General features: G+C 71.2%; 46 protein-coding genes and 1 other RNA gene (1 of these 47 running past the window's edge). 21 read left to right on the forward strand and 26 right to left on the reverse strand.

What is annotated here, in order from left to right:
- Positions 1 to 166: 166 nt before the first annotated feature.
- From ACFWU3_RS25255 to ACFWU3_RS25290, 8 genes are all read right to left on the reverse strand, one after another.
- On the reverse strand, positions 167 to 448 hold the full coding sequence (locus tag ACFWU3_RS25255) for an HU family DNA-binding protein (protein WP_004571953.1): 282 nt from the start codon (positions 446 to 448) through the stop codon (positions 167 to 169).
- 283 nt (positions 449 to 731) lie between these two features.
- On the reverse strand, positions 732 to 2156 hold the full coding sequence (locus ACFWU3_RS25260; protein WP_384441842.1) for an NAD-dependent malic enzyme: 1425 nt from the start codon (positions 2154 to 2156) through the stop codon (positions 732 to 734).
- Positions 2157 to 2515: 359 nt separating this feature from the next.
- Positions 2516 to 4903, reverse strand: coding sequence for a HelD family protein (locus tag ACFWU3_RS25265; RefSeq protein ID WP_384441845.1), 2388 nt, complete (start codon positions 4901 to 4903; stop codon positions 2516 to 2518).
- Between the two features lie 62 nt (positions 4904 to 4965).
- Positions 4966 to 5799, reverse strand: a complete 834-nt coding sequence (locus ACFWU3_RS25270; protein WP_384441848.1) for an anti-sigma factor family protein — start codon at positions 5797 to 5799, stop codon at positions 4966 to 4968.
- Positions 5796 to 6383 (reverse strand): sigma-70 family RNA polymerase sigma factor, encoded by a 588-nt coding sequence (locus tag ACFWU3_RS25275; RefSeq protein WP_313946057.1) that lies wholly within the window; start codon positions 6381 to 6383, stop codon positions 5796 to 5798. The genes ACFWU3_RS25270 and ACFWU3_RS25275 overlap by 4 nt, the downstream gene beginning before the upstream one ends.
- A gap of 141 nt (positions 6384 to 6524) precedes the next feature.
- Positions 6525 to 7130 (reverse strand): CGNR zinc finger domain-containing protein, encoded by a 606-nt coding sequence (locus tag ACFWU3_RS25280; RefSeq protein ID WP_384441851.1) that lies wholly within the window; start codon positions 7128 to 7130, stop codon positions 6525 to 6527.
- A 107-nt stretch (positions 7131 to 7237) separates the two neighbouring features.
- Complete coding sequence (locus ACFWU3_RS25285) at positions 7238 to 8503, reverse strand: serine hydrolase domain-containing protein (protein WP_384441854.1); 1266 nt, start codon at positions 8501 to 8503, stop codon at positions 7238 to 7240.
- Positions 8504 to 8655: 152 nt separating this feature from the next.
- Positions 8656 to 9192, reverse strand: a complete 537-nt coding sequence (locus tag ACFWU3_RS25290; RefSeq protein ID WP_384441857.1) for a GNAT family N-acetyltransferase — start codon at positions 9190 to 9192, stop codon at positions 8656 to 8658.
- Positions 9193 to 9273: 81 nt separating this feature from the next.
- On the opposite strand from ACFWU3_RS25290, the gene ACFWU3_RS25295 reads away from it, so the two are divergent.
- A complete protein-coding gene (locus tag ACFWU3_RS25295) occupies positions 9274 to 9831 on the forward strand; it encodes a DUF1772 domain-containing protein (RefSeq protein WP_384441860.1) in 558 nt (185 codons plus the stop codon).
- On the opposite strand, the gene ACFWU3_RS25300 is transcribed toward ACFWU3_RS25295, so the two are convergent.
- From ACFWU3_RS25300 to ACFWU3_RS25325, 6 genes are all read right to left on the reverse strand, one after another.
- Entirely contained in the window at positions 9780 to 11093 is a 1314-nt protein-coding gene (locus ACFWU3_RS25300) for a uroporphyrinogen-III synthase (RefSeq protein WP_384441863.1), read from the reverse strand. The two genes, ACFWU3_RS25295 and ACFWU3_RS25300, sit on opposite strands and share 52 nt — an antisense overlap.
- Positions 11094 to 11206: 113 nt before the next feature.
- A complete protein-coding gene (locus tag ACFWU3_RS25305; RefSeq protein WP_384441866.1) occupies positions 11207 to 12559 on the reverse strand; it encodes a nitrate/nitrite transporter in 1353 nt (450 codons plus the stop codon).
- 106 nt (positions 12560 to 12665) lie between these two features.
- Positions 12666 to 13805, reverse strand: coding sequence for an acyltransferase (locus ACFWU3_RS25310; protein WP_384441869.1), 1140 nt, complete (start codon positions 13803 to 13805; stop codon positions 12666 to 12668).
- A complete protein-coding gene (locus ACFWU3_RS25315; RefSeq protein ID WP_384441872.1) occupies positions 13802 to 15925 on the reverse strand; it encodes a glycosyltransferase in 2124 nt (707 codons plus the stop codon). Before ACFWU3_RS25315 ends, ACFWU3_RS25310 begins: the two co-directional genes overlap by 4 nt.
- 69 nt (positions 15926 to 15994) lie before the next feature.
- Positions 15995 to 16678, reverse strand: a complete 684-nt coding sequence (locus tag ACFWU3_RS25320; protein WP_384441875.1) for a hypothetical protein — start codon at positions 16676 to 16678, stop codon at positions 15995 to 15997.
- Positions 16679 to 16830: 152 nt separating this feature from the next.
- The gene (locus ACFWU3_RS25325; RefSeq protein WP_384441999.1) at positions 16831 to 17790 is read right to left on the reverse strand and encodes a LysR family transcriptional regulator; all 960 of its coding nucleotides are present in this window, start codon (positions 17788 to 17790) and stop codon (positions 16831 to 16833) included.
- Between the two features lie 88 nt (positions 17791 to 17878).
- Here ACFWU3_RS25325 and ACFWU3_RS25330 point away from each other — a divergent pair, with 88 nt between their 5' ends.
- From ACFWU3_RS25330 to ACFWU3_RS25375, 10 genes are all read left to right on the forward strand, one after another.
- Positions 17879 to 19069 carry an MFS transporter gene (locus ACFWU3_RS25330; protein ID WP_384441878.1) on the forward strand — a complete coding sequence of 397 codons (1191 nt, stop codon included), beginning with the start codon at positions 17879 to 17881 and terminating at the stop codon, positions 19067 to 19069.
- A gap of 131 nt (positions 19070 to 19200) precedes the next feature.
- Positions 19201 to 19542 carry a PadR family transcriptional regulator gene (locus ACFWU3_RS25335; protein WP_328860723.1) on the forward strand — a complete coding sequence of 114 codons (342 nt, stop codon included), beginning with the start codon at positions 19201 to 19203 and terminating at the stop codon, positions 19540 to 19542.
- On the forward strand, positions 19539 to 20549 hold the full coding sequence (locus ACFWU3_RS25340) for a hypothetical protein (RefSeq protein WP_384441881.1): 1011 nt from the start codon (positions 19539 to 19541) through the stop codon (positions 20547 to 20549). The genes ACFWU3_RS25335 and ACFWU3_RS25340 overlap by 4 nt, the downstream gene beginning before the upstream one ends.
- A gap of 251 nt (positions 20550 to 20800) precedes the next feature.
- Complete coding sequence (locus ACFWU3_RS25345; RefSeq protein ID WP_384441884.1) at positions 20801 to 22042, forward strand: cytochrome P450, cyclodipeptide synthase-associated; 1242 nt, start codon at positions 20801 to 20803, stop codon at positions 22040 to 22042.
- A gap of 108 nt (positions 22043 to 22150) precedes the next feature.
- Positions 22151 to 22543: a nuclear transport factor 2 family protein gene (locus ACFWU3_RS25350; protein ID WP_384441887.1), complete on the forward strand. Its 393-nt coding sequence runs from the start codon at positions 22151 to 22153 to the stop codon at positions 22541 to 22543.
- A gap of 173 nt (positions 22544 to 22716) precedes the next feature.
- Complete coding sequence (locus tag ACFWU3_RS25355; RefSeq protein ID WP_384441890.1) at positions 22717 to 24756, forward strand: ATP-binding protein; 2040 nt, start codon at positions 22717 to 22719, stop codon at positions 24754 to 24756.
- Between the two features lie 175 nt (positions 24757 to 24931).
- On the forward strand, positions 24932 to 26434 hold the full coding sequence (locus tag ACFWU3_RS25360; protein ID WP_384441893.1) for an MFS transporter: 1503 nt from the start codon (positions 24932 to 24934) through the stop codon (positions 26432 to 26434).
- 83 nt (positions 26435 to 26517) lie between these two features.
- Positions 26518 to 26958, forward strand: a complete 441-nt coding sequence (locus ACFWU3_RS25365; protein WP_384441896.1) for an SRPBCC family protein — start codon at positions 26518 to 26520, stop codon at positions 26956 to 26958.
- 107 nt (positions 26959 to 27065) lie between these two features.
- On the forward strand, positions 27066 to 28427 hold the full coding sequence (locus tag ACFWU3_RS25370; RefSeq protein ID WP_384441899.1) for a carotenoid oxygenase family protein: 1362 nt from the start codon (positions 27066 to 27068) through the stop codon (positions 28425 to 28427).
- A 119-nt stretch (positions 28428 to 28546) separates the two neighbouring features.
- Positions 28547 to 29176 carry an ABC transporter permease gene (locus ACFWU3_RS25375; RefSeq protein ID WP_384441902.1) on the forward strand — a complete coding sequence of 210 codons (630 nt, stop codon included), beginning with the start codon at positions 28547 to 28549 and terminating at the stop codon, positions 29174 to 29176.
- A 64-nt stretch (positions 29177 to 29240) separates the two neighbouring features.
- On the opposite strand, the gene ssrA is transcribed toward ACFWU3_RS25375, so the two are convergent.
- The 5 genes from ssrA to ftsE all read right to left on the reverse strand — a co-directional run bounded on the left by ssrA (position 29241) and on the right by ftsE (position 33150).
- Positions 29241 to 29636: a transfer-messenger RNA gene (gene ssrA / locus ACFWU3_RS25380) on the reverse strand.
- A gap of 158 nt (positions 29637 to 29794) precedes the next feature.
- Positions 29795 to 30274, reverse strand: coding sequence for an SsrA-binding protein SmpB (gene smpB, locus ACFWU3_RS25385; protein WP_313946037.1), 480 nt, complete (start codon positions 30272 to 30274; stop codon positions 29795 to 29797).
- Between the two features lie 18 nt (positions 30275 to 30292).
- Positions 30293 to 31450 carry a S41 family peptidase gene (locus ACFWU3_RS25390; RefSeq protein WP_384441906.1) on the reverse strand — a complete coding sequence of 386 codons (1158 nt, stop codon included), beginning with the start codon at positions 31448 to 31450 and terminating at the stop codon, positions 30293 to 30295.
- Positions 31451 to 31517: 67 nt separating this feature from the next.
- Entirely contained in the window at positions 31518 to 32435 is a 918-nt protein-coding gene (gene ftsX / locus ACFWU3_RS25395) for a permease-like cell division protein FtsX (RefSeq protein WP_313946035.1), read from the reverse strand.
- A 25-nt stretch (positions 32436 to 32460) separates the two neighbouring features.
- A complete protein-coding gene (ftsE, locus tag ACFWU3_RS25400; protein WP_313946034.1) occupies positions 32461 to 33150 on the reverse strand; it encodes a cell division ATP-binding protein FtsE in 690 nt (229 codons plus the stop codon).
- Between the two features lie 249 nt (positions 33151 to 33399).
- On the opposite strand from ftsE, the gene ACFWU3_RS25405 reads away from it, so the two are divergent.
- Positions 33400 to 33594, forward strand: coding sequence for a hypothetical protein (locus ACFWU3_RS25405; protein WP_313946033.1), 195 nt, complete (start codon positions 33400 to 33402; stop codon positions 33592 to 33594).
- Between the two features lie 83 nt (positions 33595 to 33677).
- On the opposite strand, the gene ACFWU3_RS25410 is transcribed toward ACFWU3_RS25405, so the two are convergent.
- The 5 genes from ACFWU3_RS25410 to ACFWU3_RS25430 form a co-directional block, all read right to left on the reverse strand.
- On the reverse strand, positions 33678 to 34514 hold the full coding sequence (locus tag ACFWU3_RS25410; protein WP_384441911.1) for a hypothetical protein: 837 nt from the start codon (positions 34512 to 34514) through the stop codon (positions 33678 to 33680).
- A 270-nt stretch (positions 34515 to 34784) separates the two neighbouring features.
- Positions 34785 to 35291 (reverse strand): hypothetical protein, encoded by a 507-nt coding sequence (locus ACFWU3_RS25415; protein WP_384441913.1) that lies wholly within the window; start codon positions 35289 to 35291, stop codon positions 34785 to 34787.
- A gap of 160 nt (positions 35292 to 35451) precedes the next feature.
- Complete coding sequence (gene prfB / locus ACFWU3_RS25420) at positions 35452 to 36558, reverse strand: peptide chain release factor 2 (protein WP_313946028.1); 1107 nt, start codon at positions 36556 to 36558, stop codon at positions 35452 to 35454.
- Positions 36559 to 36596: 38 nt separating this feature from the next.
- Positions 36597 to 37835, reverse strand: a complete 1239-nt coding sequence (locus ACFWU3_RS25425; protein ID WP_384441916.1) for a serine/threonine-protein kinase — start codon at positions 37833 to 37835, stop codon at positions 36597 to 36599.
- Positions 37836 to 38072: 237 nt separating this feature from the next.
- On the reverse strand, positions 38073 to 39719 hold the full coding sequence (locus ACFWU3_RS25430; RefSeq protein WP_384441919.1) for a serine/threonine-protein kinase: 1647 nt from the start codon (positions 39717 to 39719) through the stop codon (positions 38073 to 38075).
- A gap of 424 nt (positions 39720 to 40143) precedes the next feature.
- Between ACFWU3_RS25430 and ACFWU3_RS25435 the strand changes: the two genes are divergently transcribed.
- The 4 genes from ACFWU3_RS25435 to ACFWU3_RS25450 all read left to right on the forward strand — a co-directional run bounded on the left by ACFWU3_RS25435 (position 40144) and on the right by ACFWU3_RS25450 (position 47219).
- Positions 40144 to 43461: an FtsK/SpoIIIE domain-containing protein gene (locus ACFWU3_RS25435; RefSeq protein WP_384441921.1), complete on the forward strand. Its 3318-nt coding sequence runs from the start codon at positions 40144 to 40146 to the stop codon at positions 43459 to 43461.
- Positions 43462 to 43632: 171 nt separating this feature from the next.
- Positions 43633 to 44988, forward strand: coding sequence for an ABC transporter substrate-binding protein (locus ACFWU3_RS25440; protein ID WP_384441924.1), 1356 nt, complete (start codon positions 43633 to 43635; stop codon positions 44986 to 44988).
- A 3-nt stretch (positions 44989 to 44991) separates the two neighbouring features.
- Positions 44992 to 46341 carry a carbohydrate ABC transporter permease gene (locus ACFWU3_RS25445; protein ID WP_384441927.1) on the forward strand — a complete coding sequence of 450 codons (1350 nt, stop codon included), beginning with the start codon at positions 44992 to 44994 and terminating at the stop codon, positions 46339 to 46341.
- The gene (locus tag ACFWU3_RS25450) at positions 46338 to 47219 is read left to right on the forward strand and encodes a carbohydrate ABC transporter permease (RefSeq protein ID WP_384441930.1); all 882 of its coding nucleotides are present in this window, start codon (positions 46338 to 46340) and stop codon (positions 47217 to 47219) included. Before ACFWU3_RS25445 ends, ACFWU3_RS25450 begins: the two co-directional genes overlap by 4 nt.
- A gap of 152 nt (positions 47220 to 47371) precedes the next feature.
- Here ACFWU3_RS25450 and ACFWU3_RS25455 read toward each other — a convergent pair whose 3' ends face one another.
- Positions 47372 to 47989, reverse strand: coding sequence for a TetR/AcrR family transcriptional regulator (locus ACFWU3_RS25455; RefSeq protein WP_384442002.1), 618 nt, complete (start codon positions 47987 to 47989; stop codon positions 47372 to 47374).
- Positions 47990 to 48128: 139 nt separating this feature from the next.
- Between ACFWU3_RS25455 and ACFWU3_RS25460 the strand changes: the two genes are divergently transcribed.
- Genes ACFWU3_RS25460 through ACFWU3_RS25475 form a run of 4 tightly spaced genes read left to right on the forward strand, consistent with a single transcriptional unit; the run spans position 48129 to position 52099 of the window.
- A complete protein-coding gene (locus ACFWU3_RS25460; RefSeq protein WP_384441933.1) occupies positions 48129 to 49034 on the forward strand; it encodes an ABC transporter permease in 906 nt (301 codons plus the stop codon).
- Entirely contained in the window at positions 49027 to 49806 is a 780-nt protein-coding gene (locus ACFWU3_RS25465; protein WP_384441935.1) for an ABC transporter ATP-binding protein, read from the forward strand. The genes ACFWU3_RS25460 and ACFWU3_RS25465 overlap by 8 nt, the downstream gene beginning before the upstream one ends.
- A gap of 37 nt (positions 49807 to 49843) precedes the next feature.
- Positions 49844 to 51085 (forward strand): glycosyltransferase 87 family protein, encoded by a 1242-nt coding sequence (locus ACFWU3_RS25470; protein WP_384441938.1) that lies wholly within the window; start codon positions 49844 to 49846, stop codon positions 51083 to 51085.
- Between the two features lie 48 nt (positions 51086 to 51133).
- Complete coding sequence (locus tag ACFWU3_RS25475; RefSeq protein WP_384441941.1) at positions 51134 to 52099, forward strand: serine/threonine-protein kinase; 966 nt, start codon at positions 51134 to 51136, stop codon at positions 52097 to 52099.
- A 127-nt stretch (positions 52100 to 52226) separates the two neighbouring features.
- Here the strand turns inward: ACFWU3_RS25475 and ACFWU3_RS25480 are convergent, their stop codons facing one another.
- Positions 52227 to 57179 carry an NAD-glutamate dehydrogenase gene (locus ACFWU3_RS25480; RefSeq protein WP_384441944.1) on the reverse strand — a complete coding sequence of 1651 codons (4953 nt, stop codon included), beginning with the start codon at positions 57177 to 57179 and terminating at the stop codon, positions 52227 to 52229.
- 449 nt (positions 57180 to 57628) lie between these two features.
- Here ACFWU3_RS25480 and ACFWU3_RS25485 point away from each other — a divergent pair, with 449 nt between their 5' ends.
- Positions 57629 to 57671, forward strand: partial view of a DJ-1/PfpI family protein gene (locus ACFWU3_RS25485; RefSeq protein WP_340473386.1) — the start only. It continues 524 nt past the right edge of the window; the window shows 43 of its 567 coding nt (coding positions 1-43); it begins with the start codon at positions 57629 to 57631; its stop codon lies off the right edge, out of view.

Below are 57671 nucleotides of genomic sequence, written 5' to 3' on the forward strand. Positions count from 1 at the left end.
CCGCAGCCCTTATCAAACCCCCGCCGCCCCGGGCCCGCCCGGGGGCGCCGTCCCGCCCCCCACCCGCGTGGGGGGCGCCCCCCCCCCCCGGGGCCGGCCCCCCCCCCTTGCTGCCCCCGGGCGGGCCCCCCCACCGGCCCACGGCCCCCCCCCCACGACCCAGGGGTTACTTGCCCTTTGCGGCTTCCTTGAGCTTCGAGCCCGCGGAGACCTTCACGCTGTAGCCGGCCGGGATCTGGATCGGGTCGCCGGTCTGCGGGTTACGAGCGGTGCGAGCGGCACGGTGGGTGCGCTCGAAGGTCAGGAAGCCGGGGATGGTGACCTTCTCGTCACCCTTGGCGACAACCTCGCCGACGGTCTCGGCGAGAGCGGCCAGCACGGCGTCGGCGTCCTTGCGGGTCACCTCGGCGCGGTCGGCCAGCGCGGCCACCAGCTCACTGCGGTTCATGTTCTTACTCCCGTGTTCTTCTTGCCTGTCAGGCGTGAGATCGAAGCCGATGCTGCCAGGGCCCTCGGACAGTCCCCGGACCCGGGTCTGCAGTTCCAGACCCTCGCGCCCGATTACGCATCCTGCCCCCACCAACGGCGGGAAAGCCAATCCGGCACCCTCCAGAGTCACACGAAAAGCGCCACTGCCTCGTCGTGGTGACGTTCCGTCCACTCGCTGGAGACTCCCTGGAGCCGCCGGGCTATGGTCCGCCACCCTAGAGCGGCGGCCGGGGCCCCGCGACTCACGACGCGCCGGAGGTGACCCCCACAGCCTTCGCCGCGCTGCGCACCGCACCGGCGACCGCCCCCGCGACCTTGTCGTTGAAGACGGAGGGGATGATGTAGTTCGGGTTCAGCTCGTCCTCGGTGACGACGTCCGCGAGCGCGGTCGCGGCCGCGAGCATCATCTCGGTGTTGACCGTGCGGGACTGAGCGTCCAGCAGACCGCGGAAGACGCCCGGGAACACCAGCACGTTGTTGATCTGGTTCGGGAAGTCGGAGCGGCCGGTGGCGACAACCGCCGCCGTCTGACGGGCGATTGCCGGGTCGACCTCGGGGTCGGGGTTCGCGAGCGCGAAGACGATGGCGCCGTCCGCCATGGCCGCGACGTCCTCGCCGCCGAGCACGTTGGGGGCCGACACGCCGATGAAGACGTCCGCGCCGACGGTGGCCTCCTTGAGCGTGCCGCGGACACCCTCGGGGTTGGTGTTGTCGGCGATCCAGCGCAGCGCGGAGCCGGGGGCCGCGCCCACGAGGTCCTCGCGCTCCGCGTGCACCACACCGTGGATGTCGGCGACGACGGCGTGCTTCACACCCGCCGCGATCAGCAGTTTCAGGATGGCCGTACCCGCGGCGCCCGCACCGGACATGACGACCCGTACGTCACCGACCTCCTTGCCGACCACGCGCAGCGCGTTGGTCAGCGCGGCCAGCACGACGATGGCGGTGCCGTGCTGGTCGTCGTGGAAGACGGGGATGTCCAGGGCCTCCCGCAGCCGCGCCTCGATCTCGAAGCAGCGGGGCGCGGAGATGTCCTCCAGGTTGATGCCGGCGAAGCCCGGGGCGATCGCCTTGACGATCGCGACGATCTCGTCGGTGTCCTGGGTGTCCAGGCACAGCGGCCAGGCGTCGATGCCGGCGAACCGCTTGAACAGGGCCGCCTTGCCCTCCATCACGGGCAGCGCGGCCATCGGCCCGATGTTGCCGAGGCCGAGGACGGCGGAGCCGTCGGTGACCACGGCGACGGAGTTGCGCTTGATGGTGAGGCGGCGGGCGTCCTCGGGGTTCTCGGCGATCGCCATGCAGACCCGCGCCACACCCGGCGTGTAGATCATCGAGAGATCGTCACGGTTGCGGATGGGGTGCTTGGACTGCATCTCGATCTTGCCGCCGAGGTGCATCAGGAACGTACGGTCGGACACCTTGCCGACGACGACACCGATGATCTCGCGCAGTTCCTCGACGATCTCGTCGGCGTGCGTGGTGGAGCTGGCCGCGATCGTCACGTCGATCCGCAGCTTCTCGTGGCCGGAGGCGGTCACGTCCAGGCCGGTCACGGAGCCGCCGGAGGACTCCACGGCCGTGGTCAGCTGGGAGACCGCGGTTCCGCTCGCGGGCACCTCCAGCCGGACCGTCATCGAGTACGAGACGCTGGGCGCCGTTGCCATGACCGGGTTCCTCTGCTTTCCCTAGCTTCATTGCCATGCGGCCGTGGCTACTGCCCGGCGACGCCTTCCGATGGTCGCACCTACCTGCGGGTAGCAGGTAATACTGGTCTTTTAGTTTTCGGAAAGCTTTTTCCACCATACGAGAAGTTCAGGGGAAACAGAAGAGGCCCACGTCCCCGAGGGGGCGTGGGCCTCTTCCGATGTGGCGTAAGTGACACCGACCCGCCATGCTCGCCTCGCGGCAAGTGGTCGCTCTGAGCGACGAAGGTTGGGCCCGGGGGCTTGGATCGGGCCGGTGTCACGACAAGGCTAACAAAGACTCCCCGAAGGTGATTCCTCTACGACGAGTTGACCGCGGATCAATCCCGCAGCAGGTCGGGGACCCCGTCCGCGTCCGGGTCGTCGCGGCGCCCCGACACGACGGTGAGCTGCTGCGTCGCACGGGTCAGCGCGACGTACAGCACCCGCAGACCCGCCGGGGACTCGTCCGCGATCTCCGCCGGGGAGACCACCACCGTCGCGTCGTACTCCAGTCCCTTCGCCTCCAGGGAGCCGAGCGCCACGACCCGCTCGCCGAGCCCTTCCAGCCAACGCGCCACCTCGGCACGGCGGTTCATGGCCGCCACCACCCCGACCGTGCCGTCGACGCGGTCCAGCAGGCGCTGCGCCTCCTCCCGGACGGCGCCGGCCAGGTCGTCGCCCCGGACGACCGCGAAGCGCGGCTCGACGCCCGTGGAGCGCACCGCGGACGGGGACTCCATACCGGGCATGGCGAGCGCCAGCACCTTGGCGGCGAGTTCCGCGATCTCCGCGGGGTTGCGGTAGTTGACCGTGAGCTGGAAACGCCGGCGCGGGCGGCTGCCCAGCGCCTCGTCGCGCGCCTCGGCGGCCTCGTTCGGGTCCGACCAGGACGACTGGGCCGGGTCGCCGACGATCGTCCAGGTCGCGTGCCGGCCGCGCCGGCCGACCATCCGCCACTGCATGGGGGTGAGGTCCTGCGCCTCGTCGACGATGACGTGGGCGTACTCCTCGCGCTCCGCCGCGAGCCGCTCGGCGCGCTCGCGCTGGGTCTCCTCGCGCTGCGGCATCAGCTCCTCCAGACCGGTGAGCTGGTCCAGCGGGTCGAGTTCGCGCCTGCGGCGCGGGCGTGCCGGGGAGCCGAGCAGGGTCTGCAGCTCGTCCAGCAGCGCCACGTCGTGCACGGACAGCGGGCCCTGGCCCTCGGGCCCGAGCCTGCGCAGCGAGCGCGCCAGCCGGCGCACCTCGCCCGGATTGAGCACGCGGCGGGCCCAGCGGCCCAGCCTTCGCTCGTCCGCCATGGCGACGAGCACCCGGCGCGGGGTCAGCTCGGGCCACCACGCGTCCAGGAAGGCGATGAAGCTGTCCTCGCCGGTGATGTCCTCGTCGAAGGAGGACCGCAGCTCCGCGGCGAGCTCGGGATCCGTGTGCCGGGAGCCGGCCCCGGACTTCGCCCACAGGGCGTCGAGCAGCAGCCTGCGGGCGCGCGGGCGCAGCAGGTTGACCGGGGTGGTGCCGCCGAGGACGTTGTGGCGGATGCGACCGAGCTCCTCGGCCTCGAGTTCGAGCCGGCGGTTGAAGGCGACCACCCGCAGGCGCGTGGGCGGGCCCGTCGGCGCTTCCTGCTCCTCGCCGAAGGCCAGCTGCCCGTTGCGGTTCGCGCGGCCACTGCCGTTGCCGTTCCGCGGGGCCGTGGGTCCGGAGAGTTCCAGGGCGCCTCGGGCGGCATGGCGGAGGACCTTCAGCATCCGGGACGAGCCCTTGACGCGCGCCACGGCCGGTTCGTCGTACGCCGTGGCCTCGGCGCCGTCGACCAGATGGCCCACCGCGCGGATGGCGACCTGTCCCTCCTCGCCCAGCGAGGGCAGCACGCCCTCGGTGTAGGAGACGAGCAGCGGGGTCGGCGAGACGATCAGGATGCCGCCCGCGTAGCGCCGGCGGTCCTGGTAGAGGAGATAGGCGGCCCGGTGCAGCGCCACGGCGGTCTTGCCGGTGCCGGGGCCGCCCTCCACGTAGGTGACGGACGCGGCGGGCGCGCGGATCACCAGGTCCTGTTCGGCCTGGATGGAGGCGACGATGTCCCGCATGGTGTGACTGCGGGCCTGGCCGAGCGCCGCCATCAGCGCGCCGTCGCCGATCACCGGGAGCCGGTCGCCGTCGAGTGTCGCGGTGAGCTCGGGTCTCATGAGGTCGTCCTCGACCCCGAGGACCTTGCGGCCCTTGGAGCGGATCACCCGGCGGCGCACCACGCGGCCGGGGTCGACCGGGGTCGAGCGGTAGAAGGGCGCGGCGGCCGGCGCGCGCCAGTCGATGACCAGGGGCGCGTAGTCGGAGTCGAGGACACCGATACGCCCGATGTGCAGGGTCTCCGCGATGTCGGCGGTGTTGTCGGCGCCCACCGCGTCGTCCGCGGGTTCCACCGAGGTGTACGCCCCGTCGGGTCCCTTCTGCCCGTCCTTGCCGAGCAGCAGGTCGATCCGTCCGAAGAGGAAATCCTCGAACTCGTTGTTGAGCCGATTGAGGTGGATGCCGGCCCGGAAGACCTGGGCATCCCGTTCGGCGAGAGCACCCGGTGTGCCGACCTGGCCGCGTTTGGCGGCGTCGTGCATCAGGAATTCCGCCTCGTGGATCTTCTCCTCGAGGCGGCGGTACACCTGGTCCAGATGTTCCTGTTCGACACCGATTTCCCGGTCCCGGACAGAGTCGACAGCGGCTTCCTGCGCGGCCACCGAGGGCCCCCTTCTGACGTGCACTGGGCAGCCGTCAACCCTATGCGAAGGGGGCGTTTCTGTCAGGCCTCGACTTCCACCAGCTTTTTGCCCTCGAACGTACGGACCTCGAAGTGGTCGATGTCGTTACTGTCCATCGCCGCTCCGCCGTGCACGTACAGCGGCTTCTTGCCGGCCGGGTTCGTGCTGTCGGGAATGCCGTAGCCCCACTCCGGAACGGCCCAGGAGGTCACGATCTCCTCCTCGCCGGTCTTGGAGACGGCGATCAGATTGCACTTGAGCGGCCCTTTGACGTTCTTCAGTTCCAGAACGGTGTGGGTGCCCCAGGCCTTCTTCTCCATGCCGACCGCGGCGCTGACCTTGGTCGTCGCGTCCGTGTGGTCGACCTTGTCCTGGATGTGGGCGAAGGCGTCCTCGGCGGGGGACGTCGAGTGCGGCTGGGCCTGGGTGCTGCCCGTGTCGTCCGCCGTCACCACGACGGCCGCGGCGGGGCCACCGATGATCAGGGCCGCGGCGGCCGCGACCAGGTACATCCCGCGCCGGCGCTTGGCCGCCCGCTTGGCGGCGACCTCGTCCAGCAGGCCGTTCAGCACCTTGGGGCTGGGGGGAGCGGGTACGACGGGAACGGGCCGCGACGGCGGGGCGTCCATCCAGCCCGGCGGCTGCATGCTCCGCATGCCCGGCAGATTCACCACATTGCTGCTCGGTCCCGGGGCGGGGGCCTCGGCCAGCATCGCCAGCATGGGCTCCATACCGGAGAAGTCCTCGAGGTGGGCGGCGCAGATCTGGCAGCCGGCCAGATGCATCTCGAAGGCGGCGGCGTCAGCGTCGTCGAGCACGCCGAGCACATACGCGCCAACGGCATCGTGGACGGATTCCTGCTCGTGCATGGTCATGCCCTGACCCCCCTCTCCTCCAGTGCGAGCTTCATGGAACGGAGTGCGTAGAACACCCGGGACCGCACCGTCCCACTGGGTATGCCGAGAGTCTCGGCAGCCTCATTGACCGTGCGCCCCTTGAAATACGTCTCGACAAGGACTTCCCTGTGGGCGGGCGTCAAATCATCGAGTGCATCAGAGAGCGTCATCAGCCACAACGCCTTGTCGATCTCGTCCTCCGCAGGCATGACCTCCAGCGGCGACGGATCGACCTCCTGCGGCCGGGCCTGCCGGCTGCGGTGACCGTCGATGACGATGCGGCGTGCGACCGTCACCAGCCAGGGTCGGACAGAGCCGGTTGCTCGGTTGAGCTGACCGGCGTTCTTCCAGGCACGGATGAGCGTCTCCTGCACCACGTCCTCGGCACGCTGGCGATCGCCGGCAACAAGGCGCAGTACATAGGCGAGCAGAGGACCCGCATGTTCGCGATAGAGCGCGCGCATGAGTTCCTCATCAGGTGCTGAGGAGTCGGTGCGTGGCTTATCGCTTCGATGGCGTGCCCTCTGCGGACGGTCATCGGCCACGGCGGCATCCTTGCGCACCTGAACCTCCCGGTCGAGACCCTGTTTTTCGGCTGGCTGCTTGTCCCCCTTCACTACGGGGTACACAGGAGGATCACTCAACGGGTGGCGGAAAAACTTTCAAGATCTTTTCAGCTGTCCGGTTCGGGACGTTATACGGCGTCAGGCCCGGGCCACGGAGGCCCGGCGCCGATGCCGGGCGACCCGTTCGCGGTTGCCGCAGACCTCGCTGGAACACCATCGCCGGCGCCGGCCGCGGGAGGTGTCCAGATAGACCCGGCGACAGCTCTCGCCCTGGCACTGCCGCAGCCCCGCCCTGGCCGCCGGATCGGTCAGCAACTCCACGGCGTCGCGGGCGATCGCGGCGAGCAGGGAGGCGCAGTCGGGTGCCGAGCCCAGGGTCCGTACGAGCGTGCCGTCGGCGTCCCGGACGGCCCGGAGGGCGGGCGGTGCGCCGGCCGCGGCCAGGATGTTCACCCGCTCCAGCGCGGATTCCGCGTACCGGCCGTCGATCTCGGCGCGTACCAACTGACTGAGCGCGCCGCGCAGTTCGACGAAACGGTCCACCCAGTGGGCGTCCGCGTCACCCCCGCCCGTGCCGGCCGGCACCAGTCCGGCGCCGGTCAGCCAGCGGCCGAGCCGGCCCGCTCCGGCCAGCGGTTCGCCCTCGCCCGGCTCGGCCTCCGCGGTCGCCATCAGGTCCAGGCAGAGGCGCCCTGAGTCGAACCGCCAGTCGTACGACGCCGTACCGGTCGCGCCTGCGGTCATGCGCCTGTCACCGCCTCGGGGTCACCGCCGGGTGTCCCCACCAGAGTGCCCGTCCGGACGTGCGGCCGGAACCCCTCGTTCTGGTCCGTCCGGCCGCACCCGGGACCTCAGTCGCGGACGAGCGAGGGCGCGACGTCCTCATGGCGCTCGACCGGGGTCGCGCTGCGCGCCGCGGCGGGCTTCTTGCCGCAGAAGGCGGCCTCCAGCGTCAGCGGCATGACATTCAACACATCGCTGGTGTTGGAGGTGTTCGCGGCGGAGGTGATGGTCCGCTTTCCGTCCTTCGAGGTGAAGGAGTACGTGTAGTAGCCCTGGACGGTGCCCGTGTGCCCGTAGACGGAGACACCGCAGGACAGATCACGGCGGCGCAGCCCGAGCCCGTAGCCCTGGGTGCTGTTGACCGGCACCCACTCCTGCATCTGTGCCAGCCGGGCCGGCGACATCAGCTTCCCGCGCAGCAGGGCGGAGACGAAGGTGTTCAGGTCGTGGGTGCTGGAGATCATGGCACCGGCACTCTGCGCCCAGGAGGCGGTCTGCCGGGTCGAGTCCACGAGCGGTGCGCCCGCCTCGTCGGGCCGGAGGTAGCCCTTGACGTGACGGCCGGGGATCGCGGTGCCGGGGTGGACGTAGAAGGTGTCCGTCAGCTTCAGCGGCTTGATGATCCGGTCTCGGTACTCGGCCTGCAGGGTGTGACCGGTGGCCTTCTCGACGAGCATCCCGGCGACGACGAAGTTGGTGTTGGAGTACGCGTGGGTCGTGCCGGGGTCGACGGTGAGCGGCTTCCGCAGCGACAGCCTCACCAGCTCCCGGTGGCTGAACACCTTGTTGCGCACGGCCTCGAAGCCCGGGACGGTCTTGGCGAACATCTCGTCGGTGTAGTCGTACAGCCCGCTGCGGTGGCTGAGCAGATGGCGCACGGTGATCCGGTCGTCCGGCAGCAGTCCGGGCAGATACGTGTTCACCGACGTGTCCAGATCCAGGCGGCCCTCGTCGACCAGCTGGAGCACGACCACCGAGGTGAACGTCTTGGTGACGCTCCCGATGCGGAAGCGGTCGTCGGTGTTCATCGCCCGGCCGGTGGCCCTGTCCGCGACGCCCTCGGTCAGACGGCGGACCGCGCCGTTGTCGTCGATCCGGGCCATCGCGCCCGGGGCGCCCTTCGCCAGGGCCGAGCGCAGGGCCTCGCGCAGGGCGGTCAGGTCGGGCGCCGGCATCGTCGTGGCGGGAGCCGCCGCGCCTGCCGGTGCCGCCGGTGCCACGCCGACCGCGGCAGGGGCCGCCGGTGATGCGAAGGCGGTCGGTGCGGGGACTGCGAGGAGGGACAGCAGGGCCGCGCCCAGCGCCGTACCTCTGCCCACCATGCCTGCGACCATCAGGTTCTTCTCCCATGTCCGATTGCGTACAGCAACGTCCGTTGCCGGCCGAGCCACTGACGCGACGTCGGCACCACTTGTACGCGCCGGCCCGCCGATCGGGTTGCATGCCGGGAGATGAATCCCTCGTGCGTGTCGCCCGCACGCCTCCGTCAGAGTGGCGGCGGGTCGTCGTGCAGGATCCGCTGGAAGAGCAGGTGGTCGCGCCATGCGCCGTTGATGTGCAGGTAGTTCGGGGCCATGCCGATCCGCTCGAATCCGCATTTGGCCAGCACCCGCTGCGAGGCGGCGTTGTCGAGCAGGGTGTCCGCCTCCACCCGGTGCAGGCCCAGGTCCTCGCGGGCGGCCCGGCACACCTCCTCGACCGCGCGGGTGGCGAGTCCGCGGCCGGTGAACTCGGCGTCGATCCAGTAGCCGAGCTGCGCGCTGCGGAACGGCCCGAGGGCGATGCCGGAGAGCGTGAGCCCGCCGACGATCCGGGTGCCCTCGTGGAAGTGCCATCGCCGGGTGGTGGGATCGGGTGCCAGCCGGGCGGCCTGCCCCTCGGCCGTGTAGAACAGCTCGGGACGGATCGGCTCGCAGGGGCGCATATGGGCCCGGTTGCGGGCCAGGGCGCGGGCCACGGGTCCCGCGAGGCGCTGGGCGGCGTCCGGCCCGTCGGGCAGTAGACGCGGAAGGTCATCGCTCATCCTGCGTACCGTAGACGCCCGGACATGCTCCTGCGACGCTCGCCCATGGAGAGTCCGGGCCGCCCGCGCTGAACTGGTCACATGACACAGAACACGACGGAGAACAGGTCAGGAGGCCGCGGCGGCCGAGCGGTCCTCGCGGCGGCGACGGCGACCACCGGTCTGGTGGCGGGGATCTGGTTCGCCTACGCGATATCGGTGATGCCGGCGCTCGCCCGCAGTGACGACCGGACGTACATCGAGGTGATGCAGAACGTCGACGACGTGATCCAGAACCCCCTCTTCTTCCTGGTGTTCCTGGGTGCGCTCGTCCTCACCGCGATCGCCGCCCGGCAGCAGTGGCGGTCCCCGCTGCGCCCCTGGGTACTCGCGGCGCTGGTGCTGTACTCGGCGGCGTTCCTGTCGACCGTGCTGATGAGTGTGCCGCTCAACGAGGAGCTGGTCGCGGCCGGGGATCCGGCACGGATCGCCGACCCCGCGGCCGTGCGGGACGCGTACGAGGACCCGTGGGTCGCCTGGAACATCGTGCGCGGGGTGCTGAACACCGCCGCCCTGGGGTGCCTGTGCTGGGCGAGCACCCTGATGCGTCAGACGTCGCCGTACTTGGTGTCCGCGGCCGGGTCCAGCGCGAGCCGGTAGCCCCGCTTGACGACGGTCTGGATCAGCTTGGGCACGCCGAGTGCGGTCCGCAGCCGGGCCATGGCGGTCTCGACGGCGTGCTCGTCCCGGCCGGCGCCGGGCAGGGTGCCGAGCAGATCGGCGCGGGAGACGACCCAGCCGGGGCGCCGGGAAAGGGCCCGCAGCATGGCCATTCCGGCGGGCGGCACGGGCCGCAGCTCGTCGTCGACGAGGACGGCGTGGCCACGGATCTCCAGACGGCGTCCGGCGACCGGGAACGCACGGGCCCGCGACGGCAGTTCGGCGCCCAGCACCTGCACCAGCGGACCGAGCCGGAAGCGCTCGGGCTGGATGGTCGGGATGCCGCGGGCCTGGAGCGGCAGCGCGGTGACGGGGCCCACGCAGGCGGCCAGCACATCGTGTTCCAGTGCGTGCAGCAGCGGTTCGAGCTGTCCGCGCGTCTCGGCACGGGAGAGCAGCGACGCGGCGGCCGGCGCGCTGGTGAAGGTGACGGCGTCCAGGGAGCGCGCGACGATCGCGTCCAGCAGCCGGTCCACGGGGGCCAGGTCCTCCGGGGGCATCCAGCGGTAGACGGGGACGAGGACGACATCGGCGCCCGCGGCCCGCAGCGACTCGACGAACCCGGGCAGCGGTTCGCCGTGCAGCTGGAGCGCGATCCGGCGGCCGGAGACTCCTTCGGCGAGGAGCCGGTCGAGCACCTCGGCCATGGACTCCGAGGCCGGTGACCACTCCTCGGTGAGACCCGCGGCGCGGATGGCGCCCTTCACCTTCGGGCCGCGGGCCAGCAGTTCGACACCCCGCAGACAGGCCAGCAACTCCTCGCCGTACCCCCAGCCGTCGGCGGCCTCCACCCAGCCGCGGAAGCCGATCGCGGTGGTGGCGACGGCGACATCGGGGGCGTGGTCGATCAACTCCTTGGTGGCTGCCAAGAGTTCCGCGTCGTCGGCGAGAGGGACGATCCGCAGCGCGGGAGCGTGCAGGACGGTGGCGCCACGGCGGTGCAGCAGCGCGCCGAGTTCATCGGCACGGCGGGCGGCCGTGACGCCGACGGTGAAGCCGGCGAGGGGCCCGTGGACGGAGCGCCGCGGGTCCTGGGACTGCTGCGACCGGTCGCCCGGTGCCTGCCGGTCGCGGCGCGTCTGCCGGTCGCGCTGTTCCTGCCCGTCGTGCTGTGCCTGCGGCCCGCCCGGTGTCTGCGGCCGGCCGTGCTGCTCCTGCTCGTTCTGTTGCTGCTGCTCGTTCTGATCCTGCTGGTCGTGCATCCGGTGTCCCCACTCTGCCGCCCATCCTGCGCGGATGAGGCGACCGAGCCTGTCAAGGGTGCGTGACAGGCTCGGTTCGCCGGTATTTCCCCGCCGTTACGGACGTGTCCGGCTCAGACCCGCGCGTATCCGAGCTGCGGCTCCGCCTCGGGCGCCTCGGTGGCCACCGGCGCGGACGCGGGCCGGCGAAGGTATACCGCCCAGGTCACGACCGAGCACACCGCGTAGAAGAGCAGGAAGGAGACGAAGGCCGCGGTGCCCGTGCCGGCGCTCTGGAACGACTGGCGGAAGGCGAGGTTGATACCGAGGCCGCCGAGCGCGCCCACGGCACCGATGAGCCCCATCGACGCCCCCGAGAGCCGCCGGCCGTAGGCGGCGGCCGCCTCGCCCGTCATGCCCTTCGCCAGCGCCTTCGCCTGGAAGATGCCGGGGATCATCTTGTACGTCGAGCCGTTGCCCAGCCCGGTGAGCACGAACAGGGCGATGAAGCCGACGAGGAAGACCGGCAGGGACTCCTGCACGGACGCGGTGACGACCACGCCCGTGGCCGCGGCCATCGCGAGGAAGTTGCCGAGCGTGATCCGCGCCCCGCCGAAGCGGTCCGCGAGCGCCCCGCCGACCGGCCGGATGAGCGAGCCGAGCAGCGGTCCGATGAAGGTGAGGGAGGCGGCCTGGAGCGGAGTGCGCCCGAACTGCGTCTGGAGGACGAGGCCGAAGGCGAAGCTGTAGCCGATGAACGAGCCGAAGGTGCCGACGTAGAGGAACGCCATGATCCAGGTGTGACCGTCCCGGACGGCTTCCCTGGCCGCGCCCGTGTCGTTCTTCACGGGCGCGAGGTTGTCCATCCACAGGGCCGCGCAGACGGCGGCGACGACGATCAGCGGGATGTAGGCGCCGAGCACGATGCGCGGATGGGCGGCGCCCGCGGTCCCGATGACCAGCAGCCCGACGAGCTGCACCACCGGCACCCCGATGTTTCCGCCGCCGGCGTTGACGCCGAGGGCCCAGCCCTTCTTCCGCAGCGGGAAGAAGGAGTTGATGTTCGTCATCGAGGAGGCGAAGTTGCCGCCGCCGACGCCGGTGAGCGCGGCGACGAGGAGGAAGGTGCCGTAGGAGGTCCCCGGCTCCATCACCGCGTACGCGGCACCGGTCGGCAGCAGCAGCATCAGGGCGCTGAAGACCGTCCAGTTCCGGCCGCCGAACCGGGCGACCGCGAAGGTGTACGGCACCCGGATCACGGCACCCACCAGGGTGGCCGTGCCGATCAGGAAGAACTTCCCCGCCGGGTCGACGCCGTACTCGGGTCCCATGAACAGCACCATCACCGACCACAGGGTCCAGATGGAGAACCCGATGTGCTCGCTGAGTACGGAGAAGACGAGATTGCGCCGGGCGGTCCTCTCCCCCGTCGTACGCCAGAAGGTCTCGTCCTCCGGGTCCCACTGTTCGATCCACCGGCCTGCCATGACGCGCCTCCACGGGTGTCGGGTCGTGGAGGCGACGCTAGGGACGGCGCGTTTCGGCCCCGATGGCAGCAGGTGACCGGTGCGCAACCTTGCTCTCACCCGGCGGTCAGCGCGTGTGTGAGCCGCGCCTGCGCTGCGGGGTGCCGTTAGGCCACAGCCGGGGCCTCCGTTTGGCCGCGATGTCCTCGGCGGGGCCGAACAGCAGGATGCACAGCGCGATCAGTGCCCAGGCGAGCAGCAGGACGGGCACCCAGCTCTCCAGCAGCCACGGCGCTCCCTCGCTCAGCGCGTCGAGCGACCACATGCGGTCCCACAGCGTCGCCGCGGCGAGGATGCACACGTTGTGCCAGAGGTAGACGGTCACGGCACGGGAGTTGAGCAGGGTGACCGCCCGGTCGAGGCGGCGCAGCCGCCGCGGCCACTCCTGCCACGACGGGCTGAAGTGGAACAGCAGCAGGACCGCGCCGAGCGACCAGAGGGCCTGTGCGGTCGGGATGCCGTCCAGCTCCACCCCCGGCTCGCCGAAGCCGTGACGGGTGGCCCACCACAGGCCGGCCGGCATGAGGAGCACCGGGGCGAGGGAGGGGATGACATAGCGCGGCAGCCGGGCGAGCAGGCCCTCCTGGTGCGCCATGCCGAGCATCCAGCAGGCGCCGAAGGTGCTGAAGTCGGTGGCCGCCGAGTCGATCCGTGCGGGCAGCGGGAGCTCTCCGACGCTCAGCAGGAGCGAGAGGGCCACGGGTGCGAGGAGCGCTGGCCAGGGAAGTCGCCGCAGCAACCGCAGGAGCAGGGGCGACAGCAGGACGAACCACAGATAGGCACGCAGGTACCAGAGCGGCTCGGCCATGTCCGCGGCCCATTCGGCGGCCAGGAACGGCGGGTCGCTCAGGGGCAGGATCCAGAACACCGCGGACGGCCCGGGCCGCCAGCCGTCGACCACCATGAGGGTGCCGCAGACCGCGCCGAGCACCCACACCGGAGGCAGCAGGCGGCGTACCCGGCTGCGGATCACCTGGAGGGCGGGACGCTCCAGCGAGCGGGCCATCAGCGCGCCCGCGAGCGCGAACATCACGCCCATGGAGGGGAACAGCAGCGGCAGCCAGGCCCAGCCCACCAGGTGGTAGAGCACGACGCGGAAGAGGGCGAGCGCGCGCAGCAGGTCGAAGTAGCGGTCCCGGCCGGAGGGCGGTGCCTCGGCCGGAACAGCGGCGTGCGCGGGCGTCGTCCCGGTGACGGAGGGAGTCATCCGACCGGCCTCCGGTTCTCGTCGCTGCGCCGCGGAGCGGGTACGGCGCCGGGCGCCTCGACCGTTCCGGTGCGCCGCAGCTTCTGCCAGCGCAGCCGGCCGCCGGTCAGGGCCGTGATCCAGGACTGGAGCAGCACGACGTACATCAGCTGGCGGTAGAGCAGTTGCTGGAGCGGCAGCGAGATCAGATGGATCATCCTCTCGCCGTCCAGCCGGAACGCGTAGGCGGCGCAGACGACCTGGACGGCGAGGACGCCGAGCCACGCGGCGACCGTCTTCAGCGTGGGCCCGAAGACGAGTCCGTAGAGCAGGAAGACATCGATCAGCGGGGCCAGCAGCGGTGCGAGCACCATGAAGAGGGAGACCAGCGGCAGTCCGACCCGGCCGAAGCGGCCCGACGGGCCGCGTTCCACGAGGGCTCGCCGGTGCTTCCAGATCGCCTGCATGGTCCCGTACGACCAGCGGTAGCGCTGCGACCACAGCTGCTGCACGCTCTCCGGCGCCTCGGTCCAGGCGCGGGCCTTCTCCGCGTAGACCACGTGCCAGCCGTCGCGGTGCATGGCCATGGTGATGTCGGTGTCCTCGGCGAGCGTGTCCTCGCTCATACCGCCGACGCGCTCCAGCGCCTCGCGGCGGAAGGCACCGACCGCGCCGGGGATGGTGGGCATGCAGCGCAGCACGTCGTACATACGGCGGTCGAGGTTGAAGCCCATCACGTACTCGATGTGCTGCCAGGCGCCGATGAGGGTGTCGCGGTTGCCGACCTTGGCGTTGCCGGCGACGGCGCCGACGCGCTGGTCGCCGAAGGGCTGCACCAGTTCGCGGACGGTGGAGGGCTCGAAGACGGTGTCGCCGTCCATCATCACGATGAGGTCGTGACGGGCGTGCCGGATGCCGTTGTTGAGTGCTTCCGGTTTGCCGGAGTTGGCCTGGCGCACGACGTGCACATTGGGCAGCGCCATGGCGTCGACGAGATCGGCCGTGCCGTCCGCGGACCCGTCGTCGATGACGACGACCTCGATGGGATGGTCGCTCGCCATCAGGGAGCGGACGGTGTTCTCGATGCACTCCTTCTCGTTGTACGCGGGGACCAGCACCGACACCGGTTCGGTGACCGGCGGGCCCCAGCGGAAGCTGCGGCGGCGCACCTTGCGGGCGTGCGCGAACGACAGAAGGAGCATCAGGCCGAACCGGGCGAGGACCAGGACGCCGATGACGGCGAGCCCGGCGACCAGGACACCGGTGGTGTTCTCCGAGACGGCGACCGCGGCGACGAACGCCTTGCCCTTCCACAGGTCGGCGCCGGTGACGGGGGTGTGGGCGCTGGGAGCGCCGAGCGCTTCGGTGAGGTTGGCGAAGGTGTAGCCCCTGGCCTTCATCTGCGGCAGCAGCCGTTCGAGCGCGGCGACGGTCTGCGAGCGTTCGCCGCCGGAGTCGTGCATCAGCACGATCGAGCCCTTGGTGCCGGGGGGCGTGGCCCGGTCGAGGATGGCCTGGGCGCCGGGGCGCTTCCAGTCCTCGGAGTCGGTGTTGTTGAAGACGGTGATGTAGCCGTGGCTGCCGATGTACTGGGCGACCGGCCAGGACTTGTTGTCGAGGGCCTCGGAGGACGAGGAGTACGGCGGCCGGAACAGGGAGGTGCGGATACCGGCCGCACCGGCGAGCGCCAGCTGGTTCTGGGAGAGCTCCCAGTCGATCCGGTCGGTGGACTGGAAGGCCAGGTCGGGGTGGTTGAAGGTGTGCAGCCCGATCTCATGGCCCTCCCGCACCATCCGCTCGACGAGGTCGGGGTAGCGGGATGCCATGGTGCCGGTGATGAAGAAGACGGCGTGGGCGTCGTGCGCCTTCAGGGCGTCGAGGACCCGGGGCGTCCAGACCGGGTCCGGACCGTCGTCGAAGGTGAGCACCAGCTTGCGGTCGGGCACGGTCAGGGCCTTGGGGTCGGCCTTGTCGCGTACGTCGATGACGGGCCCGCCGCCGAGGATCTTCTGCGGCACCTGGTCGGACGGGGCCGGTGGCCGCACACGGTGGTCGGCGAGGATCTCGCTGTGCACATAGCCGCGCAGCATCAGCATGGCCGCCAGCGCGATCAGGAAGACCACGGGGAGCAGATAGCGCATGGGGAGTCGCCGGCGAACGCCGGACCGGGGCCTCCGCCGCTGCGGGGCCCCTCTGCCGTGACGGGTCATCTATCGAGCGCCTTCTTGCGCGGGGGGTTCGGCGGGCGGGCTCGTGGGCGCGGAGGGAGAGGGCGAGGGGTCGACGGGGCTGGCCACCGGCTCGGGCACGGGGTCGCCGCCGCCCGGGGAGGCGCTGGGCGACGGACCGCCGCCGGGTGCGGGAACGCCGCCGCCGGCGGAGGGTTTGGCGGGGGCGGGGGCCGACGCCTTGACGCCGGGGGCCACCGGAACCCCCTTCGGGGCGCCGCTCGACGCCGTGCCCGAGGGCCGCCGCGGCAGTACGGCACCGGTGGAGTCGGTGGGCGCCGCGGCTCCGGGACGGTAGCCGGGGGCGTCGCCCGCGGGGACCGATTCGCTGGGAGCGGGCTCGACCTCCACCTTCTCCTTCTTCTTGCTCTCCGCGAACTGGCTGATGCCGGGCAGCCACGGTGCGGTGGAGCTGCCGCCGACGAGCGCGGTCACGAGGGTGACCGCGTAGCAGGCGCAGACAGCGGCCAGCACCCAGCCGGCACGGCGGAACTTCTTGCTTCTGCGGCCGCTCTCGTCCACGAACACCGGGCCGTCCGAGCCTTCCTGGACGGGCGGTTCGGTCGCGGGCTCCCCCAGTTTTCGGCCGAGTCCGTCCAGTTGGACGGTGACCTCGTTCGGCTCATGCGTATGCCCGGTAAGAACATCTTCTTGCCAATTTTCCACAGCTGTGCGCACATCCCCCACTGGCTCAATACGGATGCGCGGACGTATGTCGTGATCTCGGCCTGGGTCCCCACCCGCCCCGAGCGCCCTCTGTTGCACCGCATCCGGAGGGACGAACGTAGCCCACACGAGGTACCGAACGGGCGCTTCTGTCAGTTGTTGTCACACATGAGCGTGATGTCGCACTCCGGCAACCATTCCGAAGCCTCTCTTTTCAGCCAGCCCTCCCGCGCGCCCAGTTCGTCGACCGCCGCATGCAGGGCATTCACGCCCGGATGGCGCGTTCCCCTGCGCCACACCATCGACAGCGGCGACAGCGGAACGGGGTCGACGATCGGGCGCATCACCGTGCCCGCCACGGCCGGGAAGTCCACCACCGCGAGGACCGGATTGCGGGTCTTCGCCATCACCCGGCGGAACTCCTCGACACCCACCGCCAGGGGAGCGGGCGGCGCGAGCGCGATCCCGCGGCCCGCGAACAAATGCCGTGCGAGGTCCGTCCACTCCAGGGTCCGGGGGTTGCCCGCACCGGCGTAGACGGTCTCCCCCGCGAGTGCGTCCAGCGGAACCTGCTCGCGCGCGGCGAGCGGATGATCGTGCGGCAGGACGACGCCCAGCGGTTCGTACCGGACGATGCGATGGGACAGCAGCGCCCGCACCGGGCCTTCGAGTCCGGCGAAGCGCCCGAAGGAGACGTCGAGACGACCGTCGACGATCTCGGCGGCGGCACCGGTCAGTCCGCTCTCGAAGCGGGCCATCAGCTCGCACTCGGGGGCGAGTTCGCGCGCCCGCGCCAGGATGCGGCCGGACACCATGCCCTCGCTGTTGAGGTCCACGAGCAGCGGCCGGTCGGCGGCGGCGAAGGCGGCCCTCAGCTCGTCGTGCGCCGCGAGGACGGCCCGCGCGTAGGGCAGCAGGCGTTCGCCGTCGGCCGTGAGCGTCACCCGCCGGGTGCTCCGTACGAACAGCACGGCCCCCAACTCCCGCTCCAGTCGCCGGACATCGCGGCTCAGCGCCTGCTGGGCGACGTACAGCCGGGCCGCGGCGCGGGTGAAGTGCAGTTCGTCGGCGACGGCGGCGAAGGCGCGCAGCAGCCGCGGTTCGATGTCCATGGGCACCGGGCGAATTTACAACGCCGGTGCGTCAATCGACCCCTCATAGGTGTTGGACCCCGCTCTGACCTGCGGCGATGGTGGTTCCATGCCGTACGCCAGACTCTTCGCGACCCCGGGCGCCCGCGCCTTCACCGCCGGAAATCTCCTCGCCCGCCTCCCCATGGGGATGTTCAGCGTCAGCGCGGTCATCATGATCGCCGGATCGCGGGGCTCCTACGCGCTCGCCGGCGCCGTCACCGCGACCGGTCTGGCGGCCACCGCGCTCGTCGCCCCGTGGACGGCCCGGCTCGTGGACCGCCACGGGCAGGCCCGCGTGGCCGTACCCGCCACCGCCCTCGCCGTGCTCGGCTCGCTCGCCCTCCTGCTGTGCATACGCTTCGACGCACCGGACTGGACACTCTTCGCCGCGTACGCCGCCACCGCCACGACCCCCAACACCGGCGGCATGTCCCGTGCCCGGTGGGCCCACATCCACCGGGAGCCCACGCCCGAGAACGCGGCCGCACTGCACACGGCGAACTCCTTCGAACAGGCCGCCGACGAGCTCTGCTTCATGCTCGGCCCGGTCATCGCCGCCCTCCTGTGCTCGGCCCTCTTCCCGGAGGCGGGCACGCTGACCGGAGCGGTCCTGCTGCTGACCGGCGTCCTGATCTTCGCGGCCCAGCGCTCCACCGAACCGCCGGTCTCCGCGCGCACCCCCGGCGCGCGATCCCCGCTGCGCGCCCCGGGGATGGCCTCCCTGCTCGCGGTCTTCCTGGCCACCGGCATGGTCTTCGGCGCCCTGGAGGTCAGCACCCTCGCCGTCCTCGACGGCCCCCGGGCCGGACTGTTGCTGGGCCTCCAGGCGGCGGGTTCCTGCGCCGCGGGCCTGCTCTACGGGACGGTCCGGGCGGCCGGGAACCTGCCGGGCCGCCTCACCGCCTGCCTGGCGGCCATGACCGCTCTGATGACGCTGCCCCTGCTGGCGGCCCGCACCGGATCCGCCGTCGTTCTCGCGGCGGCTCTGCTGCTGGCGGGCGCCGCCACCGCACCGACGATGGTGACGGGAATGTCCCTGGTCCAGCGGATGACTCCCGAGAGCAGTCTCAACGAAGGCATGACGCTCGCCGTCACGGCGATCCTCGGCGGCATCGCGGCCGGCTCGGCCACGGCGGGCTGGACGGTCGAGCACGCGGGCGCGGCGTACGCGTACGCGATCCCGGTGTGCGCGGCCGCGCTGGCGCTGCTGCTGGCCGGCACGGCAGGAGCAGGTGCGGCGAAGGCCCGGCTGCCGTAGAAGTCAGGGCATTCCGCCCACGCCGCCCACCGGTTTCCCGGGACGGGTGTCGCTCCGGCGCCGGCCCGTGGTTCACTAGTCTGAGAACGAACTAGTCGAACTCACGGAGTAGAGAGCAGAGTTGACTATAGATGGCCGCTGTGGAGTCGGGCTGGCTGCGGGGCGTACTCCCGCTGGCGCTCGCCGCCGTGCTTGCCGACGGCGATCGGCACGGGTACGCGCTGGTACAGGAGTTGGCCGCCCGCGGCTTCGGCACGATCCGCGGCGGCGCCCTGTACCCGGTGCTCGGCCGGCTCGAGACCGACGGCGTGGTGGAGGCGCGGTGGGAGCCCGGTGAGGGCGGCCCCGGGCGCAAGGTCTACCGGCTCACCGACGCGGGGCGGGACCGGCTGCGTGAAGAGACCACCAGTTGGAAGCAGTTCTCCGACGCGATGGAACAACTCCTCGCCCAGAGCAGGCAGGCGCCGGAATGACGGATGAGACGACCCGGTGGAACGCACGGTTTCGACTGGCGTTGGCCGCACAGTCGGTGGACAGCACGCTCGCGGACACGGTGCTGGCCGAAGTCGCGCAGCACTGCGCGGACAGCGGCGAGAGCCCCGAGGAAGCCTTCGGCGCACCGGAGGCGTACGCGGCCACCGTGGTCGGTGAACGCCTCCCGCCCGAGGAACGGCTTCGTCACCGCGTCCGGCCCGCTGCGACGATCCGCACCGCACTCGTCCCGATCGGTACGGCCGCTCTGGTGGCGGGTGCCGGTCTGTGGGCCATGGACGGATTCACGCTGTCCCTGACCCCTGCCGGGCTGGTCGGCTCGTCGTTCGTCGCCGCCGCCCTGGCGGGCGGCCACCTCGCGGCCACCGCCACGCGCTCCCGGCTCCGCACCGCGGGACGCGTGCTCGTGGCCGCCGCGACGGTGCTGGCCGCGACGGCCTTCACCACCCTCTCCCGCGAGACCACCGGCCATCTGCCCACCCCGGCCCTGTGCCTCCTGGGCCTCGTGCTGCTCGGGTGGGCCACGCAGGACAAAGACACCGCAGACCCTGAAGGAGAAACGATGCAGCAGCGGACCGGCACACAGAGCACGAGCGGGCGTGAGGAGTGGCTCCGCCGGCTGCCCCAGCTGCTCGAAGAGCGCCACGCCGTGCCGCGCGCACGCGCCGCGGAACTCACCAGGGAGGCCGCCGACCACCTCGCCGCCGTCGACCACACCCCCGAGGAGGAGTTCGGGCCCGTCGAGCTGTACGCGCTGCGCCTGTCCGAAGAGGAGTCTCCGCGCCCGCGGTGGTGGCAGCGCGGCGACATCCAGAACGCGATACTCGCCGTGATCCTCGCGGGCTATCTGGTGGCGAATCTCGCCTCCGGCGGCCCGTTCTGGCAGACCGCCCTCGCCGCCGGCGCACTCGCCGTGAGCCTGGCGCTCGTCGCTCTTCCTCTGGTGCGCAGGCAACGCAACGACTCGCCCCGTCGTCAACACCACTGACGGCTCCGCGGGAATCGGTGCCGACGGCGTCCACTGACCAGGAACCCCGTCGACCGGCCCGCCCCCAGGGCCGGACCTCCGGGCCAAGGCGCGCCGGTCCGACCATGGTTGGGAGCCGTCACGGCGTCCGGTCTGTTCCCGCTGCCGGACCCTCGCGGTCCAGGAACGTCGGCGCCCGCCCCCGGGCTCGACGCCCCGGCGCGCGGACGCCCGTCCCCTCCCTGTCTCCTCCCCCCGAGAGAACTCCTGCCATGCTCAGAGCCGAGTCCGGCTTCAGTGTTCTGTCCGACGACTTCGCCGCCGATCCCTACCCGTTCTTCGCCGGGCTGAGGGAACGACATCCGGTGCACTACGAGCCGGGGATCGACAGCTACTTCCTCTCCCGCCACCAGGACGTGAAGCGGGTGCTGACCGACCATCCGGCTTTCAGCACCGAGACGTTGCAGGTGCGCGCCGAGCCGGTGATGCGCGGACCGGTCCTCGCCCAGATGACCGGGGCCGAGCACACCGCCAAACGAAAGATCGTCGTCCGGGGCTTCACCGGGAAGGCCCTCCAGGACCACGTACGCGCCATCCACGCCAACGCCGCGGAACTCGTCGCGCCGTTCCTTCCCCGCGGCCGGGTGGATCTCGTCAACGACTTCGGCAAGCCCCTGGCCGTCCTGGTGACGCTCGACGTCCTCGGTCTGGACAAGAGGGACTGGCAGCAGATCGCCGACTGGCACAGCGGGGTCGCCGAGTTCATCACCGGCATCGCGCTCACCCCGGAACGCCGCCGGCACTGTCTGGACTGTGCCGAGCAGCTGGAGGCCTACCTCGTCCCGATCATCGAGCAGCGGCGCCGCGACCCCGGCGACGACCTCATATCGACGCTGTGCACCGCCGAGTTCGACGGCATCGGCATGAGCAATCGCGAGGTCACCGCGCTGATCATCAATGTCCTGGCGGCTTCCACCGAGCCCGCCGACAAGACCCTCGCCCTGCTCGTCAAGCATCTCGTCGACCACCCCGAGCAGCTGGCCGAGGTCCGCGGCGACCCGTCTCTGCTGCCCGCCGCGATCGCCGAGACCCTGCGGTACACCCCGCCGGTCCAGCTCATCCCCCGCTCGACGGAGAAGGACGCCGAGTTCGCCGGTACGACCGTTCCGGCGGGCGCCACCGTCTTCTGCATGATCGGCGCGGCCAACCGCGACCCCGACGCCTTCGGCGACCCGGACACCTTCGACATCCACCGCCCGGACCTGGGCACCGCCCGCTCGTTCACCGCGGCGGCCCAGCATCTGGCCTTCGGCACCGGGCTCCACCAGTGCGTCGGTGCGGCCTTCGCCCGCGCCGAGATCGAGACCGTCGCCGGGATGCTCCTCCCGCTGCTCGACCGGGTGCGTTTCAGCCCCGGTTTCGTCTACCGGGAGACCGGTCTGTACACCCGCGGCCCCGCATCCCTGTCGCTGGACTTCACCCCGGTCCACGAAGGCGTCCCGCGCCCCGCGTGACAGCGCCCCCGGACCGGCGCCCGGCGCGCCGGCCGGCGATCGGCCCTCCCCGGCTCCCCGAGCCGGGCCCGCACAGCACCGCCACCCCCCTCCAGGAAGAGACCCCCCGTGACACCGACCGACATCACCAGAGCCATCAACGACCTGCTGTTCACCCCGGGGCTCGACCTCACCGAAGCCATCGACCGGCACTTCGCGCCCGACTACCGCCAGCGCACCGACGGCGTGTGGAGCGACCGGGCCGCCTTCACCCAGCACATGACCCGTCTGCGTTCCCTGGTGCGCAGCGGCCGCATCGAGGTCCAGGACGAGTTCCGCGACGGCCTGCGCTACGCCGACCGCCACACCGTCACCCTCACCCAGGAGAACGGCCGCACCTCCCGGACCGAGGTGTACCTCTTCGCCGAACTGGCCCCCGACGGGCGCTTCCGACGCGTCGAGGAAACGACTCTCCTGCTCACCGGCCACCCCGACGACGAGAATCTGGGCCGCGTCGACTGACGTACGCCCGAGAGCTTGTGGCAGGACCCCACGGCGCGGCGGCGTGGAACGGCCGTCGCCCGGAGGGAATCACGAGAAACACCGGAAACACCGGAAACACCGGTAACGCCGGAACAAGCGGCACGCGGCACGCGGAAACACCGAAGACCGAAAAAGCGAGGTGGGGAACCGTCATGGGGTCCGTCGGGGAAAGACTGAGCAGCGCGCGAGGGCGCGCTTTCATCGGCCGGGAAGAGGAACTCGACCGGTTCGCACAGGCGTTGACCGGCGATCCGCACGCGCCCCTCGTGTTCTACGCGTACGGGCCCGGCGGCATCGGCAAGTCGACCCTGGTGCGGCGCCTGGCGGACCAGGCCCGTACCGCAGGCCGGTCGTCCGTCGCGCTCGACGGCCGGTTCGTCAGCCGTGACCCCGCCGACTTCGAGCGTGCCGCAGCCCCCTTCCTGGAAGTCCCCGGCACGGTCCTGACCGTCGACTCCTTCGAGCACTGCCAGTGGCTCGAGAGCTGGCTGTGGCAGCACTTCCTCCCCCGCGCCGCGGACGGCGCCCTGGCCGTTCTGGCCGGGCGCCTCCCGCCGCAGGCGCAGTGGAGCGCCGATCCCGCGTGGGCGGGCGTCCTGCACGTCACCGAACTGAAGCCGTTCGCCGAGGAGCAGGCCCGCAGCCTGCTGGCCGCGGCGGAGCTCAGGCCCGAGTTGCGTGACCGGGTGCTCCGCTTCGCCGGAGGCAACCCACTGGCCCTGTCCCTCGCCGCCGCCGCGGGCTCGGGGCCAGCGGGCTGGAGCAAGGAGGAGATCTGGGCTCCCTCCGCCGACGTCCTGCGCACGCTGCTGGCCGGGCTGATCGGCGAGGTGCCCACCGCGGCCCACCGCCGGGCGCTGGAGGTGGCGGCGCAGGCCCACTCCACGTCCGAGGAACTGCTGTCCTCGGTCCTGCCCGAAGAAGACGCCCACCTGCTCTTCTCCTGGCTCCGCGACCTGCCCTTCATGGAGTCCGCGCACCGCGGGCTCCACCCGCACGACGCCGCGCGCGAGACGCTGGCCGCCGATCTGCGCTGGCGGGCGCCCCATGCCTTCGTGACGATGCGCCAGCGACTGGCGGACGAGTATCTGCGCCTGCTGCGCGAGGCACCCGAGGAGCGTGTGTGGACCGTCACCGACGAACTCTTCTACCTCTTCAAGGAGATGGAGACCCTGGCGCGGCTGCGCACCTGGTCCCGCGAGGACGAGGTGCACGACCGGCCCCTTCAGCCGGATGACATCGATGTCGTCCTGCGTATGACCGAGGAGACCGAGGGACCCGCCTCCGCGGACGTCGTCCGCCACTGGGCGCGGCGCCAGCCGCAGGCGTTCAGCGTCTACCGTCTCGTGAGCACGGGCCGGATCGTCGCGTTCACGGCCCGGCTCGTCCTGCCGGCACCGCCGGACCCCGAGGACCTGGCCGCAGACCCGGTCGTCGCGGCGGCCTGGGCCCACACCGAGGCCACCGCACCCGTCGGCCCCGGCGAGCACATCGGCATCAGCCGCTTCTCGGTCTACCCGGAGCGGTACCAGGTCCCCTCGCGCGTCATCGACTTGAGCAGTTCCCGGGCCCAGGCGGAAGCGGCCCGTGCCCGCGGACGCGCATACGGATTCGCCGTCTTCCAGGATGCCGAGACCTGGGCCGTACGCGTCAAGGGCACCCTCGCGGACACCGGTGCGCGGCCGCGCGTGGGCGAGCACACCTACGGCGTGTTCTGCGTCGACTGGCGCGAGGAGCCCGTCGAGTCCTGGCTCCACCGCTTCATATCGGCGACCGAGGTGCCCGCCCGGTCCGGGCCGCCGGGCATCTCGCGCGCGACGTTCGACCAGGCCGTACGCGAGGCCCTGGCGCACTGGCGGGATGCGGGCCCTTTCTCCGCCTGTGCGCTGATGCGCGCCCGCCTCGCCGCCGATCTGGAGGAACCCGTCGAGGAGTTGCGCGCCCTGCTGCGCCAGGCCGTCGACGAACTCGCCCGCGACCCGCGGGGGGTGCGCGCCCGCGACGCCCTGACCGCGGGGTACTTCTCCGGCGCACCGACCCAGGAGGCCGCCGCCCGCCGTCTCGGCCTCCCCTACGGCACCTACCGCCGCCATCTCCGGCAGGGCCTGGACCTGCTCTGTGAGGCGCTGTGGCAGTGGGAACTGCACGGCCCCGACGGGGACGAGCGGCGCACGCTGCCGACGCAGACGTGAGAGCGCACGGGCAGGCCGGCGCAGACGTGAGAGCCGGGGCCGCCGCGGGCTGAGGCCGCCGGATGTGCCGGGTGCGCCGGACCGGGCCCCGGTGGACAGGTGCGGACAGCACTGGACAGTCAACGCCCCTGCCGGGCATGGAAAGTGGACACCGCCCGACACGAGGCTGTGCGCCATGAACCTCGGACGCACGAAGGACCAGGCATTCCCCGCCCGCCGGCCGGGTGCCGTGCTCGCGGCCCTCGCCGCCGCGCAGTTCACCGTCATGCTCGCCACCTCGATCGTGAATGTGGCGCTGCCGCAGATCCGTTCCGGTGTGGACCTGTCGGCCGACGGCACCACCTGGGTGATCAACGCCTACGGCCTGGCGTTCGGGGCGCTGCTCCTGGCCGGGGGGCGGGCGGCCGACCTCCTCGGCCGCCGCCGGGTGCTGATCGCCGGCCTCGCCCTGTTCGCGGGGGCCTCGCTGGCGGCGGGGCTGGCCACCTCCGCGGGTGTCCTGATCGCCGCCCGGGCCGTTCAGGGACTCGGCGCCGCCGCCATCGCCCCGGCCGCACTCGCCCTGACCATGGGCCTGTTCCCGTCCGGCGCCGGGCGCGGCCGGGCGCTGGGCGTGTGGGGCGCGGTCTCCGGCGCGGGAGGGGCGGGCGGCGTCCTGCTGGGCGGTGTGCTCACCCAGGCATGGGGCTGGCCCTGGATCTTCCACTCCGTCGCGCTCGGGGCGGTGCTGGTCCTCGTCGCCGTGGCGGCCCTGGTACCACCGGCGAGTGTGCGGGAGTCCGCGCGGTTCGACCTGCTGGGCACCGCCACCGTCACCGTCGCCCTGACCTGTCTGGTGTGGGGACTGACCACCGCGCGCGGCACCGGCTGGACGGACGCCCGCGTGCTCGGCGCCCTCGCCGGCGCCGGCGCCCTGCTCGCGGTCTTCGTCGTGATCGAGACGCGCCGGCCGAACGCGCTGATACCCCCGCGGCTGTTCACCACCGGTCGTGTCGCCGCGGGAAATCTGCTGATGGCCCTGCTGGGTTCCGTGTGGATCGCCCTGTTCTTCTTCCTGCCGCTCTACCAGCAACAGGTCCTCGGTATGGACCCCTTGGCCACCGGAGCGGGACAACTCCCGCTCGCCGTCGCCAATATGCTCGGCGCCGCCCTCGCACCTCGCATCTCCCGGCGCATCGGCGGCACCGCCACGGTGACCGCGGCTCTGCTCGTCGAGGCCGCCGGACTGCTGTGGCTGTCACGGCTCAGCGCCGACGGGAGCTACCTCGCCGACGTCCTCGGTCCGAGCATCCTCGTCGGACTCGGCCTGAGCATCGCCTTCGTCCAGCTCACCGCACTCGCCGTCGACGGTGTCCCGCCGCAGGACGCGGGACTCGCCGGCGGCCTGGTGAACACCACCCGCCAGGTCGGCGGCGCGATCGGTCTCGCCGCCCTCGCCACCCTGGCCGCCTCCGTCACGGCTCACGCCTCCACCCAGCAGTCCCACGTCGAGGCCCTGAGCGCCGGTTACCGGGCCGCCTTCCTGGTCTCGGCCGCGGTACTGGCCGTCGCCGCACTCCTGGCGGTGCCGCTCACCCGCCGCGGCCGCACCTCCCCGGCCTCGCTCCCGCCCGCCGCGGCCGCTTCCACGGCGAAGCTCCCGCGGGACCGGACGGCCGATCACGCAACGGTCGCCTGAGCCGGCACCCCCGGCCGACGACCAGCGCCGGCCCCACCCCGATCCACCTCGCTCACCACCACCACCACCGAAGAGGGAAAGCCATGCACACCATCGACTCCACCGCCCCCGTCGTCGTCAGCCTGACCACGACGATCGACGCCCCGCTCGCCACGGTCTGGGCGCTGCACACCGACATCGACAACTGGCCGGTCTGGAACGTCGACATCGACCAGGCCGTGCTCAGCGGACCGGTGGGCGTCGGCACCGACTTCACCTGGCGCACCCACGGGATGACCATCACCTCCACCGTCCACGAACTCGACCACGAGCGGCGGATCGTCTGGGGCGGAACCGTCCAGGGCATCGTCGGCATCCACGCCTGGACCTTCGAGCAGACCGGCGATCAGGTCGTCGTCCGCACCGAGGAGTCCTGGAGCGGTGAGCCCGTCGACGCCGCGACCGACGAACTCGGCGCGGCCCTGAAGGCCTCCCTGGAGAGCTGGCTCGGCTGCCTCAGGACCCGCGCCGAGCAGACGGCCTGAGCCCGCTCCCCCTCGAACCTCATACACGCGGCACGCGGCACGCGGCACGCAGCACACAGCACGCAGCACGCAGCACCACGATCAACCACGACCCCGAGGACGCGACCATGAGCAACCAGCCCTATCTGACCGGCCACTACACCCCTGTCGCCGACGAGATCACCGCCACCGGCCTCACCGTCGAGGGCACCCTGCCCCCCGAGCTGACCGGCCGTCTGATCCGCAACGGCCACAACCCCAAGCCGGGCGTCACCCCGACCCACTGGTTCAAGGGCAGCGGCATGGTCCACGGCATACGGCTCCGCGAGGGCCGCGCCGAGTGGTACCGCAACCGCTGGGTGCACACCCCGGCCCTGGACGGCGCCCCCTACATGACCGAGCGCGGCCCGGACCTGACCGCGAGCACCGCCGGCACCCACGTCATCGAGCACGCCGGACGGCTGCTCGCGCTGTGCGAGGCGAACGTTCCCTTCGAGCTCACCCCGGAGCTGGAGACGGTCGGCGCCCATGACTTCAACGGCCGGCTGCGCACCGCCATGACCGCCCACCCCAAGGAGGACCCGCTCACCGGGGAGCTCCACTTCTTCGGCTCCTCGCCGTTCCCGCCCCACCTCGTGTACTACGTCTCCGGCGCCAAGGGGGAGATCGTCCACACCGCCGAGATCCCGGGCGCGACCGCCTCCCTCAAGCACGACTTCGCCATCACCCGCCGCCATGTCGTCTTCATCGAGGGCAACGTCACCTTCGACCCCGCCGAGCACTCCGGCATCCCGTACGGCTGGAGCGACCAGCAGCCCGCCCGGATCGGGATCATGCCGCGTACCGACGACGGTGCCCGGCATGTGCGCTGGTTCTCCATCGAGCCGGGCAACATGCTGCACGTCTCCAACGCCTACGAGGACGGCCAGGGCCGCATCGTCCTGGAAGGCCCCACCGTGGACCGCGAGGGGTTCCGGCTCTCCTGGAACTGGTGGGTCGGCGCGCCCGGGCGCGGCACGGAGCCCAACACCCGCTCCTACACCCGTCGCTGGGTGATCGACATGGCGACCGGCACCGTCGACGAGCAGATCATCGACGACCTCGCCGTGGAGTTCCCGACCCTCAACGAGGACTACCTGGGCGCCGAGAACCGCTATCAGTACGCGGTGTCCTTCCCCGACCAGGAAGGCTTCGGCGGCTACGGCGTCGTCAAGTACGACCGCACCACGGGCGCCCGCCGCATCCACCAGGTCGGCGACGCCCGGCTGCCCAGCGAGGCGGTGTTCGTCCCGGCGGCCGGCGCCACCAACGAGGACGACGGCTATCTGCTCACCGTCGTCTCCGACCTCAAGCAGGACGCCTCGCAGCTGCTGGTCCTGGACGCCTCCGGTCTCGACCGGGTCGCCACCGTCCATCTGCCCCGCCGCGTGCCCGCCGGCATCCACGGCTCCTGGATCCCCGACGGCGCGCTGGACGACAGCGCGCACTGACCCGCTCCGTCCCCGGTCGTGACACGGCCGGGGACGACCGGCGGTGGGCGGCACCGGGCCGACCCCCCGGAGCCGCCCACCGCCCCACCCGCATCCGTACGCCACCCCGGAGGAACCCCATGTCCGTCGCAGCCCCCGCACGTCCCATGGCCGCCGTCCCCCATGCCACCCCGAGCCGTCTCGCGAACGAGGTCGACAACCGCGCCGCCTACATCAGCTTCGGACTCGCCTACCTGCTCGGACACGGCGCCGCCGCCGTCTCCCACGGCGACGACCCCCTGCTCGACCTGCCCGGCTGGCTGCCCACCACGCTCCTCGGCATCGGCCTGGTCACCGGCGTCACCCAGGCCACCGTCGCCGCCCTGCGCGCCCAGCGCGGGGCCCCCGCGCGGGACGTCCTCTCCGGCAAACTGCTCGGCGCCGCGTGGATCGCCGCCTTCACCGCCCTGTTCCTCGCCATCACCGGCCTGGCGTCCGCCGTCGACATGCCGGATCTCCAGACCGTCCTCTGGCCCGCCGGCTCCGGCCTCGTCGTCGGCCTGCTCTACCTCGCCGAAGGCGCCGCACGACGCAACGTGCTGCACTACGGCCTCGGCGTCTGGCTGGCGCTGATCTCCTCCGCGGCGCTCTTCCTCGGCACCCCCGGCCTCTACGGGGTCCTCGCCCTCGCGGTCGGCGGCGCCTACGCCCTCGCCGCGGTCCTGGAGCACCGCCGCCTCGCGCGGCTCGCAGGGCATCCCCAGGCATGACAAAGGCCCGGCTGTCGTGACCGACAGCCGGGCCTTCGCCCACATGGGGGTCCACACAAGGTGGGAGTGGAGATGGCGGGAATCGAACCCGCGTCCAACGGTGCAGAATCAGGACTTCTCCGAGCGCAGTCCGCTGCGATTTTCTCAGCCCCGGAGATCACGCGGACAAGTCTCCGACGGGCTCAGTCACTGTTTGGTTTCCCTCTGCTCCCCGTGACCGGGCTCAGAGGTTTAGTTCCCTAGATGACGTCAGGAACCGGGTCGGGAACAGCCCCGGGCTGACGCTCCATAGTGAAGGTTCGTTCTACTGCCTGAGATCAGGCAGCGAGGGCGAAGGCTTCGGAGGTATCGCGCTTGGAATTGGCGATTATTGTTTGCGACACGTGGTTAACGAGATCATTGCCGCTTCCTCGGCTCGCTTCTCCTGCTTCGACATCCGCTGTCGAAACCGATCATCCCCATGTTGATTTTTCAAAGGCGCCCCTGCGAGAGGGGCTGTCGCCATCGTACGTGACCAACGCGGCCACATGCCACCGTATTCCCGCGGGTCAGGCGTTCATGCCCGCCGCCCCGGAGCCCCGGGGCACCGCCGGTCCCCCGGCCCCCGCCGCGCGGCCCTCAGGCCCGCTGGCGGCGGCGGACCGCGGAGACCGCGCGGTCGGTCTCACGGCGGTCCTGCTTCTCCCGCAGCGTCTGCCGCTTGTCGTACTCCTTCTTGCCCTTCGCCAGCGCGATCTCGACCTTCGCCCGGCCGTCCTTGAAGTACAGCGCCAGAGGCACGATGGTGTGCCCCGTCTCCTGCGCCTTGGACTCCAGCTTGTCGATCTCCTCGCGGTGCATGAGGAGCTTCCGCCGGCGGCGGGCCGAGTGGTTGGTCCAGGTGCCCTGGCTGTACTCGGGGACGTGCACGTTGTGCAGCCACGCCTCGTGTCCGTCGATCTGGACGAAGCCGTCCGCCAGCGAGGCCCGCCCCTGACGCAGCGACTTCACCTCGGTACCCATCAGCACGAGCCCGCACTCGTAGGTGTCGAGGATGAGGTAGTCGTGCCGCGCCTTCTTGTTCTGCGCGATCAGCTTGCGCCCTTTTTCCTTAGCCATAGTGCGGTCATTTTCGCACTACGACCCACCCCCGAGGCCACTCAATACCGTGCGGGCCCGTTCCTCGGCGCCTTCGGCGGCCAGCAGGTCGGGTGTGATGCCCCGTCCGTCGACGCCGTGACCGGCCGGTGTGCGGTAGTGCCCGACCGTCAGCTCGGCGACCGATCCGTCCGGCAGCCGGCTGGGCATCTGCACCGATCCCTTGCCGAAGGTGCGCGAACCGACGGCGATCGCGCGGCCGCGGTCCTGGAGGGCCCCGGTCACCAGCTCGGCCGCGCTCATGGTGCCGCTGTCGACGAGGGCGACCACGGGCCTGGCGGTGTCCCCGCCCGCCGAGGCGTAGAGGGAGCGCTGCTCACCCCTTATGTCGTACGTGGCGACGAGCCCGCCATCGAGGAAGGCGGAGGCGGCGGCGACGGCCTCGGCGACCAGACCGCCGGCGTTGCCGCGCAGATCGAGCAGGACACCGGCGCCGGCGGGTGCGGAGCGCACCGCGTCCCGCACCCGGGCGCCCGAGCCCTTGGTGAAGGAGGAGACCTTGATGATCACGGCACCGTCCCGCAGGTGACGCACGGTGACGGTCTCGGTGCTGAGTGTCGTACGGGTCAGCGTCTCGGTCCACGCGCGGCCGGCGCGCTCCATGCCGAGGGCCACGCGCGTGCGCTCGCTGCCGCGCAGCAGGGCCACGACCTCGGTGACGGGACGGTCGGCCACCCGCCTGCCGTCGATGGTGCGCAGCCGGTCGCCGGCCTGGATACCCGCCTTCTCCGCGGGGCCGCCGGACTGGACCCGGGCCACTTCGACGCGTCCGTCGGCGGCCCGGCGGGCGGTGAGGCCGACACCGGTGTACTCGCCGTCGAGTGCCTGCTGGAAGTCCGCGTACTCCTCGCGGTCGTACACCGCACCCCAGCGGTCGCCGCTGCGGCTGACGACTTCCTCGGCCGCCTTCGTCCCCGACTTGCCGTCGGCCATGGCCTCGGCGGCGGCACGGGCCAGAGCGTCGCGGTCGACGGTGGCAGCGGCGGGCCGGGCGGCCAGCGGGCGGGGGGCGTTGTCGTCCTCGCGCGGCAGGGCGTTGGTGGCCGCCGCCGTGGCGAGAACACTCGCAAAGACCAATGTCAGGGCCGCCCCGCGGCGAATGCGGCGGGGCCGAGGACAGAACTCCGGGCCCGGCATGGCGACGAGTCTAGGCCAAGCGAAGGGCGCCGTACGGCTGTTGCCCGTACGGCGCCCGGGGCGCTTGTCACACCTTGAGGTACTTGCGCAATGCGATGAAAGCGGCCATGGCAGGCATCAGCAGACCGATCGCGATCACCAGCGGGAGCTTGGTGACGACCGCGTCCCAGCCGATGAAATTGACCAGCTGCATCTTCTCGGATAGCGCCAGACCGTGGTCGATCAGGAAGTACCTGCCGACGAGCAGCATCAGGGAGGCGACCAGACCGCCCAACAGGCCCGCGAACGCGGCCTCCATGATGAACGGCATCTGGATGTAGAAGCTGGACGCTCCCACCAGCCGCATGATCCCGGTCTCACGCCTACGACTGAACGCCGACACACGCACGGTGTTGACGATCAGCATCAGCGCAATCACCAGCATCAGCGCCATCACGAACAGTGCCGCTATGTTCATGCCGTTCATCAGGGAGAAGAGATTCTCCAGGATGTTGCGCTGGTCCTGGACGGACTGCACGCCGTCCCGGCCGGCGAAGGCGGTGGCGACCACCTTGTACTTCTCCGGGTCGTCCAGCTTGACCCGGAACGACTCCTGCATCTGGTCCGGCGTGATGGTGGACGCGATGGGAGTGTCGCCGTACTGGTCGCGGTAGTGCTTGTACGCCTCCTCGGCCGTCTCGTGATGGACGGAGTCGACCACGTCCATCTTCTTGAGATCGCCCTCGATCTGCTGCTTCTGCTGTGCGGTGACCGCGCCCTTGGCGCACTTGGGCGACGTGGAGGCGTCGTTCTTGTTGCACAGGAAGATGGAGACGTTGACCTTGTCGTACCAGAAGTCCTTCATGGTGCTGACCTGCTCGCGCATGAGCAGCGCGCCGCCGAAGAGGGCGAGCGACAGAGCCACGGAGACGATGACGGCGAAGGTCATGGTGAGATTGCGACGGAGACCTACGCCGATCTCCGACAGTACGAACTGGGCGCGCATCGCGTGCGTTCAGCCTTTCCTTAGCTCAGTGCTGGTAGCCGTAGACGCCGCGTGCCTGGTCGCGTACGAGACGGCCCTTCTCGAGCTCGATCACACGCTTGCGCATCTGGTCGACGATGTTCTGGTCGTGGGTCGCCATCACGACGGTCGTACCGGTCCTGTTGATCCGGTCCAGCAGCTTCATGATGCCGACGGATGTCTGCGGGTCGAGGTTGCCGGTCGGCTCGTCCGCGATCAGCAGCATCGGCCGGTTGACGAACGCCCGCGCGATCGCGACGCGCTGCTGCTCACCGCCGGAGAGCTCACCGGGCATCCGGTCCTCCTTCCCGCCGAGTCCGACGAGGTCGAGGACCTGCGGCACGGCCTTGCGGATCTCACCGCGAGGCTTGCCGATGACCTCCTGCGCGAACGCCACGTTCTCCGCGACGGTCTTGTTGGGCAGGAGACGGAAGTCCTGGAAGACGGTGCCCAGCTGGCGGCGCATGTGCGGCACCTTGAAGTTGGACAGCCGGGCCAGGTCCTTGCCGAGGACATGCACGAGCCCCTGGCTTGCACGCTCCTCGCGGAGAACCAGCCGCAGAAAGGTCGACTTGCCGGAACCGGACGAACCCACCAGGAAGACGAACTCTCCCTTCTCGATCTCGAGGGAGACGTCACGCAGGGCGGGGCGGTTCTGCTTGGGGTAGCTCTTGGAGACGTTGTCGAATCGGATCACGGGTGCACCACGGTCGGCCGGGAGTAGGTGTGCGTGACACTACGCGAAGCGGGGTTGCGGGCGCAGTCAGCAGTCTGGGTTGCGTACTTTGTCACGTCACGGTAGACGAAGGAACGGGTGGGGCGCGCCGAAAAGCGCCCGAGCTGGCATGGTGGTAGGGGAACAGTGTCGTTCCCCTGTGCGTTGTCGGGAAAGAACTGTGCATACGGTCCGCGCCTGCGGCTCCGGCGCGCGGGAGGAGGAGAGCGCATGACCTACGACCGATTGGTGTGCGCCAACTGCGCGGCCCCGGTGAACGAGGGCCGCTGCCCGGTGTGCCGGGCGAACCGCGAGCGACTCCAGCAGGAGGGACCGTTCGGCGGTCTGAGCCCGGTGGCGCTGCTGACGCTGCTGGTGGTGCTGATCGCGGCGCTGGCGCTGCTGGCCGCGCACCAGACCGCGTAGGACGTACGCAAAAGGAGGGCCCGGGGTGCTGAGCGCGCCCCGGGCCCTCCTTTCTGTGTGCTGTGCGCTACGCGCCGTAATGCTTAGACGGCGGTGCGGTTGCTGCCCACGAGACGGGGGAGCATCCGGAAGCCGATACCACCGGCGATCATGGTGGCAGCGCCGAGGAGCAGGAAGGTGGTCTCGGCGGCGCCGGTCTCCGCCAGCTCCTCCTTGGCCTCGCCCTGCTCGACCGGCTGGGAGCCGGCGTTGTCGGTGTCGGTGTTGTTGCCGTCGCCGTCGATCACGCCGGTGGTGCCACCGGTCGTAGAGCCGCCGTCGGTGCCGCCGGTGGTCTGGCCCCCGGTGCCACCGGTGGTCTGACCCTGGGTGCCGCCGTTGGTGGTGCCACCCTCGGTGGTCCCGCCCTCGGTCGTGCCACCCTCGGTGGTGCCGCCCTCAGTGGTGCCACCCTCGGTCGTACCACCCTCGGTGGTCCCGCCCTCAGTGGTGCCACCCTCGGTGGTCCCGCCCTCGGTGGTCCCGCCCTCAGTGGTGCCACCCTCGGTGGTCCCGCCCTCGGTCGTGCCACCCTCAGTGGTGCCACCCTCGGTCGTGCCACCCTCAGTGGTCCCGCCCTCAGTGGTGCCCTCGGTCGTACCACCCTCAGAGCCCGCGACGACGCCGCCCAGGGTCCCGGCGATGGTGCCCTCGGTCGCACCCTCGGTGCCTTCGGTGGTGCCTTCGGTGGACCGGCCACCCTGAATGCCAAGTCCGGCGTCGAGGCCGGTCTCGTCGGCGTTGACCGAGGCATCGAGGGGACCCACGTTGATGTCCACGCCGACGGCCGAGGCGGCGCCCGCGGCGGTCAGCGACGCGCCGGCGGCGATCACCGCGCCGGCGGCTATGCGCGCTACGCGGATCCGCGTCTTCTTCGTCATCTGGCTGCTACCCCCAGTAGCTAATCGTCAATGGAGCAGCGTCCGGGGCTGCGGCCGCGGGGTGTTGACGTCTCCCCCACATCACACGCGCCCCAGAGATACGCATGCCGAGCGTCACCCTTCCCACTTTTCGCGGACGCGTCAAGGTCGTTGCGCGTGCGATGTCCGGTATGCGGGAGGTTGCCTGACCTGCGCCGATGCAACTGTGACATAAAAGGGAACTGCCGCCACGGAAGGGCCAGTTACCTTGTCGACAAAGCGCCGTGATCGTCATCTCTCCGCTTGCTCACGCGAATCGCCGTCGCACTCACGCTGGGAGTTGATCTGATCCCGCGTCAACACCTTGCCCTCCCACGTCACATACTGACCGTCCACGAGGCGCTTGCCGCGCACCTTCGCGAGGTCGATCGCCCCGTCGTCACCCTCTTCGGTGCGCCCGTCCCTGACGATCGTGGTCTCCACGAAGAAGCTGTCCGGCAGAGGACGGACGAGCGCCTTCTCCTCGTCCCGGAAACTCCGTTCGCTGCCGACGCCGAAGACCCCACCGCGTACCTCCGGCGACGCAGGGCCACTCGCGCTCCACAGGGTTTCGAAGCCGTCACCGCGCCCGTCGCCGTCGACGTTGACGGACACGAGCGCGCCGGACACCGACTCGCCCGGGCAGATCGGGTACGCCACGACCACTTCGCCGCCGTCGATCCGGACCCCGAAGTCCGGCGGATCGGGCGCCCGCAGCGTGCACGCGGTGAGCCCGGTGACCGCCAGGGCGCACACCACCGGCAGCACCGTGCCCCTCAACCGCCGTACCCGCCCTCTCCCCGGCCGGCCCTGTCGTCGCACTGGTCGCCCCCCTTACGTAGTGACGCGTCCACCAGAGGTGCAACGCAAAGGTGCCGAGCCCTCCGGGCCCGGCACCTTCACGACGCGGTGTGCGCGTCTACTTCTCGCCCTGCTTGCGCCAGCGGATGCCCGCCTCCAGGAAGCCGTCGATCTCGCCGTCCAGCACCGCCTGCGGGTTGCCCACCTCGAACTCCGTACGCAGGTCCTTGACCATCTGGTACGGGTGCAGGACGTACGAACGCATCTGGTTTCCCCAGGAGTTGCCGCCGTCGCCCTTGAGCGCGTCCATCTTGGCCTGCTCCTCCTGGCGGCGGCGCTCAAGGAGCTTCGCCTGGAGGACGTTCATCGCGCTCGCCTTGTTCTGGATCTGCGAGCGCTCGTTCTGGCAGGAGACGACGATGCCGGTCGGGACGTGGGTCAGGCGCACCGCGGAGTCCGTGGTGTTGACGCCCTGGCCGCCGGGGCCGGACGCCCGGTACACGTCCACGCGCAGCTCGGACTCGTCGATCTCGATGTGGTCCGTCTTCTCGACCACCGGCAGCACCTCGACGCCCGCGAAGGACGTCTGGCGGCGGCCCTGGTTGTCGAACGGCGAGATGCGCACGAGGCGGTGGGTGCCCTGCTCGACGGAGAGCGTGCCGTAGGCGTACGGCGCCTTGACGACGAAGGTGGTCGACTTGATGCCAGCCTCTTCCGCGTACGAGGTCTCGTAGACCTCCGTGCCGTACCCGTGGCGCTCGGCCCAGCGCAGATACATCCGCTGGAGACGCTCGGCGAAGTCGGACGCGTCGACGCCGCCCGCCTCGGCGCGGATGTTGACCAGCGCCTCGCGCTCGTCGTACTCGCCGGAGAGGAGGGTGCGGACCTCCATCTCGTCCAGCGCCTTGCGGACGTCGGTCAGCTCGGACTCCGCCTCGGCGAGGGTGTCCGCGTCGTCCTCGGCCTCGGCGAGCTCGAAGAGCACGGCCAGGTCGTCGATACGACCGCGGAGGGCCTCGGTCTTGCGGAGCTCGGCCTGGAGGTGCGAGAGCTTGCTCGTGATCTTCTGCGCCGCCTCCGGGTCGTCCCACAGGGACGGGGCGGCGGCCTGCTCCTCGAGCACGGCAATATCTGCCCTCATCCTGTCGAGGTCCAGGACGGCCTCGATCGACCCCATGGTCGAGGAGAGGGACTTCAGCTCTTCGGATACATCGACGACTGCCACGGGTCCAGCGTAACGGCTGGGCGCGAGAGCCCGACCCCCTAGGGTTCCGCCGGTACCGACTGCTGGGAGTCCCGCGGGGAGACCTCCGAATCGCCGCCGCTCGTCGCCAGCCAGCCACCGACGCCCAGCGCGGCCGCGACCACCACTGCGGCGACCCCGAGGACGATGCGCCGCTTGCGGACGGTCTCGGACTTGTGGCGGGCCGATCCCGGTCGGCGCTGGCCGGGTGTGCGGGGGGCGCGCGCCGTGCCGCGGGCGCCGCCGGCGAGCTCGTCCGGAGCCGGTACCCGCATCGAGGTGTGGGTGTCGCGGTTGGAGTCCGCGGGCGCCGCGCCGGGCACCAGCGGTACGGCGCCACGGCGGCGGACCTCACCGGGTGCGGCCGGCGTCTCGTCCTCGTACGGCTCCGCCTGCGGTTCGGCATCGGGCTCGTCGACGTCCAGGGGCGGCATGCCCGCCAGCATCGGCTGGAGCTCGCGCAGCCGCGTGCCGACCTCGGAGGCGCGCAGCCGTGACGCGGGCGCCTTGGCCAGGCACTGGTTGATGAGCTGCCACAGCTCGTCGGGGATGCCCGGGAGAGGGACGACGGTCTCGGTGACATGGCGGCGCAGGACCGCACCGGGGTGACCGCCGCCGAAGGGGGTGAAGCCGGCGAGGAGTTCGTAGAGCACGGTCGCGAGGGCGTAGATGTCGACGGCGGCACGCGGCGGCAGACCCTCGACGATCTCGGGCGCCAGATAGTCCGGGGTGCCGATGATGCGGGACGCCTTGGTGCGCCGCGGGGTGTCGATCAGCTTGGCGACGCCGAAGTCGGTCAGCAGGGCCGGGTGGGAGCCCGCGGGTCCGAGCGGGCCCTCCATGTCGAGCAGGATGTTCTCCGGCTTGACGTCGCGGTGCACGATGCCGGCGGCGTGCGCCACGGCCAGCGCGTCGGCGACGTCCGCGATGATCGCGACCGCGGCCTGGGGGGCGAGCCGGCGCTCCCGGTCGAGGCGGGTGCGCAGATCGGTGCCGCGTACGAGGTCCATGACGAGCGCGAGATCGTTCCCGTCGACGACGAGGTCGCGGACGCCGACGATCCGGGGGTGGTCGAGGCCGAGCAGGGCCGTGCGCTCCTGCACGAAGCGCCCGACGAGCTCCTGGTCCGACGCCAGGTCCTCGCGCAACAGCTTGATGGCGACGGGACCCTCGGGTCCCTCGCCCGCCCACACCGTGCCGGCGCTGCCCCGCCCGAGGATCTGGTGGGCCGTGTAGCGGCTGCCGATATTCCGTGCCAAGACTGCTCCCTCAGCGGCTGGCGTTGCCCACTGTGTCCGCCCGGGGGGCGACCCCCGGACCCCCGGCCGGAAAGCGGGCCGGGCACCGTGACCGCGGGGACACGCGAGGCACACCTGAGTAACGTACGCGGGGATCCGGGGCCTGTGGGCCCCGGATGCCGCCAACCTTCACTTCTACGGGGGAAAACTGCCCGAAGAAGTCAACAAAGCTGACAAAGCCACCGAGTCGTGCAGTGGTTACTGTCCGCCTGGGTCCTGGGGCCCGGCGCCCGGGTCGGAACCGCCGAGGTCGGAGATCCAGTCCGACACCTTCGAGATGCCGTCGCCGATCGCGCTCCAGTAGCTCTTGCCCTCCGCGATCCAGCCCTGGAGCGGGGTCAGCTCCCAGACGAGCCAGCCCGCGACCACGATCAGGATCACCGAGAACAGACAGCCCTTGAGGCAGCCCAGACCCGGGATGCGCATCGGATTGGCGCTGCGCTGCCGGGGCTGGCGCGGGGTGGGCTGCGGCGGCGCGTAGGGCTGCGGCGCGTACTGCTGCTGCTGTGGCGGCGGCTGCTGCCGGGCCTGTCGCCTGCTGGCGCGCGGCTGCTGCTGGGGCTGGGGGCGCTGCGGCTGCTGCGGGTAGCCCTGCTGCGGTTGCGGCGGGTACCCCTGCTGCGGTTGCTGGGGCCGCTGCTGCTGACGCTGCGGACGGCGCCGCAGCGGGTCCTGGCTCGGGTCGATGTACTGGACCTGCGTCTGCTCGCTGCGGTCGCGGGCCGCTTGGAGCTGGGACTGCCAGGGGTGGTTCGGGTCGTTGCCCGGCGGCACTGGGGGCATCACCGAGGTCGGGTCGGGGCCCTGGCCCTGGCCGGGACCGGTCTGCTGCATCACGCTGGTCGCGGCGTTCGGGTCGTACGAACCGGCGTTGGTGGGCAGCACCTGCGTCGGGTCGGCCGAGCCCGGGGTGCCAGGGACATGTGCCGGATCCGGGTCGGGGCCGAGCAGGGCGGCGACGCCGAGCGCCGCCTCGACCTGCGCGGAGGAGGAGTGCACGCCGATGCCGGCGGCGACGGTGCGCAGCCCGCGGGCGAGGTTCTCGGCGCTCGGACGCTGGGACGGGTCCTTGCGCAGACAGCGCTCTATCACCGTCCACAGCGGCTCGGGGACGGTGGTGGGGCGGCGCGGCTCCTCGCTGAGGTGGCGGTGCAGCACCTCCAGCGCACTGCCGCCCGCGAACGGGGGCCGGCCGGTGACCAGCTCGTAGAGCAGGATGCCCGCGCCGTAGATGTCGACCGCGGAGGTCTGCGGGCGGCCCTCGGCCGATTCGGGCGCGACATAGGCGGGTGTGCCGACGAACTCGTGCGTACGGGTCAGTCCCGGGGAGTCCGCGAGGCGCGCGATGCCGAAGTCGGTCAGCATCGGGTGCATCTGGCCGTCGATGTCCGTCTTCAGCAGGACGTTCGCGGGCTTGAGGTCCCGGTGGACGACGCCGTCGGCGTGACTGGCGGCGAGGGCGTCCGCGATCTGGGCGGTCAGCAGCGCGGCGGCGACCGGGGTGAACGGGCCGTTGTCGCGGAGATAGCGGTGCAGGTCGGGGCCGTCGACCAGGTCCATGACCAGGGCGAGCAGATCGCCCTCGACGACCAGGTCGCGCGTCCGCACGATGTTCGGGTGGGTCAGGCGGAGCAGGACGGAGCGCTCGCGCAGGAAGCGCATCACCACGTCCGCGTCGTTCGCCAGCTCCTCCTTGAGGACCTTGATCGCCACGGTCTCGCCCGGCTGGCCGGGCACGGCCGCCTCGGCGCCCGCGGTCTCCCGCTGGCTGGCCCGCCAGACGGTGCCCGTGGCCCCGCGCCCGAGTGGCTCCTCGAGCAGGTACTTGCTGCCTACCGGCCGCACGTCATGTGCTCCCTGCTGATCGTGGTCCTTGCATGATCCCGGGCCACTGTCCCTCCGCCCGGGTTTCCGACCCACTTTAATGCCGCCGAACGGGGCACCGTCCGGTTGTCGTCCTCCGCCGTTGTCCCGGCGGTGTTCGAGAGAAAGACGTGCGCATCGTACGGATGGTTGCCGAACGGCCGTGCCGCACACATCACGGCGGTTCCGGATCCGTTCCCAACCAGGCATTTTTCCGTCCGGAGCGGACCAATCAAGATCACTTGTCAGCAGTACCCGGGCGTGTTGTCAGTGGCAGGTGCGAGGATGCCCTCAGCACGGCGCCGTGGGGGCGGGAGCTCTGTGGTCCGTGCCGACCTGCCGGGTGGGGGCGATCACAGGCGGCACCCCTGCCGGGCACCCTGCGCAGAAGGGATTGCTGACGGCCATGCAGATCCGGCTGACCGTTCTCGCGCCGCGCGGCGGGCAGTCCGCGGCCGCGGGGCCCGCGTCTGCGGGACGTGTCCCTGCCGCGCGCTCGTGCGACGTGCTGATCACCGCGCCGTCCGGGACGGCGCTCGCCGCCGTGGCCTCCGACCTCGCGGCCGCGGTCGCAGGGCCGGACGTCTCGGGCACCGTCGTTCTCTACGCGGGCCAGGAGCGCCTCGACGCCCAGCGCCGCACCCTCGGCGAGCCACCGCTGGTGGACGGTGCCGTGCTCTCGCTCCAGTTTCCCGGCGACGACGAGCCGCCCGTCACGGACGCCGCGGCGCAGCTCCAGGTGGTGGCCGGCCCCGACGCGGGTGGCGTGCATCTGCTCCACGGCGGCCGCATCAGCATCGGCCGCTCGGCGGAGGCGGACGTGCCGCTGGACGACCCCGACGTCTCCCGGCTGCACTGCGCGGTGACGGTGGCGGAGGACGGCCGGGTCACCGTGGCGGACCTGGGCTCGACGAACGGCACCACGCTGGACGGCAGCGCGGTCGGTTCCCGCCCGGTGCGGCTGCCCGCGGGCGCACTGCTGCGCCTGGGCGAATCGACGCTCCGCCTCACCCCCGGCGACCGTACTCCGGCGCTGCCGACGGCCCCCGACGGTGAGGGGCATCTGCGGGTGCGCCGGATCGACGTGCCGGAGGGAGCGGCCCTGCCGGGCGGGGACGGCCCGGGCGCGACGACGGCCGCGGACGCGCACCGCAAGTACGACACGGGGATACGTGACGCCGGGATGCCGGATGCCCGGATGCCGGATGACGCACTGTCCGCGGACGGCGGGCGGCACGGCGACCGTGCGAGGGGCAGCGCCGCCGCCGACCGGCGGGGCCCGGGCGGTCCCGCGAGCCCCGGCCGGGTCGAGCATCTGCCGGGTGGTCCGTATCCGCCCGGACAGGCACCGGACCGTTCGACCGCGAGCACGCCCGCCCACGGCACGTACACAGGTCCCGCCGGCCCGCAGGGCACGGCGCCCCGCGTCCCCGCCCAGTACGACCCGAGTCAGTACGACCCCGCCCGCACCACCCCCGGCGAGCCGGGCCAGGGCGACGCCGTGCACTCCCGGGCCTCCGAGATCCAGGACGGCGTCTCGGAGACGCCCGAGGCCCACAGCAGGGAGGGCGCGCCCGCCCGCGGCTCCCGCAAACGAGGCATAGGCGCCTGGGCCCGGCGGTTCGCCGGAGCCCGGGAAGAGGTGTCCGCCGAGGTGACCGCGGAGCCCGAGGCGCCACCCGCCGCCGCGCCCGCGGTGGACAGCTGGCCCGACCCCGCCGCCGTACTGCTGACCGCGCTCGGCCCCGGCTCCCGGCTGTGGGAGCGCGGTCCGGAGCATCCCGAGTCCCTTGTTCTGCGGCTCGGCACCACCGACCGTGCCGATCTCCCGTCCGTGCCGGTGACGGTCGGGCTGCGGGAGGCCGGCTCCCTCGGGCTCGCCGGCCCCCGGGCGCGGCTGGCCGGTCTCGCCAGATCGGCCGTCGCCCAGCTCGCCGCGCTGCACTCCCCCTCGGACCTGGAGATCGTGCTCATCAGCACGGACCGGGCGCGGAGCCTCCAGGAGCGCCGGGCCGAGTGGGCGTGGCTCGGCTGGCTCCCGCATCTGCGGCCCGCGCACGGCCAGGACTGCCGGCTGCTGCTGGCGTACGACCGCGACCAGGCCACCGCCCGTACGGCCGAGCTCACCCGCAGGCTGGACGACGGACCGCTCGGCCCGGGCTGGCCGAGCGCCGACCGCGCGGCCCTCACCGATGCTGCCGGGCGGCACGACGGCTCGCGCACCGTGGTGATCGTGGACGGCGACCCCGGTTCGGCCGCGCTCCGGGAGACGACGGCACGGCTCGCGGGCGCCGGCTGGGCCGCCGGGATCCATCTGATCTGCCTGGCCGAGACCCCCGCCGCCTCCCCGTTGTCTCCGGTGACCGCGACCTACGAGACGGCGTGCGCCGCGTCGCTCGCCTTCCGCGAGTGCGGCGCCGTCGCGCTGCTGAGCGGCGATGTGGCCACCGCGCTGCGGCTGATGCGTACGGCGGGAGGGCAGCCTGCGGGCCACGGCACGGTGGGCGCGGTGGACGCCGTGTCGGCCGCCTGGGCGGAGCGCTTCGGTCGCGCACTGGCCCCGCTGCGGGCCGAGGGTTCCGGCACCCGTCCGGGCCGGGCGGCGCCGCTGCCCCGCACGGCGCGCCTCCTCGACGAGCTCGGGCTGGCCCGGGCCACGCCGGCTTCCCTGATGACGCGCTGGGCCTCGGAGGGCGAGAGCACCGCGGTGCTCGGCGCGAGCCCTCGTGGACCGCTGGCCGTCGATCTCACCGAAGAGGGCCCGCATCTGCTGATCGAGGGGCCGCCGGGCAGCGGCCGGACCGAACTGCTGCGGTCGGTCGCGGCCTCACTCGCCGCCGCCGACCGTCCCGACCGGCTGGGTCTGCTGCTGGTCGACGGCGCGGGCGGCGAGCGCGGCGAGGGCCTCGCGGCCTGTACGGAACTTCCGCATGTCACCGAGCATCTGGTCGCCAGCGACCCCGTCCGGATGCGGGCCTTCGCCCAGGCGCTGGGCGCGGAGCTGAAGCGCCGCGCCGAACTGCTCGGCAGCACCGGCTTCGCCGAGTGGCAGACCCGGCGCGAGGTCGCGGACCGCATGGTGGCCCCGCGCCCGCCGAGCCCCGCCGAACAGCGCGGTGACATCGACTCCCCCTCCAGCGGCACGCTCCGCCTGCGCCCGGGAGGCCGCGCGGCCACCGCGCAGGGGCCCGCCCCGCTCCCCCGGCTGATCGTCCTGGTCGACGACTTCGACGCCCTGGTGGCGCCGGCGCTCGGCAGCCCGGGCCGTCCGGCCGCCGGTTCGGTCGTACGGGCCCTGGAGGCGGTGGCCCGCGACGGCGAGCGGCTCGGCATCCATCTGGTGGCGACCTCCGCGCGCCCCGACCGCACGGCCGACACCGACCTGGCGCAGGGTGCGCGGCTGCGTGCCGTGCTCGACCCGCCGCCCGCTTCCGCCGGGCCGGAGGATCCGGCTCCTGGGCGGGGCCGGCTGGGGCACCCGGACGGCAGGGTGACGCCGTTCCAGAGCGGCCGGGTGACGGGACGCATTCCGCGTACGGCCACTCTGCGCCCCACCGTGGTGCCGCTGGAGTGGGAGCGCATGGGCGATCCGCCGACCCGCCGCCCGGTGCGTGAACTGGGCAACGGCCCCACGGATCTTGCCCTGTTGGCGAGCGCCCTGGAGCGGGCGGCACGATCGGTGGACGCCGAGCCGCTGCCTCCGCTCTCCCCCGCTCATCCCTGAACGACGGGTGCTCATCCCTGAACGACAGGCCGGTTGCACCCTTTGACAGGACATCACGTCACAAGGGCATCACGAAAGACACGTAGGCGAAGGGTGCGGTATTGCGACACCCGTGGACCGGGCGTACACCTGTCGGTCAACGGGACATTGCACGGGAGAGACGGGGCAGTGATGCGCACAACTCTTCGTACGAGCAAGGCCGCAGTGATCTTCGCGGCTGTCGGCGCCCTTGCCGTCGCCGGCTGCGGGGACGGCGACGACAAGGCGAAACCGGAGGAGAGCAAGGCCGGCGAATCCGCGCCCTCGGTCCAACTCCCCAAGCTGAACGGGGAGAAGATCGAGGTCGCCGCCGTCTGGAGCGGCCCCGAGCAGGAGAACTTCACCAAGGTCCTCAAGGAGTTCGAGAAGCGGACCGGCGCCACGGTCACCTTCGTCCCCGCCCAGGACCCGATCGTCAACTTCCTCGGCACGAAGATCGCCGGCGGCAGTCCTCCCGATGTGGCGCTGCTCCCGCAGGTCGGCGCGATCCAGCAGGCGGTGGAGCGCAAATGGGCCAAGCCCGTCGCCGCGGAGGCGAAGGCGGAGCTGGCGAAGAACTACTCCGCGGGCTGGCAGAAGCTCGGCCAGGTGAACGGCGAGCAGTACGGCGTCTACTACAAGGCCGCCAACAAGTCCCTGATCTGGTACAACAACGCCGCCTTCGAGAACGCGGGCGTGCAGGAGCCGAAGACCTGGAAGGACTTCCTCGCCGCCGCCGAGACGATCTCCGCCTCGGGCGTCACACCGGTCTCGGTCGCCGGCGCCGACGGCTGGACGCTCACCGACTGGTTCGAGAACATCTACCTCTCCCAGGCGGGCCCGGAGAAGTACGACCAGCTCGCCCAGCACAAGATCAAGTGGACCGACCCGTCGGTCAAGGCGGCGCTGACGACGCTCGGCGAACTCTTCGGCAAGCCGAACCTGATCGCGGGCGGTGCCGATGGCGCACTCCAGACGGAGTTCCCCGCCTCGGTGACCCAGACATTCACCGGCGGTGACCAGCCCAAGGGGGCGATGGTCTTCGAGGGCGACTTCGTCTCGGTCAACATCGCGCAGACGAAGGCGAAGATCGGTACGGACGCGAAGGTGTTCCCCTTCCCCGCCGTCGGCACCGAGGCGCCGGTGGTGACGGGCGGCGACGCGGCCGTCGCGCTCAAGGACAGCAAGGGCGCGCAGGCGCTGCTGACCTTCCTGGCCTCGCCCGACGCGGCCAAGATCTCGGCCGGGGCGGGCGGGTTCATCTCGCCGAACAAGTCACTGGACCTCGCCGCCTATCCGAACGACGTCCAGCGCGACATCGCCAAGGCCCTGATCGCCGCGGGCGACGACTTCCGCTTCGACATGTCGGACCAGATGCCGCAGTCGTTCGGCGGTACGCCCGGCAAGGGCGAGTGGAAGGCGCTCCAGGACTTCCTCAAGAACCCCAAGGACGTGGCAGGGGCCCAGCAGAAGCTGGAGTCGGACGCCGCCAAGGCGTACAAGAGCTGACGGGTGACCACCGTGGCGAAAGCGGGGGGCGCGGCAGAGCCGACGCCCCCCGCCGACAGGCGCAAGAGTGTGACCGGCACACGCAAGACCGTCGCGGTGGCGTTCCTGCTGCCCGCGCTGGTGCTGCTCGGCGCGCTCGTGGTCTACCCGATCGGGTACTCGCTCTACCGGTCCTTCTTCGACCAGGCCGGGACCGGCTTCGCCGGGCTCGACAACTACCAGGAGATATTCACCGACGACACCATCCTCACCGCGGTCAAGAACAACGCGATCTGGGTGGTCGTCGCGCCGACCGTATCGACGGTGCTGGGACTGATCTTCGCGGTCCTCACCGAACGCGTGCGCTGGGGCACCGCGTTCAAGCTGATCGTCTTCATGCCGATGGCGATCTCGATGCTCGCCGCGGGCATCATCTTCCGGCTGGTGTACGAGCAGGACCCGGACCGGGGCGTGGCCAACGCCGTGTGGGTGGGCGTGCACGACACCTTCGCCGAGTCGGCGGGCTATCCGAACGCCCGCCCCCTGCCCGTGCATCCGCTGAAGCCGGGCGGCGGCGGCTCCTTCGTGACGAAGACCCCGGTCACCGCGGGACAGCCGGCGCTGCTCCCGCTGGTCGGTGTCGCGCCGGCGAACATGCCCGACGGTGCGAAGCCCGCCAAGGCGGCGGAGCCGGAGGACGGGAAGATCATCGGCACGGCCTGGCTGGACTTCACCCGGGGCGGGGGCGGCAAGCCGAACGTCGTCGACGCCAAGGAACTGGGGCTCGACGGCCTGAAGGTGGAGGCGGTCAAGGACGGCAAGGTGGTGGCCTCGACGCGGGCCGGTCCGGACGGGACCTTCAGCCTGCCGGAATCCGCCGCGGGGGCCGAACTGCGGTTGCCCGCCTCGAACTTCGCGGGGCAGTACAACGGCGTCAACTGGCTCGGCCCCACCCTCGTGACCCCGGCCATCATCGGCAGCTACGTCTGGATGTGGGCGGGCTTCGCGATGGTGCTCATCGCGGCGGGCCTCGCCAGCGTGCCGCGTGAACTCCTCGAAGCGGCCCGGGTCGACGGCGCGACCGAGTGGCAGGTCTTCCGCCGGGTCACCGTCCCGCTGCTGGCGCCGGTGCTCGCGGTCGTCCTCGTCACGCTGATGATCAATGTGCTGAAGATCTTCGACCTGGTCTTCATCATCGCGCCGGGCTCGGCCCAGGACGACGCGAACGTGCTGGCGCTCCAGTTGTACCGCTCCTCGTTCGGCACGGACTCCCATCTCGGTCTGGGCAGTGCGATCGCGGTGCTGCTGCTGTTGCTGGTGATCCCGGTGATGTTGTTCAACATCCGGCGCATGCGAAGGGAGAGCCGCCGATGACCACGACCGACGGTGTGGTGAAGGCGAAGCAGTCCCTCGCGGCGCGGCTCGCGGCGGGCGCCGGCGGCGGCGTGATGCGGGTGTTCCTGATCCTGATCGGCCTGTTCTGGCTGATGCCGACGTTCGGTCTGCTCATCTCGTCGCTGCGCGGACCCGCCGACATCAGCGCGAGCGGCTGGTGGAAGGTGTTCACCGAACCGGCGCAGCTGACCACCGAGAACTACTCGCGGCTGCTCCAGAACGAGGCGATCACCGACTCGCTGTTCGCCAGCGTGATGATCACGGTCCCGGCGACCCTGCTGGTGGTGATCATCGGCTCGTTCGCCGGCTACGCCTTCGCCTGGATGGAGTTCCCCGGCCGCGACTGGTGGTTCATGGCCGTCGTCGGCCTTCTGGTCGTCCCGGTGCAGGTCGCGCTGGTGCCGGTGTCGAAGCTGTTCGGCGAGATCGGCATCTTCGAGACGACGATCGGCGTGATCCTCTTCCATGTCGCGTTCGGCCTGCCGTTCGCGATCTTCCTGCTGCGGAACTTCTTCGCGGAGATCCCCCGGGAACTGCTGGAGGCGGCGCGGCTGGACGGAGCGGGTGAGATCCGGCTGTTCACCCGTGTCGTGATGCCGCTCGGCGGTCCGGCGATCGCCTCGCTCGGCATCTTCCAGTTCCTGTGGGTCTGGAACGACATGCTGGTCGCGCTGATCTTCGCGGACTCGGAGAGCGCGCCGATCACGGTGGCACTCCAGCGCCAGGTCCGGCAGTTCGGCAACAACATCGATGTGCTGGCACCGGGAGCGTTCGTCTCGATGATCATCCCGCTGGCGGTCTTCTTCGCGTTCCAGCGCCAGTTCGTGACGGGCGTGATGGCGGGCGCGGTGAAGTAGGACATCGCCGCACGAGGGGCCGGGCGGGGATCACCTGCCCGGCCCTTCCGCGTAAGAGGAGGGCCGGGTCGTACGGGCGGGCCCGGGTCTTACGTACGCGGCCCGGCCACGCGAGCCCGGCCACGCGAGGTGGCGGTCCTCACCTGAGGGCCTCAAGCCTTCAGCGCCGCCACCGCACCCCGCGCCAGCTCGTCCAGATACCCCTTCGGCAGCCCCGACCTGACGACCACCAGCCGCCAGTACAGCGGCCCCACGATCAGGTCCAGTGCCTTGTCCGGGTCGGTGGACGCGGGCAGTTCCCCGCGGGCGACCGCTTCGCGCACGACCACCGCCGCGACCCCCTGCTGGCTGTCCAGCAGCGCCGCCTTGATCGCGTCCGAGATCTCCGGATGGCGCGCGGCCTCCACCAGCAGGTCGGGGATGACCTGCGAGGCCACCGGGTGGCGCAGCGCGTGCGAGGCCACTTCCAGCAGGGCGCGCACATCCCCGTACAGCGAACCCGTCGCCGGCGCCGGCAGTCCCTGGGTCGCGAGCGCGGAGACCAGGTCGAGCACGAGCGACAGCTTCGACTTCCACCGCCGGTAGACAGCCGTCTTGCCGACGCCCGCCCGGCGCGCGATGCCCTCGATCGACATACGGGCGAAGCCGACCGCGGCGAGCTCCTCGAAGACGGCGGCGCGGATCGCTTCGGTCACGTCCTCCCGGAGCACTGCGGCTCCCGCGGGGGCACGTCGTGGGGTTCCCGGGTCCGTGGTCATGACCATGAGCATACCGGTGACGACGAAACGGTTGCGTTGCAACGTACATCGGTCCTACTCTCACCGTAGCGACGAAACGGACCCGTCCCATCGCTGCCGTAGCCTCGCGCACCCCCTTTCCCCTGCCCTGCCCCCGGCGAAAGCGACCAGAGTGAGCAGCCAGACGATCTCCACACCCGCGCCACCGGCGGAGGGCCTCAGCGAGCTCGCCGCCCGCCACGGGCTCACCGTGAGCGGCGCGCGGCCGACGCTCCGGGCGTACATCGGACAGCTGTGGTCGCGCCGGCACTTCATCACGGCGTTCGCGACCGCGCGACTCACCGCCCAGTACAGCCAGGCGAAGCTCGGCCAGGTGTGGCAGCTCATGACACCGCTGCTCAACGCCGCGGTCTACTACTTCATCTTCGGGATACTGCTCGGCACGAGCCGCCACGTGGCCGACTTCGTGCCGTTCCTCGTCACGGGCGTCTTCATCTGGACCTTCACGGCCAACTCGATCATGACGGGCACCCGTGCCATCTCCGGCAACATCGGGCTCGTCCGGGCGCTGCACTTCCCGCGCGCCTCGCTGCCGATCGCGCTCGCGCTGCAACAGCTCCAGCAGCTGCTGTTCTCGATGGGCGCGCTGGTCGTGATCCTGATGTTCTTCGGCGAGTTCCCGAAGCCCAGCTGGCTGCTGGCCGTCCCCGCCCTGCTCCTTCAGGCGGTCTTCAACACCGGCCTGTCGATGGTCATGGCCCGTCTCGCGGCCCGGACGCCCGACATCGCCCAGCTGATGCCGTTCCTGCTGCGCACCTGGATGTACGTCTCGGGCGTGATGTGGAGCATCCAGGCGGTGCTGAAGGGCCAGCACCTGCCGCACCTGGTGCTGCTGGCGCTGGAGTGCAACCCCGCCGCCGTCTACATCGACCTGATGCGCTTCGCGCTCATCGACAGTTTCACCGCGTCCCAGCTGCCGCCGCACGTGTGGGCCGTCGCCCTCGGCTGGGCCGTGCTCTTCGGAGCGGGCGGCTTCCTGTACTTCTGGAACGCTGAGGAGCAGTACGGCCGTGGCTGAGCAGACCGATCGGATCCCCACCGTCGTCGTCGACGATGTGCACGTGAAGTACAAGGTGAACGGCGGGCGCACCGGCAAGGGCAGCGCCACCACCGCCATGAGCCGGATCCTCTCCCGCAGGTCCTCGCCCGGCATCCGCGAGGTGCACGCGGTCAAGGGCGTCAGCTTCGCCGCCTACAAGGGCGAGGCGGTCGGCCTGATCGGCTCCAACGGCTCCGGGAAGTCGACGCTCCTCAAGGCGATCGCCGGCCTGCTGCCGCCCTCCGAGGGCAGGGTATTCACCCAGGGGCAGCCGTCCCTGCTGGGCGTGAACGCCGCGCTGATGGGCGACCTCACCGGCGAGCGCAACGTAATCCTCGGCGGGCTCGCGATGGGCATGTCCCGTGAACAGGTCCACGAGCGCTACGACGACATCGTCGACTTCTCCGGGATCAACGACAAGGGCGACTTCATCACGCTGCCCATGCGGACGTACTCCTCCGGCATGGGTGCCCGGCTGCGGTTCTCCATCGCCGCCGCGAAGAGCCACGACGTGCTGCTGATCGACGAGGCACTGGCCACGGGCGACGCCAAGTTCCAGCGCCGCAGCCAGGAGCGGATCAACGAGCTGCGCGAGGAGGCGGGCACGGTGTTCCTGGTCAGCCACAGCACCGGGACCATCACCTCGACCTGCGACCGGGCGCTGTGGCTGGAGGCGGGCACGCTGCGGATGGACGGGCCGGCGAAGGACGTCGTCGCGGCGTACGAGGCATTCGCCAAGAGCAAGAAATAGCAGGAAATCTATGTAAATCAGGCTAAAGTACCCGCCGATGACGCCCCATCGGATCGCCCCGCTTCCGTCCGCCCACCATCTGGCTCCGGTACTGGCGGACAACCGCCCCGGTACCGGACGCCGTCTGGGCCCGCGGCACAGCTTCGCGCTGGCCCTCACCTGGGTGGCCACCCGCTTCGGCATGCTGGCCCTGCTGGTCGTCGACCGCCTCGGCGACACCGGGGTGGCCGGCGAGGTGCACACCCTCTACCGGCGCTGGTACGAGCAACTCGCCCACGGGGCGTTCCCCGTGGACGACGTCACCTGGCAGTACCCGCCCGGCGCCGCGCTGGTGTTCCTCTCCCCGGGCCCGCTGCCCTGGCTGACGTACTTCGAGGCCTTCGTGGCCCTCGTCCTCGTGTCCGACGCGGTCATCACCGTCGCGCTGGCCCGGGCGGGAGTACGGGGCGCCTGGCTGTGGGTGTGCGCGCTGCCGCTGCTGCTGAACATTCCGCTGGCCCGGTACGACGTCCCGGTCACCGCCGCCGCCGTCCTCGCCCTGCTCGCCGTGCGCACCCACCCGCGCCTCGGCGGCGCGCTCGCGGGAATCGGCGCGATGATCAAGGTCTGGCCGCTGCTGGCCGTACTCGGCACCGCGCGCGGACGAACGACACGCTCGGCCTGGCTCTCCGCCGCGGCCGCCGCGGCCGTCCTGTTCGCGGCGCTCGCCATCGGCTTCAGCCACACCCTCGACTTCGTACGGCAGCAGGGCGCCCGCGGTGTCCAGATCGAGTCGCTCGGCGGCACCGCGCTCCAGCTCGCACGCCACGCGGACTGGTCGGGGACGGTGCGCTACCAGTACGGGGCGTTCGAGTTCATCGGGCCGTATGTGTCGAGCGTGGCGACGGCGTCACTGGCGCTGACGGTCGTCGCCTTCGGCTGGCTGGTGTGGTGGCGGATGAGGGCGCGGCGCTGGAATCCCGCGACACCCTTCGACGCGGCCTTCGCGGCCGTGCTCCTGTTCACCGTCACCAGCCGTGTCATCAGCCCGCAGTACATGATCTGGCTGCTCGGACTGGCCGCCGTCTGTCTGACCTCGCGGTTCACCACCCAGCGGCCGGTCGCGCTGCTGATGGTGCCCGCGACCGTCCTGAGCGCGCTCGCCTATCCCCTGCTCTACAACGACGTGCTCGGCGGCACCGTGCTCGGCTGTGTGCTCATGGTGCTGCGCAACGGTCTGCTGCTCACGGCGGCGCTCCTGTCGTGTCGGCGTCTGTGGACGGCGACGGCCTCGCGATAGGCTCCCGGACGCCATCGGCAGGTGCACAGGCACGTTCTGGGGGGCCGGATGCGTCGTGACGGGCTCGAACCACTGCGGGAGAACGACCCGGCGGAGATCGCCGGCTATGTACTCGAAGCGCGCATCGGCGAGGGCGGGATGGGGACCGTCTTCCTCACCCGGTCCCCCGAGGGCCGGCCGGTCGCGCTCAAACTGATCCGACGCGAACACGCGCAGAGCGAGAACTTCCGGAAGCGGTTCGCCCGCGAGGTCGAGGCCGCCCGCCGGGTGCACGGCCGTCATGTCGTCCCCGTGCTCGACCACGACGCGGACGCCGAACGGCCCTGGCTGGCGACCCGTTACGTACCCGGGCTGCCCCTGGACGAGGCGCTCGCCGAACACGGGCCGCTGCCGCTCGCCTCGGTGCTCCGGCTGACCGCGGGCGCGGCCTGCGCGCTGGACGTCGTCCACACCGCCGGGGTCGTCCACCGCGACGTCAAGCCGGCCAATCTGCTGCTGACCGCGGACGGGCCGTGGCTGCTGGACTTCGGCATCGCGCGGGCGGCCGGGACGGCGACGCTGACCACGATCGGCCGGATGGTGGGCACACCGAAGTACATGTCGCCCGAGCACGCGCTGGGCAAGAAGGTCACACCCGCGTCCGACGTCTTCACGCTCGGTCTGGTCGCCGCGGAGGCCGCGTCGGGCCGTCATCCGTACGGAGAGGGCGGCGGACTCGTCGTCGCCACCCGGATCGCGGGCACCGAGCACGAGCCGCCGGACCTCGGCCCCTTCCCGGCCCCACTGCGCGACGTGCTCGCGGCCTGCCTGGCCGCGCGCCCCGAGGACCGTCCCGCCGCCGCCGATGTGGCCCGGCTGTGCGGGAACGCGGGCGGGCGGGACGCCGGGGACTATCGCGGCTGGCTGCCGAAGCCCCTGGCCACGGCGGTGGCGAAGGTCGAGCGGGCCACCGGAGCGAAGGTCGACGACCCCAGGTCCTCGGGCTGGCTGAGCCGCATCCGGCGCAATCTCTGAGGGCGCACCGGCTGAGGGCCCGCCGCGCCTGAGGGCCCGTACCGTCCGAGGGCCCGTACCGTCCGAGGGCCCGCGCATGACGGAGCGCCCGCCACCACAAGGGTGACGGGCGCTCCCCTTCGAGGCTCTAGCTGTGCGTGCGCAGCAGCTGGCGCATCGTCCTCATCGCGACCGACAGGTTCGCCAGGTCGAAGGTGTCGGAGCTCTGGATCTCCTCCAGCGTGGTGCGCGCCCGGCCCAGGATCGCGGCGTTCTTCTGCTCCCACGCCTTGAACCGCTCCTCGGGGGTCGAGGTGCCGTTCCCGACGCTGAGCACGTCGGCCGTGAGCGCCGCGTGCGCCGCGTACAGGTCCTCGCGGATGGAGGCACGGGCCATGGACTGCCAGCGGTCGGCCCGCGGCAGCTCGATGATCCGGTCCATCAGCTGGGTGATCCGCAGCCGGTCGGCGAGGTCGTAGTACACCTCGGCGACCGCCATCGGCTCCTTCTCCGTGCGGTCGGCGATCGCGACGATGTCGAGCGTCGGGAAGGCCGAGGAGAATCCGGCGACCCGCAGCGCGAGCTCCTCGGGCACACCCTCGCCGGTGAGCTCGTCCAGGATGCCCTGGTACCACTCCAGGTCGGCGCCGCGGAGCATCTTCGGAAGCTCGGCCCAGACCTGCTCGACGCGCTCCGCGAAGAAGTCGATGGTCCCGGCCAGTTCGAGCGGCTGCGGCCGGTTGCCCAGCAGCCAGCGCGTACCCCGCTCGACCAGTCGCCGCGAGTGGAGCCGGATCCGGGTCTGGACACCGGCGTCGACCTTGTTGTCGAGCGCCTCGACGGCATCCCACACCGCGCTCAGCCCGAAGATCTCGCGCGCCGCCGTCTGGGCCCGCACGACCTCCTCGGTCGATGCGCCGGTCTCCTCCCGCAGACGGTGCAGGAAGGTCGAACCACCGGTGTTGACCGTGTCGTTGACCAGGACGGTCGTGACGATCTCGCGGCGCAGCGCGTGACCGTCGATCGCCTCGCCGAACTTCTCGCGCAGCGGCTGGGGGAAGTAGGCGTGCAGCAGCCGGCGCAGGTACGGGTCGTCCGGGAGCTCCGTCTTGATCAGCTCGTCCGCCACCGTGATCTTGGTGTAGGCGAGCAGCACCGCGAGCTCCGGCTGGCTGAGTCCCCGGCCGCTGTTCAGCAGCTCACGGATCTGCCGGTCGGTGGGCAGGAACTCCAGAGGCCTGTCCAGCGCACCGGCCCGCTCCAGGCGGCGCATGAAGCGCTGGTGGGCGTGGAGCAGCGACGGCGACTGGGCGACCGCGTTCGACAGGGCGGTGTTCTGCGCGTAGTTGTTGCGCAGCACCAGGGCGCCGACCTCGTCGGTCATCTCGGCGAGCAGCTTGTTGCGCTGCTTGACGGTCATGTCGCCGTCGGCCACCAGGGCGTTCAGCAGGATCTTGATGTTCACCTCGTGGTCGGAGGTGTCCACGCCGGCGCTGTTGTCGATGGCGTCGGTGTTGACCTTGCCGCCCTCGCCCTCCGGGCCGCCCTTGCGGTCGAACTCGATACGGCCGAGCTGGGTGAGCCCGAGGTTGCCGCCCTCGCCGACCACCTTGACCCGCAGGTCCTCTCCGTTGACCCGGATCGCGTCGTTGGCCTTGTCGCCGACGTCCGCGTTGGACTCGGTGGAGGCCTTGACATACGTACCGATGCCGCCGTTCCACAGCAGGTCCACGGGGGACTGCAGGATCGCCTTCATCAGCTCGGCGGGCGTCATCTTGGTGATGCCGGCCTCGATGCCGAGAGCGGCACGCATCTGGGCGTTGACCGGGATCGACTTGGCGGTACGGGGGTGGATGCCGCCGCCCGCCGACAGCAGGTCCTTGTTGTAGTCGGCCCACGAGGAGCGCGGCAGCTCGAACAGCCGGCGGCGCTCGGCGTAGGAGACGGCCGCGTCCGGGTCGGGGTCGATGACGATGTGCCGGTGGTCGAAGGCCGCGATCAGCCGGATGTGCTCGCTGAGCAGCATGCCGTTGCCGAAGACGTCACCGGACATGTCACCGACGCCGACGACCGTGAAGTCCTCCGTCTGCGTGTCGTGCCCCAGCTCGCGGAAGTGCCGCTTGACGGACTCCCAGGCACCGCGGGCGGTGATGCCCATGCCCTTGTGGTCGTACCCGGCCGAGCCGCCGGACGCGAACGCGTCGCCGAGCCAGAAGTTGTAGGCGACGGCGACCTCGTTGGCGATGTCGGAGAACGACGCGGTGCCCTTGTCGGCCGCGACGACGAGATAGGTGTCGTCCTCGTCGTGGCGTACGACGTCGGCCGGCGGGACGACCTCGCCCGCGACCATGTTGTCGGTGATGTCGAGCAGCGCCGAGATGAACATCTTGTACGAGGCGATGCCCTCGGCGAGCCAGGCGTCGCGGTCCACGGACGGGTCCGGGAGCTGCTTGGCGACGAAGCCGCCCTTGGCGCCCACCGGCACGATGACGGTGTTCTTCACCATCTGCGCCTTGACCAGGCCGAGGATCTCCGTGCGGAAGTCCTCCCGCCGGTCGGACCAGCGCAGACCGCCGCGCGCGACCTTGCCGAAGCGCAGGTGCACACCCTCGACCCGCGGGGAGTAGACCCAGATCTCGTACGCCGGGCGGGGCGCGGGCAGGTCCGGGATGGCCTGCGGGTCGAACTTCATCGACACATAGCTGTGCTGGGTGCCGCCCGCCGCCTCCTGGAAGAAGTTGGTGCGCAGCGTCGCCTTGATCACGGTGAGGAAGGACCGCAGGATGCGGTCCTCGTCCAGGCTCGCGACCTGGTCGAGCGCGCCGTCGAGCTCCTCCAGGAGCGCGTCGGTCAGCTCGGTGCCGCCACGCTGGCGTCCCGGCGACATCCGCGCCTCGAAGAGGGAGATCAGCAGCCGGGTGGTGTGGACGTTGGTGTGGAGGGTGTCCTCCATGTAGTCCTGGCTGAAGGTCGAACCGGCCTGGCGCAGGTACTTGGCGTACGCCCGCAGCACCATGGCCTGCCGCCAGCTCAGTCCGGCGCCCAGCACCAGCGAGTTGAAGCCGTCGTTCTCGGCCTTGCCCTGCCACACCGCGGCGAAGGCGTCCTGGAACCGCTCACGCGCGTCGTCGGCGAGGTAGTCGCCGTTGCCGGAGGACATCGGCATCCGCAGGCCGAAGTCGTAGATCCACGCGCTGGTGCGGTCCGAGCAGCGCAGCTCGTACGGACGCTCGTCGACGACCTCGCAGCCGAGCCGCTGGAGCACCGGCAGGACCGCGGAGAGCGAGACCTGCTCGCCACTGCGGTAGATCTTGAAGCGGCGCTCGCCGGGACCCGCGCCGACCGGCTCGTACAGGGAGAGGGCGAAGTCCTTGGGAGAGCGCGCCAGTTCCTCGAGGTTCACCAGGTCGGCGACGGCGGAGCGCGGCGAGTGGTCGGCCTTGTAGCCCTCGGGGAAGGCGTTGGCGTAGCGGCGCAGCAGCTCGGCCGCGCGCTCCTCGCCGACCTCGGCGTTCAGCGCCTCGCCGAATCCGTCGGACCACGAACGCGCGGCCTCGACGAGCCGGGCCTCGATGCGCTCCGTGTCGGCGTCGGTCAGGTGCGGCAGCACGGTGCCGGACGGGACGCGGATGACGAAGTGGATGCGGGAGAGGATCGACTCGGTGTTCCACGCGGTGAAGTCGACGCTGCTGCCGCCGAGTTCCTCCTTGAGGATGTCGATCAGGCGCAGCCGGACCGCGGTGGTATAGCGGTCGCGCGGCAGGTAGACCAGAGCCGAGTAGTAGCGGCCGTACTCGTCCTGACGCAGGTAGAGCCGCAGCCGGCGGCGCTCCTGGAGGTAGAGCACGCTGGTGACGATCGAGCGCAGCTGGTCGACGGGCGTCTGGAACAGCTCGTCGCGCGGGTAGGTCTCGAGGATCTGGAGCAGGTCGCGGCCGTCGTGGCTATTCGGCGAGAAGCCGGCGCCTTCGAGGACCTCGGCGACCTTGCGGCGCACGACGGGGACCCGGCGTACGGACTCGGTGTACGCGGCGGACGAGAAGAGGCCGAGGAACCGGCGCTCGCCGATGACGTTGCCCTTGGTGTCGAACTTCTTGACGCCGACGTAGTCGAGGTAGCTCGGCCGGTGCACCGTCGCGCGGCTGTTGGCCTTCGTCAGCACGAGCAGCTTGTGCTCACGGGCCTTGGCGCGGGCATCGGCGGGCAGCTTGCTGAACGACGGGCTGACCGGGTGGTCCTCGTCCTCGCTGTGCTGCGGGTCGGACCGCAGGATGCCGAGGCCGGTGCCGGGCACGGCGGCCAGCGCGTCGTTCTCGGTGAGCTCGTACTCGCGGTAGCCGAGGAAGGTGAAGTGGTCGGCGGAGAGCCAGCGCAGCAGTTCGCGGGCCTCGTCGACCTCCTGGTCGCGCAGGTCGTCGGCGGTGGGCTCGGAGGGCAGTTCGTCGGCGATGCGCAGCGCGGCGTCGCGCATCTTCTCCCAGTCCTCGACCGTCTCGCGCACGTCGGACAGCACCCGGAGCAGATCGGCGGTGATCTGCTTGAGGTCCGCGCGGTCGGTCTCGCGGTCGGTCTCGACGTGGATCCAGGACTCGATGAGCGCGTCGTGCGGCAGGTTCTTGCTGTGCGCGGACTCCTCGGCCAGCACCTCGATGAGCTTGCCGGTGAGGTCCCGGCGCACGATGACCTGCGGGTGGATCACGACATGGATGCCGCGGTTCTGCCGGGAGAGCTCGTTGGTGACCGAGTCGACGAGGAAGGGCATGTCGTCGGTGACGACCTCGACCACGGAGTGGCTGCACGTCCAGCCGTTCTCCTCCACGGTCGGGGTGCTGACCCGGACGTTGGCCGTGCCCTGCGGGCGGTTTTCGGCCAGGCGGAAGTGGGAAAGTGCCGCTCCGAAGACATCGACCGGGTCGCGGTCGGCAAGGTCCTCCGGTGCGGTGTGCAGGTAGTAGCGCTGGAGGTACGTGAGCAGAGTGTCCCGGTCCGGTCGCTTCTGCTCGGCCCCAGTCGGAAGGTTCCCCCCGACCGGGCTGTTCTCAGCTACCCGTGCGGCCCGTGCGAGCAGCTCGGCTTTGGCTTCGTCCAGCTTGGTCTGCATGTCCTCTGGCTCCTGTCGCGCGCCGTTGCGTGACGTAGGTAGGAAAAGCGACGCAACGCCACGACGCGGGGTGTCCGGTCGGAGTCGACGTTATGCCGCGATGAGAGATGTCCGAGCAGGAATCGGCCAAATGAGGCGATCGGCCCGGATCGAAGGGATCAGTGATCGCCCGGGCGCTGTGGCGCTCCGGGCGGAGTCCGGGGGCTTCGCTGCCCCCAGGGCGTATCGCGCTGATCACGGGTCAAGGCTATCGCCCCGCACCCCTGGGCCGTCATGAGCCGTATGTGTACAAAACCGGGGCCGGAAGTTTGACACTCTGGACAGCGACACAGGCCCTCTTGGCAAACAGCCCTCGGCGGGGCAGGTTGGCGAGTGACGACACGGTCGCCGTCGGCGGCCCTGCTCCGTCGGCAGGGACACCCGTCGACAGCCCGACACCGGGAGCAGCCATGACAGCCAAGGTCTTGATCGTCACCGGCGACGCAGCCGAGT

It is taken from the genome of Streptomyces sp. NPDC058685 (assembly GCF_042714725.1).
GTDB lineage: Bacteria > Actinomycetota > Actinomycetes > Streptomycetales > Streptomycetaceae > Streptomyces.

Coding starts and splice junctions, on each gene's coding strand:
- ACFWU3_RS25410 (WP_384441911.1), bottom strand. CDS start 34,514: ATGACGAAGAAGACGCGGATCCGCGTAGCGCGCATAGCCGCCGGCGCG.
- ACFWU3_RS25340 (WP_384441881.1), top strand. CDS start 19,539: ATGACGGATGAGACGACCCGGTGGAACGCACGGTTTCGACTGGCGTTG.
- ACFWU3_RS25355 (WP_384441890.1), top strand. CDS start 22,717: ATGGGGTCCGTCGGGGAAAGACTGAGCAGCGCGCGAGGGCGCGCTTTC.
- ftsX (WP_313946035.1), bottom strand. CDS start 32,435: ATGCGCGCCCAGTTCGTACTGTCGGAGATCGGCGTAGGTCTCCGTCGC.
- smpB (WP_313946037.1), bottom strand. CDS start 30,274: ATGGCTAAGGAAAAAGGGCGCAAGCTGATCGCGCAGAACAAGAAGGCG.
- ACFWU3_RS25475 (WP_384441941.1), top strand. CDS start 51,134: ATGCGTCGTGACGGGCTCGAACCACTGCGGGAGAACGACCCGGCGGAG.
- ACFWU3_RS25390 (WP_384441906.1), bottom strand. CDS start 31,450: ATGCCGGGCCCGGAGTTCTGTCCTCGGCCCCGCCGCATTCGCCGCGGG.
- ACFWU3_RS25480 (WP_384441944.1), bottom strand. CDS start 57,179: ATGCAGACCAAGCTGGACGAAGCCAAAGCCGAGCTGCTCGCACGGGCC.
- ACFWU3_RS25335 (WP_328860723.1), top strand. CDS start 19,201: ATGGCCGCTGTGGAGTCGGGCTGGCTGCGGGGCGTACTCCCGCTGGCG.
- ACFWU3_RS25295 (WP_384441860.1), top strand. CDS start 9,274: ATGACACAGAACACGACGGAGAACAGGTCAGGAGGCCGCGGCGGCCGA.
- ACFWU3_RS25330 (WP_384441878.1), top strand. CDS start 17,879: ATGCCGTACGCCAGACTCTTCGCGACCCCGGGCGCCCGCGCCTTCACC.
- ACFWU3_RS25440 (WP_384441924.1), top strand. CDS start 43,633: ATGCGCACAACTCTTCGTACGAGCAAGGCCGCAGTGATCTTCGCGGCT.
- ACFWU3_RS25435 (WP_384441921.1), top strand. CDS start 40,144: ATGCAGATCCGGCTGACCGTTCTCGCGCCGCGCGGCGGGCAGTCCGCG.
- ACFWU3_RS25260 (WP_384441842.1), bottom strand. CDS start 2,156: ATGGCAACGGCGCCCAGCGTCTCGTACTCGATGACGGTCCGGCTGGAG.
- ACFWU3_RS25300 (WP_384441863.1), bottom strand. CDS start 11,093: ATGCACGACCAGCAGGATCAGAACGAGCAGCAGCAACAGAACGAGCAG.
- ACFWU3_RS25375 (WP_384441902.1), top strand. CDS start 28,547: ATGTCCGTCGCAGCCCCCGCACGTCCCATGGCCGCCGTCCCCCATGCC.
- ACFWU3_RS25450 (WP_384441930.1), top strand. CDS start 46,338: ATGACCACGACCGACGGTGTGGTGAAGGCGAAGCAGTCCCTCGCGGCG.
- ACFWU3_RS25280 (WP_384441851.1), bottom strand. CDS start 7,130: ATGACCGCAGGCGCGACCGGTACGGCGTCGTACGACTGGCGGTTCGAC.
- ACFWU3_RS25370 (WP_384441899.1), top strand. CDS start 27,066: ATGAGCAACCAGCCCTATCTGACCGGCCACTACACCCCTGTCGCCGAC.
- ACFWU3_RS25315 (WP_384441872.1), bottom strand. CDS start 15,925: ATGCGCTATCTGCTCCCCGTGGTCTTCCTGATCGCGCTGGCGGCCATG.
- ACFWU3_RS25360 (WP_384441893.1), top strand. CDS start 24,932: ATGAACCTCGGACGCACGAAGGACCAGGCATTCCCCGCCCGCCGGCCG.
- ACFWU3_RS25345 (WP_384441884.1), top strand. CDS start 20,801: ATGCTCAGAGCCGAGTCCGGCTTCAGTGTTCTGTCCGACGACTTCGCC.
- ACFWU3_RS25310 (WP_384441869.1), bottom strand. CDS start 13,805: ATGACTCCCTCCGTCACCGGGACGACGCCCGCGCACGCCGCTGTTCCG.
- ACFWU3_RS25305 (WP_384441866.1), bottom strand. CDS start 12,559: ATGGCAGGCCGGTGGATCGAACAGTGGGACCCGGAGGACGAGACCTTC.
- ACFWU3_RS25405 (WP_313946033.1), top strand. CDS start 33,400: ATGACCTACGACCGATTGGTGTGCGCCAACTGCGCGGCCCCGGTGAAC.
- ACFWU3_RS25290 (WP_384441857.1), bottom strand. CDS start 9,192: ATGAGCGATGACCTTCCGCGTCTACTGCCCGACGGGCCGGACGCCGCC.
- ACFWU3_RS25255 (WP_004571953.1), bottom strand. CDS start 448: ATGAACCGCAGTGAGCTGGTGGCCGCGCTGGCCGACCGCGCCGAGGTG.
- ACFWU3_RS25270 (WP_384441848.1), bottom strand. CDS start 5,799: ATGACCATGCACGAGCAGGAATCCGTCCACGATGCCGTTGGCGCGTAT.
- ACFWU3_RS25325 (WP_384441999.1), bottom strand. CDS start 17,790: ATGGACATCGAACCGCGGCTGCTGCGCGCCTTCGCCGCCGTCGCCGAC.
- ACFWU3_RS25455 (WP_384442002.1), bottom strand. CDS start 47,989: ATGCTCATGGTCATGACCACGGACCCGGGAACCCCACGACGTGCCCCC.
- ACFWU3_RS25285 (WP_384441854.1), bottom strand. CDS start 8,503: ATGGTCGCAGGCATGGTGGGCAGAGGTACGGCGCTGGGCGCGGCCCTG.
- ACFWU3_RS25365 (WP_384441896.1), top strand. CDS start 26,518: ATGCACACCATCGACTCCACCGCCCCCGTCGTCGTCAGCCTGACCACG.
- ACFWU3_RS25470 (WP_384441938.1), top strand. CDS start 49,844: ATGACGCCCCATCGGATCGCCCCGCTTCCGTCCGCCCACCATCTGGCT.